We start from the raw sequence: 57,671 nt of genomic DNA on the forward strand, positions 1-57,671 counted from the left end.
TTTTAGATGGGCTTTTTTTTTGTCTTAACCCTCAGAGGGGTATGTTTTCTTTGTGTTATTTTTGAGGCGATGGATTCATGAAAAAACTGTTTAACAAAAGCACTGTGACCAACCTTATTGCGCTATTGATTATCGTAACCGGCTATCTTTGCCCTATTTATGCCGACCTTACCAAGGCAATCGGTTTTTTTGCTTTTTCGGGCGCAATCACTAACTGGTTGGCTATACATATGCTGTTTGAAAAAGTACCCTTTCTGTATGGTTCCGGCATAGTACCAGCCCGGTTTGAAGAGTTTAAAACGTCGATTAAAGCGTTAATGATGGAGCAGTTTTTTACCGTCGAAAACATTGAACACTTTATAGAAAAACAAGAGCAGGAGGGCGGAAAGGTTTTAAATATTGCCCCTCTGTTGGATGCAGTCGATTATGACAAGGTATACGAAGGCTTGGTGTCGTCAATCATGGGGTCTTCATTTGGCGGCATGTTGATGATGATGGGTGGCGAAGAGGCCTTGTTACCCCTCAAGGAGCCGTTTGTTGGAAAGATGCGAAACACCTTGCATGATATGGTCGAGTCCGATCGATTCAAACATGCCCTCCAGCAAGGTTTGAATGCGCATAAGATTGGCGAAAATCTGACCGGGAAGATCGAAGATGTGATAGACAAACGGTTAAGTGAATTGACTCCGCAAATGGTTAAGGAAATCGTGCAAAGTATTATTAAAACCCACTTGGGTTGGTTGGTGGTTTGGGGTGGCGTGTTTGGTGGAATGTTGGGCGCGGTGTTTGGGTTTGCCTGAAATTTATTATGAATGCGGTTGATCTGGCTTTTGAAACCCATGGCGATGAAAACAATAGTCCGTTAATTATTCTGCATGGTTTTTTGGCATCTTCGCGAAACTGGCGCGGCATAGCCAAACGGCTTGCGGAACATCATTTTGTTTATGTGCTGGATATGCGCAATCACGGCGGCTCTCCTCATGATGAACAAATGGATTATCCATTGATGGCGTATGACGTAATCTGTTTTATGGATAAGATGGGCATTGGAAGTGCGCATTTGCTTGGGCATAGCATGGGCGGCAAAATTGCTATGTGGATTGCCTTGCATTATCCGGAGAGAATTAAACAACTGGTGGTGGTTGATATTGCACCGGTTAATTATGAACATAGCTTTGCGCCCATGATTTATGCGCTCAGGCAATTGCCTTTGGATCGTATCAGCAATCGAAAAGATGCCGAACAGTTTTTGGCGACGGCAATTCCGGACATGGGGTTCCGCCAGTTTTTATTGCAAAATTTGTTGCTTAAGGACAGCGCTTACTTTTGGCGTATCAACCTCGATTATATTGATCGATGCGCACACCACATCGTTGCTTTTCCGCAACCGGAAAATCAAGCCTTTAATAACACGGCATTGTTTGTTGCTGGTGAGCGGTCGACTTATATTGAGCCTACCGCAGTCATAAAATTCTTTCCCTCTGCTGAATTTGTTGAAATCGCGGATACGGGACATTGGTTATACGTTGAAGCGCCCGACCAGTTCTGCAGACTGGTCGCTGAATGGTTGGCCCGATCTTAAAATAAGCTCTTTTTTGGCCCTTGGTACACTAGAAAGCCCGGCATAAACCATTAAGCTAAATCCAGCTTAACTATCTTTCCGGTGTATGGGTGTAATGTGGATGGCTGAACAATCAAGGCAGCAGTTAAAGGCCGGAGTATCCGGCAGGGTGGAGCTATCGTTTCAAGAACTATTGTTGAGTGGGCAAGCAGAAGGGGCGGATGAATATTTGTCGCTGTCGATAAGCGTGCGTGGGGAATTCATTCGAATCCAGATGACAACTATCGATGCTCGCCCCATGACGTATACGGCAATCATTCCCAAAATAAGTAAAATCGACTTGAATTCCTTATTGTTTTTGGCTCAATAGCGATTGGATTCAGACACCCTCCATCGATATCGGGAACTCAAAAAATCTTGGCCTGTGGTAAAATTACAGGTTAACAGCCGCTATTCCTCAACTCTTGTCCGGAACCGGCTAATTACGATGTTTGCGTGCTATCACTGGTTCTTTGTTAACTTTAAAAAAATAAATGCTCATGAATAAACCTAAAAAAGTTGCAATTCTTACCGCGGGCGGATTGGCGCCTTGTTTGAACTCCGCGGTCGGCAGTCTGATTGAACGGTACACAGAGATCGATCCCAGTATTGAGATCATCTGCTATCGTGGCGGTTATAAGGGCCTGCTGTTGGGTGATTATTATCCGGTAACGGCGGAAGTACGACAAAATGCCGGTTTATTGCAACGTTTTGGCGGTTCCGTGATCGGCAATAGCCGCGTCAAATTGACTAACGTGAAAGACTGCGTCAAACGCGGATTGGTTAAAGAAGGCGAGGATCCGCAAAAAGTGGCGGCCGATCAATTGGTTAAAGACGGCGTCGACATTCTGCATACCATAGGTGGCGACGACACGAATACCGCCGCAGCCGACTTGGCGGCTTTTTTGGCCGGAAACAATTACGGCCTGACGGTAATCGGTTTGCCAAAAACCGTGGATAACGATGTATTCCCTATCAAGCAATCCCTGGGGGCCTGGACTGCCGCAGAGCAAGGCGCGCGTTATTTTTGGAACGTGGTGGCCGAAAACAACTCCAACCCACGCATGTTGATCGTGCACGAAGTGATGGGCCGCAACTGCGGTTGGCTGACAGCCGCTACCGCCCAGGAATATCGCAAGTTACTGGATCGGGCTGAATGGTTGCCTGAACTGGGTCTGTCGCGAGCATCCTATGAAGTCCACGCCGTATTCGTACCGGAAATGGCGATTGATCTGGAAGCGGAAGCAAAACGGCTGCGCGAAGTGATGGATAAAGTCGACTGCGTCAACATATTTGTATCCGAAGGAGCTGGCGTGGAAGCCATCGTCGCGGAAATGCAGGCCAAAGGCCAGGAAGTGCCGCGCGACGCATTCGGGCACATCAAACTGGATGCGGTCAATCCGGGCAAATGGTTCGGCGAACAGTTCGCGCAAATGATAGGCGCGGAGAAAACCCTGGTACAGAAATCCGGCTATTTCGCCCGCGCCGCGGCTGCGAATGTGGACGACATGCGCTTGATCAAATCCTGTGCCGATCTGGCCGTGGAGTGTGCGTTCCGTCGCGAATCCGGCGTCATGGGGCATGATGAAGACAACGGCAATGTGTTGCGCGCGATCGAGTTTCCGCGCATCAAGGGTGGCAAGCCGTTCAATATCGATAGCGATTGGTTCACCGAAACTTTAGCCGCAATAGGGCAGAGCAAGGGCGCTAAAGTGGACGTAAGCCACTAAAGTTGAATTGAGGAGGGGCGATTAACCGCCCCTTTTAACTCTTTTGATAATTGCCCCCAGCCTGTCGCTATAATCCCAGTTCGCTCAATCCGGGATGTTCGTCCGGTCGCCGGCCCAGCGGCCAATGAAATAAACGATCGGCGGCCTGGATGGGTAAATCATTGATGCTGGCAAAACGCCTTTGCATCAAGCCGAATTCATTAAACTCCCAATTCTCGTTACCGTAACTGCGAAACCAGTTGCCGGCATCGTCATGCCACTCGTAAGCAAAACGCACGGCTATACGGTGGCCGGTCACCGCCCATAATTGCTTGATTAAACGGTAATCCAGTTCTTTTGCCCATTTTCGTTGCAGAAACGCATGGACCTGCTCTCGCCCTCGCGGAAATTCAGCGCGATTACGCCAGATGGTATCCTCCGTATATACCTGCACCACGCGATCGGGGTCGCGGCTGTTCCAGGCGTCTTCCGCCATGCGCACCTTTTGAGCGGCGGTTTGTTCGGTAAAAGGGGGCAGGGGTGGTTTGGTTTCCATGGTTTTCTCCCGGAGTTGCGATGAAGGGGCGGTAATTAAACGCATGTAGACAAATCTGTCTACATAGGGTGATGGTAGCAATGGCAGACAGTTCTGTCTACAATCCGCCGCATGGCTTCGACGACAACTCTTGTGGATAAACCTCCGCGCGAACGCATATTATCGACCGCGCATGACCTGTTTTACAGAGACGGCATACGCGCGACCGGCATCGATAAAGTGATTGCCGAAGCAGGCGTCAGCAAGGTTACGTTTTATCGGTGTTTTCCCAGCAAGAACGCCTTGATTCTGGCGTTTTTGGATTACAGGCATGCGCTTTGGATCGGTTGGTTTGAAGATGCGCTGCGGCGCCAGTCAGACCGCAAGGCAAAGGGGTTGATGTGTTTGCTTCCCGTGCTGGAAGAATGGTTCGGCAATCCGCTGTTTCGGGGGTGTGCGTTTATCAATACCGTTGCGGAATTTGGCGACAGTTTCCCGGAAGCGCTGGCGGCATGCCGCAGTCACAAACAGGATATGGTCGGTATCATTGCCGGGCTGTTACCTGCCGGCGAGCTGCGGTTTTCGCTGGCGAGCGCAGCGGCTGTCGCGGTAGATGGAGCCATAGTCGTGGCGCAGTTCGAACTGCAAACGTCCTCCGCAAAAACCGCGCTAGCGGGGCTGGAGCTGATTTTGTCAGGGCTCCATAAAATCGGGTCGGCGGGTTAGATCATTTGATCCTCCGCATTAACCATTTTTCGCAGCCGATCGTAAAGTAAACAGTCAGTCCGGCCGCCATAATCAATATCCACTCATCCGGACCGATGGCCTCGCTGCCGAACAGGGCTTGCATCGGCGGCCAGTAGGTAAATAGCATCTGCAACATTACCATGCCAAGCACTCCAAAAATGACCCATGGATTGGAAAATAAACCAACTTTAAACATCGAATGGCTCAATGAGCGGCAATTGAATAAATAAAACAGTTCGCAACAGACGAATACATTGACCGACACCGTGCGGGCTTTGGCTAACGACTCGGCATGCGATAATTCCCAGGCAAACAGGCCGAACGCGCTCGCCAACAATAAACCACCCACCAGACAAATCCGGAATACCAGATGCTTGGTCAAGATGGGCTGGGTCGGATTGCGCGGCTGTCTGTCCATCAAACCGGGTTCCTTGGGTTCGAATGCCAGCATCAGGCCTAGCAATACGGCGGTCGTCATGTTGATCCATAAAATTTGTACCGGTGTGATGGGTAGGGCGGCGTCGGCGAATACCGCCGTGGTAATCACCAAGCCCTCGCCCAGGTTGGTCGGTAAAGTCCAGACGATGAATTTCACCAAATTGTCGAATACGCCGCGACCTTCCTCCACCGCCGCTTCAATAGTGGCGAAATTATCGTCGGTGAGTATCATCGCCGCCGCTTCCTTGGCGACTTCGGTTCCGCCCATACCCATTGATACGCCGATATTGGCTTGCCGCAGCGCGGGAGCGTCGTTGACGCCGTCACCGGTCATTGCCACCACGTGGCCCTTGGTTTGCAGGGCTTTCACCAACAGAAGCTTCTGTTCCGGGCCGATGCGGGCGTAGACTGAACATTGTTCCATCAGATCGGGATATTCGCTTTCGGCTATTGTTTGCAACTCGGCCCCGCTGACGGTGCGTTCGGTGTGGCGCATGCCAAGTTGACGGGCGATGGAGAGGGCGGTGATCGGATGGTCGCCGGTAATCATTTTGACCTCGATGCCGGCGCGGTAACAAGCGGCGATGGAAGCGGCGGCCTCCGGCCTAGGTGGATCCATCATGGCTTGTAAACCCAGGAAGCTTAATCCGCCCAAAATCTCGTCATGCTGGACGGCATTGTCCTGGTGGTCGCCTCTGGCAAAAGCCAGGACCCGGAGGCCACGCGCCGCCAGTTGTTCAGCTTGACGCAGTAATTGTGCCTTGTCCAAGGCAACCGGCCGCAGTTGCTGGTCGAAAGCGTTGTCGCAACGCCGCAACAGGCTTTCCAGCGAGCCTTTCAGATAAACGTGGCGCGCATCCCTGCCAAGGTTGTGATGGAGCGTTGCCATGTATTGATACTGCGATTCGAATGGAATGGCATCCAGTCTCGGTTGGGCGGTGCTGACGGCCAGTTGATGCAAGCCGGCTTTATGGGCGGCCACTATTAACGCGCCCTCGGTTGGATCGCCTTCTATGCGCCAGTCATCGAAATCGGCGATTAGCCTGGCGTCGTTACAGAGCAGGCCGGCTTTTAGGCATTCCAACAAGGCCGGGTTTGTGTTGGGGTCTATCGTTTTATCGCGAAGGATGAAGCGGCCCTCGGGGGTATAACCATTGCCACTGATTTCAAACAGGTCTCCGCCGGCATGGATTGCTGTCACCGTCATTTGATTTTGGGTCAAGGTGCCGGTTTTATCGGAGCAAATGACCGTAGTGCTGCCTAGGGTTTCCACGGCCGGTAATTTGCGAATGATGGCATTGCGTTTTGCCATGCGCGATACCCCAATGGCGAGGGTAATGGTAATCGCGGCTGGCAGGCCTTCCGGAATGGCGCCAACAGCCAAGGCCACCGAAGCCATGAACATATCCAGCATGGAATGTCCGCGCCATACGCCAACGGCAAAGGTCAATACCGCGCACGCGATGATGATCCACAGCAATAGCCGGCTGAATTGGCTTATTTTACGGGTAAGGGGGGTTTCCAACTCGGTGGCGCCGGCTATCATGCGATTGATCAAGCCTATTTCCGTGCGATCGCCGGTTTCCACGACCATGCCGATGCCGCTACCGTAGGTTACCAAAGTCGACGAATAGGCCATGTTGCTTCTATCCGCCAGTACAGTGGTAGCGGGTAGTATGCCGGGGTGCTTTTCCACCGGTAGCGATTCTCCGGTCATGATGGATTCGTCGATTTGCAATTCGCGAACCCGCAAAATGCGGATGTCGGCCGGCACTTTGTCGCCGGATTGCAAAAACACCAAATCACCCGGCACCAGTTCGCTGGCGGACAATTGTCGGCGATGGCCGTCGCGTAAGGCATTACAACTGATGTTGAAGGCTTGTGCCAATGCGTTGATGGCTTTCAAGGCATTGGCTTCCTGAATGAAACCGATGACCGCATTGACCAGCACCACGCCGAAGATGACGCTGCTATCGACCCATTCTTCCAAAAATGCCGTGATTCCGCCGGACAGCAGCAGTATGTAAACGAGCGCCTGGTTGAATTGCGACAGAAACAGGTGTAGGGGGTTTTTGCCCTTGCGCGCGGTTAGCCGGTTGGGGCCGTATTCGCTCAAGCGCCTTTGCGCTTCCGTTTCGCTTAATCCCCGGTGGATATCGAGGCCAAAATCGCTCAATAGCGCTTCGGCGGGTTTAGCATGCCAGTCTGCGTTCGATGGATTCATTGGGGGAGTTCCTTAATGGGTGGAATTTATTGCTTGAATAGGTTGGCCGAGTCTGTTTGCGGGACTTAACAGGGGATAAACGATTTTGAAGCCAAATTTTACGCTTGTTCCTCATTCCGGATGGGGTTATATTCCGCGACGGGCTCAAGGCCTTATTTTAATAAAACAAAAATAACAAACTGGAGGGGACTATGGGTACAGTGATCGAAATTGGGTTTTTAATGTTGGTAATAGCCTGCTTTGCTTTTGCACCGCTGGCTTATTTCATTTACATGTATACAATGAGAAACGGCGAACCGTTCGGCGATATCGAACCGCATGGCGACAGCGAATCGGCGGTGTTGAATATGACCGCAAAAGTGATCGATAAGATCAAGACCGTGATAGCCAAAAAATAATCGTTAGTCTTTATTACGCCGAAAAGCCGGGTAAATCCCGGTTTTTTGCGTTTAGGCAGTCGTTACGCCGCAAGTCGGGCAGGCCGGATTTTTTTTCAGTCGCAGCGTTTGCCATTCCATGCCCAGGCCATCCAGAATCAGCAGGCGGCCGGTCAAACATTCTCCCGCATTCATGATCAGCTTCATGGCTTCCAGGGCTTGAATGCTGCCGATTACTCCGGTAAGGGGAGCGATGACGCCATTGCGGGCGCAATTTTGTAATTCTTCGCCGTCGCTTTGATATAAGCAATTGTAACAAGGGCTATCGTTCCGGCCCGGCGTAAACACGCTGATCTGTCCCTCGAAGCGAATTGCCGCGCCGGATACCAATGCCGTGTGGTGGGCCACGCAAGCCCGGTTGACTGCAAAGCGCGTGGCGAAATTGTCGCTGCAATCCAAGACCACATCGGCGTCGGCCACTTCCCGATCCAGCAGATCGTCCTGTAAGCGGGCCTTGCGAGGGAGTACCCGAACGTCCGGGTTGATATTTTTCAGGGTATTGAGGGTTGAAATGACTTTATCCAGCCCTATATCCGCGCTGCCATGAGCAATCTGACGTTGCAAGTTGGTTAAATCGACCCTGTCGTCATCGTAGATTGTGATCTGTCCAACGCCGGCCGCGGCAAGATACATCGCGGCGGGCGAACCAAGGCCGCCGGCACCGACTATCAATATTTTGGCTGCCAGCAGTTTTTGCTGTCCGGTAATGTCGACTTGCGGCAGCATGATCTGACGGCTGTAACGGAGTAATTGTTGGTCGTTCATGATGAATACGGCTGATGAATGAGGCGCGAATAATGCCAAAGAGCTTGACAGAGTGCAAAAGCTGGATATTATTAGCACTCGTTGCAAGAGAGTGCTAATAGTTTAGTTTGATCTTTAACTTTTAACCCATATAAGGAGACATTGATGAAAATTCGTCCGTTACATGACCGCGTTGTCGTAAAACGTGTGGAAGAAGAAACCAAAACCGCCGGCGGTATCGTATTGCCGGGTTCCGCGGCGGAAAAGCCCAGCGAAGGCGAAGTATTGGCGGTGGGTTCAGGTAAAGCGCTGGACAACGGTCAAGTGCGCGCCCTGGAAGTTAAAGTCGGCGATAAAGTACTGTTCGGCAAATATTCCGGCACTGAAGTCAAAGTCGATGGCGAGCAATACATCGTCATGCGTGAAGAAGACATCATGGGCATCTTGGGTTAATCCCAACCAATTGTTTATCAATTCGTTAATAGATTTAGGAATATAAAAAATGGCAGCAAAAGACGTAAAATTCGGCGGCGACGCCCGTGCATTAATGGTACAAGGCGTTAACATTTTGGCGAACGCGGTAAAAGTAACCCTGGGCCCTAAAGGCCGCAACGCGGTTCTGGACAAAAGCTTCGGCGCACCAACCATCACCAAGGACGGTGTATCGGTAGCCAAAGAAATCGAATTGAAAGACAAATTCGAAAACATGGGCGCGCAAATGGTCAAGGAAGTGGCATCAAAAACTTCCGACGTGGCCGGCGACGGTACCACCACCGCGACCGTTTTGGCTCAAGCCATCGTTAACGAGGGCTTGAAATCCGTCGCGGCGGGCATGAATCCGATGGACCTGAAACGCGGCATTGATCTGGCGGTCACCACGGCGGTTGCCGCCATCGAAAAAGCCTCTACCCCTTGCAGCGATAGCAAAGCCATCGCTCAAGTCGGCACCATTTCCGCCAACTCCGACGAATCCGTCGGCGCGATCATCGCAGAAGCGATGGAAAAAGTCGGTAAAGAAGGCGTGATCACCGTCGAAGAAGGTACCGGCCTGAACAACGAACTGGATGTCGTCGAAGGTATGCAGTTCGACCGCGGTTATTTGTCTCCTTACTTCATCAACAAACAAGAAAGCATGAGCGTTGAACTGGACGATCCTTTCGTGTTGTTGTACGACAAAAAAATCTCCAACATCCGCGAAATGCTGCCGATTCTGGAAGGCGTGGCTAAATCCGGCCGTTCCTTGCTGATCATTGCCGAAGACGTCGAGGGCGAAGCGCTGGCGACTTTGGTGGTCAACAACATGCGCGGCATCGTTAAAGTCGCGGCTGTCAAAGCGCCGGGCTTCGGTGACCGCCGTAAAGCCATGCTGGAAGACATCGCAATCCTGACCGGTGGCGTAGTCATTTCCGAAGAAGTGGGCCTGTCTCTGGAAAAAGCCGACATTAGCCAATTGGGTACTGCGAAACGCGTGCAAATCAACAAAGAAAACACCACCATCATCGACGGTGCCGGCGACGAAGGTCAAATCAAGGGCCGCGTGGCGCAAATCCGCGCCCAAGCCGACGAAGCGACTTCCGATTACGACCGTGAAAAACTGCAGGAACGTCTGGCCAAATTGGCCGGCGGTGTTGCGGTGATCAAAGTCGGAGCCGCGACCGAAGTCGAAATGAAAGAGAAGAAAGCTCGCGTTGAAGACGCTCTGCATTCAACTCGCGCCGCGGTTGAAGAAGGTGTGGTTGCCGGCGGTGGTACCGCGCTGATCCGTGCATTGTCTGCTCTGGAAGGTCTGAAAGGTATCAACCACGATCAAGACGTGGGTATCAGCATCCTGCGCCGCGCGATGGAAGAACCTTTGCGTCAAATCGTCAGCAATGCCGGCGATGAAGCGTCGGTCGTGCTGAACGAAGTCAAAAAAGGCACGGGCAACTTCGGCTACAACGCGGCAACCGGTGAATACGGCGACATGATCGCAATGGGTATTTTGGATCCCGCGAAAGTCACCCGTTCGGCCTTGCAAAACGCGGCGTCTGTTGCGGGCTTGATGATTACCACTGAAGTGATGATCGCCGATGCGCCATCCGACAGTAAAGCCCCTGCAATGCCTGATATGGGCGGCATGGGTGGCATGGGCGGCATGATGTAATCGCCGCTTAGGGCTCCCAAGTCCATAAAGCCTCGGTATCCCTTGGGTGCCGGGGCTTTTTTATGCATGATGTTGTGGAAAATGCCCCGGGTTTACGCAAGGTCCCGCTGGGAACGGACGGCGTCGGCATCAAGCCTGAGTTTAAAAACTTGCTGCCTGACTCGGCGTTTGAGACACTGCGGGTAATTGTTTTTGCAATTCCGGCGGCGCGAGGGCAATTTCCGCCGCCGCTTCTTGGAATAACCGTTGCCGAGCGGCTTTTTGGGTTAAATCATTGCTTCGTATTTTGTCATGAGCGCTTCAGGTAAAAACTGTTCTCTGCTTCCTTCCACCACCATGGTCAGTGGAACGGTTAACCATGCCCAAGTTAAACATGTGCTCGAACCTTATCTGGTGATTTTGTCGGGCTGCGACAGAGGCAGGCAATTCAAGTTGGAGCAGCAATCCTATGTGATAGGCCGCAGCGACGAAGCGGATATCGTGATAGGCGATCCGAAAATTTCCAGGAGACATTGCGTATTTACCGTCTTTAAGGATAGGATTTTGTTCGAGGATTTACAGTCCACAAACGGCAGTTTTTTGGCCGGGGAGCGCATTGAAAAGCATTGGCTGAGCGCGCATGATCGCATCATGGCTGGCGACACGGTGATGCGCATCGATTACAAATGTTATAGCGAGGCCGAATCGGAGCAGGCTCTTTATCGAGCGGCGTATACCGACGCATTGACCGGCATCCTCAATCGGGGGGCGTTCATGCAGCGCGCGCACGAGGAGTTTTCCTATTGCAAGCGTAATAATGCCTTGTTGAGTATCGTGATGTGCGACGTCGACCATTTCAAGGCTAAAAACGATGCTTTCGGCCACCCGGCCGGCGATCAGGTGTTGAAGGAGCTATCCGCTATCCTGTCCGAACAGATGCGAAAGGAGGACCTGCTGGCCCGCTATGGCGGCGAGGAGTTCATCATGATGCTGCGGGAGACGCCCGGAGATGCCGCCGCCGGCTGGGCGGAAAGAATCAGGCGGTCTGTTATGCACTACCCGTTTACATATAAGGGCCAAACCATACCAACCACGATCTCTATCGGCGTGTGTACCCGGCGGGTGACGGCCATCGATTCCTTGCCCACGCTGATACGGATCGCCGACGATGCATTATATCTAGCGAAACAAAATGGCCGTAACCGGCTGGAAATTGCCCATTTCAACTCCGCCAGCGATTGGCGCTGACGAGGCTTGTCCGAATGTGGACGAGCGGCGGGCTTGCCGGCTAGATCGGTATCAATCACATAACATTAGGCTTTTATGATTTCCAATGATTTATCCATTCTGGTGGCCGACGATAACGAAATGAATCGTTGGTTATTGGCGGAACAGTTAAGGTGTTGGAGTGAAAACATCACGCTGGCGGTTGACGGCCGGGAGGCGTGGGGTTTTTTACAAGGACAAAAATACGCACTGGTATTTTTGGATGTCAATATGCCGGGATTGACGGGTTTTGAGTTGGTTAAAAAAGTCAGGGAAGATTCCGTTAATCAAACCTCGCCGGTTATCGCCATTACGGCTCACGTGCAAAGCCATCAGAAGCATTTATTGACGGAATCGGGGTTTAACGATTGTTTGATAAAACCCATCGTGCTGGCCGATTTGCAACGCATCATCGATCAGTGGCGCGTGCCGGCCGGAGAAGGGAGCAGTCATTATTATGCAAATACAGTGCTGGAAAAGTTCGACAGTAATAAGGCTTTGGGCAAGCAGTTTTTGCAAAAATTGTTTCAGGAATTGCCTTTACAGATGACGGAGCTGAAGCTGGCTTTGCAAGCTCATGCGGCGCAGCCGGCCCTGAATATTGCCCATAAACTGCATGGCAGTTTTTGTTTTTATGGCTTGGCCGATTTTCGCGCCAGCGCAAGTCGGGTGGAGCAATCCCTGATTGCGGGCGAATTTGCCGAGGCTTGCCGGCATTTTCAGCAACTGGATGAAAAGTGCGAAGCTTTGCTGGATATGCGGGTAGAAGTATTGACTCATATGGAGGGTTAAGCCTGGGCAAAGAACATGAAGGCGCTGCATCAGTCTGGCCCATGAAAGAAGAGCCGATGGCAGTTTGCTCGCCGTACTGGGCGCCGTGAATATGTCAACATGGTTGGCCGGGTCCATCCTAGCCGACGCCGCCCGTCCGCCAAGCGTTCTTGAACCGCCAAATTACTTTCAGCGTAACGATTTATCGCGGGCCGCGTGCAAAAGACCTTTGATTTTTCCACAAACTGGACTAGGCTAGGCACAGCAAAATTTAAATAAGTCCGAAAAGGCATTTCATGGCTGATTTATTAGCATTTTTAGAGGAAATTTCCCCGGATAATCCTTGTGGCGATTATTTGGAATACGATCCCGCCTATCTTGAGTTGGGGAAAAATATTTTGGGGAAGCCGGAAGATCCCATTACCGGCGAAAAAGCCCAGCCGCCCAATTGGCGGGATATTCATAAGCAAGCCCTGGCCATTTTGCAACAAAGCAAGGATATACAGGTTGTCGTTTATCTGTTACGGGCCTTGATCAATCTTGAAGGAGTGCCGGGGTTTCGGGATGGATTGAATCTTTTATACAGCCTATTGGAAAAATATTGGGACGAGCTGCATCCTGTTCTGGACCCGGATGATGATCTGGATCCTACCACGCGCGTCAACATCCTCGAAGAACTGAGTAATTTCGATTCGGTGCTGTGGCCGCTGACACAGGCGCCATTGGTGGATTCAAAAGCCGTTGGTCGCTATAGCTTGCGCGATTACCATTTGGCCTCCGATAAGGTCGAAGTTCCCGAAGGCGTTGCCAAACCGGATCTGAACAGTATCCGGGCGGCATTCCTGGACGTGCCTGAGGAAACGGTATCGGCGACTTATCAGGCAATCAATGACGGCATTCGGCTGGTGCAGCAGTTGGACAGCTTTGTCGGCGAGAAAGTAGGGATTGAAAATGGTCCCGACTTATCCGCGATATCCTCCCTGCTGAAAGAAATGCGCTATGTGTTCGACCAATACGCCGAAACCGGCGCGGGCGATGAGGAAGAATTGTCCGGCGGCGCAGAGGGCGCCGAGGGCGAATCGGGTTCCGGGGGGGCTTCTCGCAAGGCAGCAGCGGTCGGCGGCGTGAACTCCCGTCAGGATGTGCTGAAAACGCTGGATCTGATTTGCAAATATTATCGGGAAAACGAACCCTCCAGTCCGGTGCCCATATTGCTGGAGCGGGCAAAAAAACTGGTTACGGCGGATTTTATGCAAATTGTGCAAAATCTGTTGCCGGATGGCATGTCCCAACTGGAGCAGATCAAAGGTCCCGATCCGGATGCGGATCAATATTAACAATCACTCAATTACTGGAGTAGGAAATGGCCGAGAGCAGTCAGAAGTTCATTCAACGAAACCGGGCGCCGCGCGTTCAAATCGAATACGATGTGGAAGTGTATGGATCCGAGAAAAAAGTACAGCTTCCCTTTGTGATGGGTGTGCTTTCCGATCTCTCGGGCAAACCGGCCGAGCCCTTACCACCCATTGCCGACCGCAAATTATTGGAAATCGACGTCGATAATTTCAACGAACGCTTGAAATCCATGAAGCCTAGAGCGGCGTTTCAAGTCGCCAACACATTAACCGGCGAAGGTAATTTGAACGTCGACATCACCTTTGAAAACATGGACGATTTTTCGCCCGCCGCGGTAGCGAAGAAAGTTGCCGGCTTGGATAAAATCGTCGAGGCCAGAACCCAATTGTCCAATCTGATTACTTACATGGATGGCAAAACCGGCGCGGAAGAGTTGATCGCCAAATTGATCAACGATCCGGCTCTGTTGAAAACCCTGGCCGATAAGGCCAAACCGGCCGAGGCCGAAAAACCGGCGGATGCGGCGGAAGGAAGTGGGGAGTAATTTATGGCTGAATTAGATACACAAGCCCAGCAAGGCGCCACCGAAACCCTGGAGTTTGACGATTTTGCCGCATTGCTGTCGAAAGAGTTCAAGCCCGGTACCGAAGCGGCCAATCAGGTCAACACGGCGGTTTCCACCCTGGCTCAATTCGCCTTGCAGGATGTCTCGAAAATTTCCGACGATGCGATAAAAAGCATACAGGCCATCATCGCCAGCCTGGACGCAAAAATTTCCGAGCAGTTGAATCTTGTCTTGCATCACCCCGACTTTCAACAACTGGAAGGGGCTTGGCGCGGTTTACATTACCTGGTAAACAACACCGAAACCGATGAGATGTTGAAAATCAAGGTATTGAACATTTCCAAGAAGGAACTGGGCAAAACCCTGAAAAAATTCAAGGGTACCGCCTGGGACCAAAGTCCGCTGTTCAAGAAATTGTACGAAGAGGAATACGGCACTTTCGGCGGCGAACCGTTTGGCTGTCTGGTCGGCGATTACCATTTCGACCATACTCCGCCCGATGTCGAGTTGCTGGGCGAAATGGCAAAAATCGCGGCGGCTTCGCATACGCCCTTCCTGTCCGGAGTTGCGCCTAGCGTGCTGCAAATGCAGAGCTGGTCGGAATTGGCCAATCCGCGCGATTTGACCAAAATCTTCCAGACGCCGGAATACGCCGCTTGGCGTTCCTTGCGCGAATCCGATGACTCGCGATATTTGGGCTTGGCCATGCCGCGTTTCCTGAGCCGATTACCCTATGGCGCCAAAACCGACCCGGTGGATGAGTTCGATTTTGAAGAAGATACCTCCGGCGCCGACAGCAGCAAATATACTTGGTCGAACGCGGCCTATGCGATGGCGGTCAACATCAACCGGTCTTTCAAGCTGTACGGTTGGTGTTCGCGTATTCGCGGTATCGAGTCCGGCGGTGCCGTGGAAGGGTTGCCGGTGCATACCTTCCCGACCGACGATGGAGGGGTCGACATGAAATGTCCAACCGAAATCGCTATTACCGACAGACGCGAAGCCGAGTTGGCAAAAAGCGGCTTCATGCCGTTGATCCATAAAAAAAATACCGACTTTGCCGCCTTTATCGGCGCGCAGTCTTTGCAGAAACCGGCCGAATACGACGATCCCGATGCGACAGCCAATGCCAATCTGGCCGCGCGCCTGCCGTATTTGTTTGCAACCTGCCGCTTCGCGCATTATCTGAAGTGCATGGTCAGGGATAAAATCGGTTCGTTCAAGGAACGCGACGACATGGAAAAATGGTTGACCAGTTGGATCAACAATTATGTCGATCCCAACCCGGCGATGTCGGACGAACTGACCAAATCGCGCAAACCCCTGGCGGCCGCCGAAGTGGTGGTGGAAGAGGTCGAGGGTAACCCTGGCTACTATTCATCCAAGTTTTTCTTGAGGCCGCATTATCAATTGGAAGGTCTCACGGTGTCCTTGCGCTTGGTTTCCAAATTGCCTTCCGGAAAAGGTGGCTAGGATTTGTCTGGGAGGATTTCGAATATTCAGGAGGCTTGAGTATGGTATGAGCACGGCAAATAAGCTTTTTTTAGCTAAGCGTAAGTTTAAATTTAATTCTTTATAAAGAAAGGAGAAGGTCATGGCATTTGATATGTTTTTGAAAATCAAAGATGTTAAAGGTGAAGCTCAGGACGACAAGCACAAAGATACCATCGATGTGTTGGCTTGGAGTTGGGGGATGTCCAATAGCGGCACGACTCACATGGGCAGCGGTTCCGGCGCCGGCAAGGTAAATGTGCAGGACCTCAGCGTCACCAAATATGTCGATAAGAGCACTCCCGACCTGTTGAAGGCATGCTGCAACGGCAAGCACTTCGAAACGGCGGATTTGATCGTCCGTAAAGCTGGCGAGAAACCCGTCGAATATTTGACCATCACGATGACGGACTTGATTGTAACCGCCGTTTCCACCGGCGGTTCCGGTGGCGAAGACCGTTTGACCGAAAATGTCACGCTGAATTTCGGCGCCGTCAAAGTCAAGTACGTCGAACAAACCGCCAAGGGCGGCGAGGGTGCAAAACCCGACATGGGTTGGGATATTGCGGCAAACAAAGCACTGTAAGCTTTGTTGCCTGTCTCAAACGCCCGCCTGAAAGGGCGGGCGTTTCATTTATAGAGTTTGGACGCTTATGATTTCAAGTGCGGCGGAAATTAGCTTAAAAGACGGACGCCTGGATGACGCGCTGGCGCAACTACAAGAACAGGTGCGGAAAAGTCCCGATGTGGCCAAACACCGGGTATTCCTGTTTCAATTGCTGGCGCTGAACGGACAATGGGACCGGGCGCTGAATCAGCTCAACGTTTGCGGCAATCTGGATAATGCAAATTTGGCGATGGTGCAAACCTACCGCGAAGCCATCCGTTGCGAATTATTGCGCGAAAAAGTTTTTAAGGGGGAAACCTCGCCCTTGGTGTTCGGCGAGCCCGAGCACTGGATCGCTCTGCTGGTCGAAGCCTGCAAATTATCGGCGCAAGCCGCTTATACCCAAGCCGGCGAATTGCGCGCTCGAGCTTTCGAACAGGCGCCGGCCTCGTCCGGCAGTTTTAACGGAGAGGCTTTCGAATGGATTGCCGATTCCGACAGCCGGCTTGGCCCGGTCGCGGAAGCGGTAGTCAATGGGCGTTATTATTGGATTCCCTTCAACCGGATTGCCAGCATCGAAATAGAAGCGCCAGTCGATCTGCGGGATTTGATTTGGTTGCCGGCCCAATTTACCTGGACCAATGGTGGTAGCGCGTTCGGATTGATTCCTTCCCGTTATCCCGGTAGCGAAAATGCCGAGGATGCCGCCTTGCGATTGGCCCGTAAAACCGCGTGGCTGGAGCCCGAAGCCGGCCATTACCATGGACTGGGTCAGCGTATCTGGATAACCGACAATGGCGAACACGCCTTATTGGATACTCGGGAGTTAATCTTTAATCCCTCCGTTTCCGAATAACAATGGCCGAGCTTGTTGCCAAGGAACGCCTGCAACCATCCCTGCTGGATCGGCTGACCGACTATGCGCCGACTGAAAAAACCGAATCGCGCGAGCAGCGCGTGATGTCTTACCGGCAATTAAGGCAAAGCGTTTTACGGGATATCAGCTGGCTGTTGAACACCACGGCTTTTGAAGCCCTGGAGGATTTATCGGTAGCGCCCTACGTCGCGCGCTCGGTCGTAAACTACGGCATACCGGCGCTGTCCGGTACCAATTTAAGCAGCGTCGATGCGGGTAATCTGGAGCGCAAGTTAAAGCAGGCCATCATGGATTTCGAACCCAGAATCCTGGCGGATTCGCTTAGAATTGAAATTCTGGTTGCCGGCGATCAAATGAGCCAAAACTCGCTGTCTTTCAAAATAGAAGGCGATTTGTGGGCCCAGCCTTTGCCGGTACACCTGTTTATCCGTAGCGATCTGGATTTGGAGACCGGTGAAGTCACGGTCAAGGAAATAGGCGGTTAGTCATGGATCCGCGCCTGCTTCATTACTACAACCGCGAACTGCAGCATGTACGCGAAGTTGGCGCCGAATTCGCCAGCGAATTCCCCAAAATCGCCGCCCGCTTGGGTCTGGACGCCTTCGAATGTTCCGATCCTTACGTCGAACGCCTGTTCGAAGGCTTTGCCTTCATGGCGGCCAGGGTTCAACTGAAAGTCGACGCCGAATTTCCCAACTTTACCCAGCACTTGCTGGAAATCGTCTACCCGCATTATCTGGCCGCCACGCCGTCCATGACCGTGGTCGAATTTAAGCCGGATTTAACCGAAGAAAGTTTGGCCGAAGGTTTTTTGATAGACAAGGGCAGTTCGTTGCGCAGTCAAATCGCCAAGGGCGAACAAACCGCCTGCGAATACCAAACCGCGCACCCCCTGCAACTCTGGCCGTTGGAAATCAGTCAGGTGGAATATTTACCGACCCTGGCGGCTGTTTCCAGTCGCGGTCTGGCCGATCCCAAACACCTGCACAACGTCAAGGGCGCTATCCGCATCGCCTTGCGTTGTACCGCCGGGGTGCGTTTTAACCAGCTGGCGCTGGAAAGCTTGCCGCTATTTTTGCGCGGTACCGGCGCAATTCCCTACCGCCTGTATGAACAGTTTTTGGCCAATGCAAAAGCCCTGGCCTGCAAATTCAATAACGGCAGCCAAGTGCAGGTTAAATTTGCCGGCGGGCAGCATCTGCGGGGACTGGGATTTGAAAAAGATGAAGCCATGCTGCGGCAAACCCCGCGCTCCTTCGATGGCTATAGGGTTTTGCAGGAATATTTCGCTTTTCCGGAGCGTTTCTTGTTCGCCGAATTATCCGGCCTGTCATCGTTAATCGCCGAGTGTAAAAGCGATGAGCTGGAATTGTTTGTGTTGTTGGATCGCAGCGATCCGCAATTGATCAATGCCTTGGATAAATCCAATTTGGCATTGTTTTGCGTGCCGGCGGTCAATTTATTTTCTAAGCGCACCGATCGCCTGCATGTTGATCAACGCCAGTCCGAATACCATGTAGTGGTGGATCGCACCCGACCCATGGATTTTGAAGTCTACAATGTCGAGCAAGTGGCTGGTTTCGGCAATGACCGTAATGAACAGGCTTTTTTGCCTTTTTACGGCTCGAAAAGCGTCTATCAGAATCAATCCGAAACCGCCTATTACATGCTGAGGCGGCAAAAACGCATTTTGTCGTCCAAACAACGCCGCAAGGGTATGCGTTCCAGTTATATCGGTAGCGAATGCTTCGTCTCGATAGTGGATGCCGAGCAGGCGCCATACTCGCCGAAAATCAATCAATTGGGCTTGGAAGTGTTATGTACCAATCGCGACTTGCCCATGGTAATGCCGGTGGGACTGGGCGACACAGACTTTAGTCTGCAGATCAGCGCGCCGGTCAAATCGATACGCTGTATTTCCGGTCCCACCCGGCCGTTACCCGCCGCCTACGCCGGCGAAAGTGTCTGGCGCTTGATCAATCACCTGTCGTTGAATTACTTGTCGCTAATCGATAGCGATCCCAAGCAGGGGGCGGCCTCCCTGCGCGAGTTATTGAGTTTGTATGCCGATAATCGCGAACCGGTCATAAAAAAACAAATTGAAGGCGTCATCTCGGTCAACGCCAAAAATGTGGTCAGGCGTATCGATTCCAAGGGGCCGATGGTGTTCGGACGTGGTCTGGAAATTACCGTTTTGTTGGATGAGTCCGCGTTTGAGGGGGGCGGGTATTTCTTGATGGGTACGGTTTTGGATCAATTTTTTACCCGCTATGTATCCATTAACTCGTTTATCGAAACCGTCATTCGTACCACGGATCGCGGAGAGGTGGCACGATGGCCGACTCGAATCGGACGCCGACACACGTTTTGATCGGCGAACTGGAGCAGGCTGCGGAGCGTTTCGATTTTTTCGAAACCCTGCGCTGGCTTGAAGCTATAAACGCCGATAAACCGAGATTGGGCGCGGCCGTCAAGTTGAGCGACGATGCCATTCGCCTGTCCCAGGAACCTGAATTGCAATTTCCTGCCTCGACTTTGTCGTCCTGCCGCGTGCCGGAGTCCGGCATACCCAGATTGGCCGTGAATTTTTTCGGTTTGTTCGGCCCCAATGGCGCCTTGCCCCTGCATCTGACCGAATATGCCAGGGAGCGTCTGAGGAATCATCACGATCCCACCCTGGCCCGGTTTGCCGATATATTTCATCATCGCATGCTTTGTCTGTTTTATCGGGCTTGGGCCAACGCCCGGCCGACAGTCAGTTACGATAGACCGCAAACGGATCGTTTTGCCGCTTATGTCGGCTCCCTGCTCGGCATTGGCGGCGAAACCTTCCGCCACCGCGATGCATTGGATGACAGGGCCAAGCTTTTTTATGCGGCGCATTTTTCCGCGCAAACCAAGTCGCCCGACAGTCTGCAGGCCATCATCGCCGACATTTTGGCGATTCGCGTCCGCATCGAAGAATTCGTCGGCGAATGGATGGAAATTCAAATCAGCGATCATAGCCGGCTGGGTTATGCGCCGGAATTGGCAACTTTGGGCCAATCGACTCTATTGGGGGCATTTGTCTGGGGCTGCCAGCATAAATTCAGAATCGTGCTGGGGCCGCTGAAGTTGTTCCAATATCTGGCCTTGCTGCCGGGAGCGCCGGGCTTGGCCAAATTGGCCGCCTTGGTGCGTAATTTTGTCGGTGACGAACTGGTTTGGGATGCGCAACTGATTCTGCACAAAAATGAAGTGCCGGCGGAGTTGAGTTTGGGCGTGCCCGCCAGAGCCTCGGATTTATGCATGAACGGCGAGGCCCGCTTGGGTTGGAGTATGTGGCTGGGACCACGGCCGAGCCCGCGCGACGCCGATGATTTAACCCTGAATCCGTTCTTTGCCGCCGGGTAAACATTATTTTATTCATTCAATACAACCACCAATAGGGTAAAAGCGATGGCAGAAATCAGCCGAGTCAAACTGTTTGGAAAATTAAACCGGGTCTGCTACAAGGCCATTGAAGGCGCGACCGTGTTTTGCAAGCTCCGAGGCAACCCCTATGTCGAGCTGGTGCACTGGTTAAACCAATTGTTGCAATTGCCGGACTCGGATTTGCACCGCATCATCAAGCAATACAGTCTGGATGGCTCCCGTCTGGCCAAGGATGTCACCGATGCGCTGGAACGCTTGCCGCGCGGCTCTACCGCAATCTCCGATTTTTCGCCGCATATCGAGGAATTGGTCGAGCGCGGTTGGGTATACGGCACCTTGATGTACGGCGAAAGTCAGGTACGCACCGGTTATTTGGTGGTGGGTCTGGTGAAAACCAAATCCTTGCGTAATGAATTACTGGGTATTTCCAGGGAATTCGAGAAGATCAAACCCGATGCCTTGTCGGACGATTTGGCGCAAATTGTTGCCGGTTCGCCCGAAGATGGCTTGGCCGCCACCGACGGTTTTCAATCAGGCGCCGCGCCCGGCGAAGCCAGCGGTGCCATGGCGCCGGCCGCCATGGGCAAGCAGGAGGCCCTGAAGCAATTCACCGTCGACCTGACCGAACAAGCCCGCACCGGCAAAATCGACCCCATCGTCGGCCGCGACGAGGAAATACGGCAGTTGATCGATATTCTGATGCGCCGCCGGCAGAACAATCCGATACTAACCGGCGAGGCCGGGGTCGGCAAAACCGCCGTGGTGGAAGGTTTTGCCCTGAAAATCGTCGCCGGCGACGTGCCGCCGTCGCTGCGCGATGTCAGCTTGCGCACGCTGGACGTTGGCCTGCTGCAGGCCGGCGCCAGCATGAAGGGCGAATTCGAGAACCGCTTGCGCCAAGTCATAGAAGAAGTGCAATCCTCGCCCAAACCCATCATTTTGTTCATCGACGAAGCTCATACCTTGGTCGGCGCCGGCGGCGCGGCCGGTACCGGAGATGCCGCCAATTTGCTGAAACCGGCGCTGGCGCGCGGCACTCTACGAACAGTTGCGGCAACCACCTGGGCGGAGTACAAAAAACATATCGAAAAAGACCCGGCCTTGACCCGTCGCTTTCAAGTGGTGCAGGTGCTTGAACCCGGCGAGGAAAAAGCCATAGGCATGATGCGCGGCGTGGTATCGGTGCAGGAAAAACACCATCAGGTCTTGATTCTGGACGAAGCCCTGGAAGCGGCGGTGAAACTGTCGCATCGTTATATCCCGGCCAGACAATTGCCGGATAAGGCTGTCAGTCTGCTGGATACGGCTTGCGCCCGGGTGGGTATCAGCCAACATGCGGTGCCGCCGGCGGTCGACGATTGCCGCAAACGCATCGATGCGCTGGAGACCGAGTTGGCCATTATCGGCCGGGAAAAAGCCGTGGGGATTGAAGTGGCTGGCCGCGAACAGGAAGCAACCGAAAAACTGGAAATTGAAAAATCTCGTCTGGTGGAACTGGAAAGCCGCTGGGAAACCGAAAAAGGCTTGGTCGAGAAAATTCTCGCGCTACGCGCCAAACTGAGAGCGGCCGGGCATGCGGTCGATACCAGCGCCAAGCCGGCCGATTCCGCCGCGGAAACCCCCGCGCAGCCAGCCGATGAAGCCTTGGAGAATAAGGAAGCCTTGCTGGAGGAGTTAAGGTCATTACAAGCCGAACTGCATGAATTCCAGGGCGAGTCGCCGTTGATTTTACCCACCGTGGATCATCAAGCCGTGGCGGCGGTGGTGCAGGACTGGACCGGCATTCCGGTCGGACGGATGGTGAAAAACGAAATCGAAACCGTGCTGAAATTGGCCGACAATCTGGAACAGCGCATCATAGGCCAGCGCCATGCCTTGGAAATGATTGCCCGCAGGATTCAAACTTCGCGGGCCGGCCTCGACAACCCCAACAAACCGATTGGCGTGTTCATGCTGGCCGGTACTTCCGGGGTGGGTAAAACCGAAACCGCCCTGGCCTTGGCCGAAGCCTTGTACGGCGGCGAACAAAACGTCATTACCATCAACATGAGCGAATATCAGGAAGCGCATACCGTGTCGACCTTGAAGGGGGCGCCTCCGGGCTATGTCGGTTACGGCGAGGGCGGGGTGCTGACCGAAGCCGTGCGCCGCCGTCCCTACAGCGTGGTGCTGCTGGACGAAGTGGAAAAAGCCCATCCTGACGTGCATGAAATTTTCTTCCAGGTGTTCGACAAGGGCTGGATGGAAGACGGTGAAGGCCGGGTGATCGATTTTAAAAACACCTTGATTTTGCTGACTACCAACGCCGGCACCGATTTGATTTCCGGCCTGTGCAGCGACCCGGAACTGATGCCCGATCCGGAAGGCATATCCAAAGCCCTGCGCGAACCCTTGTTAAAAGTATTCCCGCCGGCTTTGTTGGGCCGCTTGGTGGTGATTCCTTACTACCCGCTCAACGACGAGATGATAGGCGCCATCGCTCGCCTGCAACTGGGCCGCATCAAAAAACGCATCGCCGAAAGCCACAAGGTGCCGTTCAGCTATGACGACGAAGTCATCAAGCTTATTGCCAGCCGTTGCACCGAACTGGAAAGCGGCGGCCGCATGATAGATGCCATTCTCACCAATACCGTATTGCCGAAAATCAGCGAGGAGTTTTTGCTGCGCATGGTGGAAGGCAAGCCGATCGAACGCGTGCATGTCAGCGTGGTGGATGGCGAGTTTGGCTACGGGTTTGAGTGATGCGGCTTAACGATTTCGCGACCATCGGCCGTGAAGCATCGTTTTAAATTGTTTGAGGTGGAGATTGTAACTTCAGTATTGCTAGTTTCGGCCATGAAACGGGAAGAGGGGAGTGAAGGCGCCCGGTTGATTACCGTTGCAAATGTCGTGGCGTCGCGTTTTGCTGCTTGGCAAAACTTAGGGGTCGGTTGGACCGGCTTGATGTTTTCAAACGAATTTTTCAGTTGGAGAATTTAAATGCCATGTCCCGTGTGCGGCAAGCCCACTATCCCTTGGTTCACGCCTTATTGTTCGTCCGTATGTAAAACGAAGGAGCCCAAACAGCCCGAAAAACGCAATCCGACGCTGTATGATTTTTTTCGTTCCGAACGCATCGTTAATCCGCGCGACGGATACAACATCGCGGGATTTGTTGTGGGTAAGGAGTTCAGGTATTTCGAGTCGAGCAACTTGATGTTGCCGGCCGTCGTCAATGCCTTGCAGGAGCCGCATGGCAACGAAGCGATTTATACCAACCGCCGTGAAACCATGTGGCTGAAGGATTATCCGCTAACCAAGGTCAAATTCATGGATGTGTTAAAGAATAACGAGGGAGACGGCGCCTCGGAGGTGACACCCAAGTTATTGACCGAGAAGAAATGGCCGCGACGCATTATCTCGACGGAACTCGCGGCGCCCATAGCCGGCGGCGGACTTTATGCCTGTGCGTCCAAGGTCCGTAAAACGGATACCTTCGTGGAGGGCAGTCGGGACAGAGGGCTGGCGAGAGCTCTGCGTTACTACATGTTGGCGGCGTATTCCCTGCTGGATATCAGCAATCAGGAAGGATATCAGGGGCTTAAAAACTACGTGGGCGCATTGCTGGTCAGCGATAAAGGAGAGATTCTGGCGGCGGGTATCAACACCGGGAAATTTAGGCATGCCGAGGTCGGTATGTTGTTGTCGTATTTCAGGAATAACCCGCATGCGAGCAGTATTCCGCAGAACAGTGTCATCTTCTCCACGTTGACGCCGTGTCGGGGCTGTACAGGGTTTCTGACGCTGGCCAAGTCGACCAATAGCGTGATTTACTTCGGGCAAAAAGATACAGGTAAGGACGGCAAGATCGGTCAGAAGATTTCGTCGCCGCTTGGCGAAAAAACCAAGGCCCCCATGGGACGCAGCAGTGAGGCGCTGACCGGCACTGTTGAGCCGGGCGAAAGCGAAGGTGGCGGTGTCGTGTCCCTGTGCGCGGCGAGTGCAATTCACAAAGTTCAAATTGATAACGGACTCGCCAGTTGCATGGGGGAGGGTTCGATAGCGACCCAGATAGGGAAGGCCAAGGATTCGCGTGGCATCATCGGTTCAGCCAGTGAGGCCTTGATTCACAAGATGCTCAAATCGCGGACGGGTGGTAGTGACGAGGATCTGATCAAGCAGGCCGTGCTGACCTACATTGGTCAGTGGTTGGGTAGCACCAAATCGGTGGAGTAGGTGCTTGGCGCGGCGAGACCTGGCGCCCATATGCATTCTCCAATGGGCGTTGACAGGCTAGTTGAATGGCGTTCGGTTTTTGGCGTCGAGAGGTCAAATACTAAAAATGCGGTAAATAATTATGATCGATGTTCGTATCGGTTTTAAATGGCCGAGATTACGTCGCGGTCACTTTTGGAGTTAAGTTCATGAATACGTTAACCGAAGTTTATGACAAATGTATTGAATTATTGAAGGTCAAGTCTCTGGACGACAGTTGGTCTACTATCGAGGCCGACCTGAAGGCTTTGTTAAATGCCGATGGGCCGAATTTCGCTAAGGCCGAGGTCCTCGAAGATTTAAGGAGTAAATTAAATAAGGCTTCCAAGGGTAAAGGTGTAGCCGCGACGGCGGTGGCCGACGAAATTATTAATGCTTGTAAAGTGGGCGTTAATGGCTTTCAGGACAGAGCCGCACTGCTTAAGGCCATGAAACATTTTTATTTGGTGAAAAGAAAAGGCAATCAGAGTATTTGGGTTGTCGATTCTCCCAAGGACTATCCGAAATGGACCTTTGATGAGTTTTCGGGGGCGACTAAAGAAGCATTGAAAACCGCATTACAAAAAGAGCAGGAAGTGTTCGGAGCGGGTCACCGGAAAACCATGTCGGATTCCTTGCAGCTTGCCCGAAAATGGAGTTCCGACGTGCAAGTCAAGTTGGCGGCAAATGACAAGAAAACGCTGGAAAAAGTCAAACGCTGGTTTCACGCGGGGGAAGCGCCCAAGGATGAATTGGCCGCAACAGTGGCTGTTCTGTTGGAAGGATTCAAAAAAATTCACGCTACATGTAATACCACCACGGTCATATTTTCCGATAGGCCGCATTTGCGCGCGGGCGGTGAATGGGACAATGTTTATGCGTCTGTTAATTCAAATGATGTAATGCCGGTTATTTATATTTTTCAGGTGTTCTTGACAACCGGCAAGAGAAATTGCTTTGGCCAGGTACCCAAATTATGGCTCTGCGCTTTGACGGTCGTGCATGAGTTATCGCATAAGTTGGTAAAAACCGAGGATATCCGCTATGACGATGACGGCTTAAAGCCGGGTGCCAGCTTTACGAGTGATCAAGCGTTGAAGAACGCGGATAGTTGGGCTTACTTTGCCGCCGATGTAGTCGGAGTATTGACGAAAGGAACCATTCAACGAGTCCTTCAATGAAATATTGAAAAAGGTGTAACGTGCGCAACGGAAAAATGTTATTCGCTTTGCTCCTCGTTGTGGGTTGCGCATCGGCATGCGACGCTTCCCAGCAAGTTGAGGTTGGCGCAACAGACCTTAAAACATCCCCCCAGGAGAAAACCATGGAAAGTCCCAAAAAAAGAGTACCCAGCGTGTCGCCGGTGATCAATAAAGGTATTCGCTATGAAGTCTTGAAGGGCGCAAAGTCAAGAGGATTCAGTCAAAATGGCGGTATTATCGCGGCTATAAATGAGTCCGACGGTAAAGAGCTTTGGACCTTGACTGTATATGCCACTTCCTACGACCAGGCGGAAGAAACGGATGTGCAAGACATTTTCATCACCCGGATGACTTTAGGCGCCGACGGGCAAAGCTTGGAGATAGAAAATGAAAGAAAGAAAAAGTACGTCGTCACGTTATCGGACCAAACTGTAACGGAACAATAATCGAGCATTCGTTCACTGTTATCCCGGTGGGTTACAGATGATTTGAGTATGCCTGAACTCGCTTTTTGTATATGGCCACCGGATAAATTATTGTTGAAAGATGGGGTTGTTTTAATGGGTGTTCTTGGATGTCTCTCCGACGGGCCCGAAAGCGATTCCGAGGTTTAAAACTTGAAGGGCCATTGATTTGAATCCGATTGGGCTAATCCTTAAATAATAAATAAACATCAGCAGCGCGCCGAAGGAGGCAGGTAATGTCAAGCAGATTTTCCGAAGCTTATGAAAAAATCGTGGAGGCTTTGGCGAGTAAAAAGTTTTCCACGGACAAGGACTGGCAGGATTTGATTGTCAGGGCGCGCAAACTGGCCGGCGCGAACGGGTTTAACTCCGGTGAAGCGAGTCTGGTCGAGGATTTGCGTAAAAAACTCGCCAAAGCGGAAGTTAATGGCAGCAATGAAGCTGTTTCATTGTTCCGCGCTGCCGGCGAAACCTTGAGCGGTACCGGCGCGGGCGTGGTGGTGGATGCGGAGCTGGGCAAGCGATTGGGGGCGCTCAAGACCTTGCGCCACACCTATTTTCTCAAGCGCTTTGGCGGCCACAAGATTTGGTGCTTGGCTATTCCCACCTCGTTTACCGATTGGCCGTGCGAATCGCTTTCGGGCGGTTTGGGTGGCGTGACCACTAAGTTGAATGACCGCAGTGAGCGTTTTTCCCTGGAGCAGCGCAAGCACATCAGCAATGCATCGCAAGAAGGTCTGAAATGGGTACATAAGGCCATGACCGTTGCCGGTAACCCCAAGAAGGACAAGAATTTTGCCATTATTGCGCGCTGGTTTGCCGACAGCTCCAGCAAGGATGCCGATGTGATTGCGGCGGCGGCTACGCTCAACGCGGGCTTGAAAAAGATCGCCGCCAAACTGAAATCGGGGCAGCTGATATACACCGATTCCGTTTCCGAGCGGGGTACCACGGAGAATCAGGGTACCGAGGCCTTTGTCTGGGGCGACCCCCTGGATGTGGTTTACATTGAGGAAGAGTTTTTCGGTACCAGGAACACTTTGACCGGTCTGACAAATTGGGCGCGGATCGTGGTACACGAACTCACGCACCGGGAAGTGAAAACCAAGGATCATGCGTATGAACACCAAGGTATCAATCCCAACAAATTGAGCGCGGCCAAGGCCATTGAAAATGCCGATAGCTGGGCATGGTTTTGTGCTGATTGCGCCGGCGCGCTGACGGCCGGAGTGATTAAAAATGCACTCGATCGTTAGATGCATATTATTGCCCGCTTGCCTGGCGAGTTGCATAGCGTGCTCCGCAGGCGAACCCACATCAACTCAGAAGAAGGATGTTGCCATGACTAAATCAGGAAGCCGGATTCCCGCGCCGGTTGTTTCTCCCATCATTCACGATGGGGTGCGGTTTGAACAAGTGCCGAACGGCTTGCTGGCCGGATTCGAGCAGATGGGCGGTTATCTGGTCGCCATCGATGAATCCACGGCGGGCACGCTTTGGACGCTGAAGGTTTATGACAACTTGCGCAAGCCGGAAAAGGAAGGCGATGTGCAGGATGTGTTTTTTAAATCAATGGTATTGCAGGCGGACGGTACCTTGTTGATTGAAAACGAACGCGGTAAAAAATTCATCGTCGATCCCGCGAAAAAAACCTCAACGCCCGCGGATTGAGCCTCTTATTTAATCGATTAATATGGCTGCCGATATGAATTTGCCGACGGGACGCGTCGTTCAGCAGAACATGAGTCTGGACGAAGCCTTCCAGTTTGCGGTGTATTTGCACCAAGCCAATCAGCTGGAAAGCGCGGAAAGAATTTACCGGCAATTGCTGGAAATTTTGCCCAACGACGCGGATTTGCTGCACTTCTTCGGCATGTTGAGAAATCAGCTGGGATTTGCCGAGGAAGGGCTTGAATGGATCAAGAAGGCCTTGCTGGCAGAGCCGAACTATATCGATGCTGAAAATAGTCTGGGTAATATTTATCTGCAAGTAGGCCAGTCCGAACTGGCGGAGCGCCACTTTCGGCGCACTCTGGAGCTAAATCCGCAATTTGCCGCCGCCAACGCCAATCTGGGGATTGCGTTGAAAGACCAGGGGCGCGCGGAAGAAGCGGAAGAGTTTTTGCTCAAGGCAATTGCGGTTGAACCGGAGGTCGCGCATCACTACCAAAATCTGGCCAATGTTTATCGCAACTTGCAGCGATACGGCGAAGCGGTAAGCTTATATCAAAAAGCCATAAGCATGCACCCGGCCGATGCCATGGCCTATCAACGGCTGACCCGGACTTTTTATTTGATGGGCAAGCTGGATTGCTGCATCGAAGTGTTGAAGCAATGGTTGGCATTCGATCCGGACAATCCCACCGCGTTGCACTTGCTGGCTGCGTATACCCGAAATAATATGCCGTCTCGCGCCAGTGACGACTATGTGCGGGAAACTTTCGACCGCTTTGCCGCCAGTTTCGATAACATCTTGAAAACGCTGGATTACCAGGCGCCCACGCTGGTACATCAAGCCCTGCAAGGGATTGCGCCGCAAGCGGACTGGAAACTGCTGGATGCCGGCTGCGGTACCGGTTTGTGCGGGACGTTGGTCAGGCCGCTGGTGGGCTATCTGGTCGGTGTCGATCTTTCAGCCAAAATGCTGGTCAAGGCGCGGACTCGAAATGTCTACGATGCCTTGCATGAGGCCGAATTAACCGGTTTCTTTTCGCAGACAGCTGCTTTATTCGATGTAATTACCTGCGTGGATACGTTTTGTTATTTCGGCGATTTGTCGGAGGCGGTAACTGCGTCGGTATCGGCATTAAAACCCAATGGCTGGTTCATCTTTACGCTCGAGGAACTGCGGCAAACCGAGGTTGGCGCTGATTATCAGCTGAACGTACAGGGTCGATACGCGCATGCCGAGACCTATGTCCGCCGAATCCTGCGGGAAGCCGGATACCGTATTCACCGCATGGATAGCGCCGTATTACGTAATGAATTTACCGAGCAGGTGTTCGGCCTGGTGGTCACTGCTCGGTTAATGTCCGGCGCTTGAATAACTTCGGGCTGCAGACGGCGGGTTCATTCTCTCGGTAACCAATCTACAAGCCGGCGATTCGTCCGCGCTGTTTGCCAGCCTCCGTCATTGCTGCCGGGGCTGGCAGTCCAACTGACAATATTGACATTGGTCGGTGTTGGCAGTCGGTCGGTGAAATTCTCATAATATTCTGATTATATTGTAAAAATTCAATTCTGGTTCGTTGCGTGCTTAACCGGTGAAGTGCTCGGCATATTTTGCCGGAAATCTTCAATTATTGGCATGGGGCAAAACATTGAACTGGCGGAAACGAAATCTTTTGGGTGTAACGGCCTTATGGGCGATGTTGGGTGTCGTATATGACGCTCAGGCTGCTGTAATGATCGATAATTTTTCAACGGCGCAATCGGTTTTGAACGGTTCCAGCGGCCCGGTGAATATCGGCAACTCCCAACTGGATAATCTGACCCGTATCATTACCGCCTCGCCTTCTTCCGCCGACGCGGAAACCAGCGTTTCGATCAAAAAGAGCTTTTTAAATATTTCGAATGACAGCGATTCCATTGGAACCGCCAGTATCTTTTACAGTTTCGACGCCATCGATTTGGCCTCGGCGGCGGATGGGTTGGTACTCAAAATCGTTTTTCTCGATCTGAGCGCGGAAATTCAGGTGATTGCCAATGAAATTTCCTTGTTCGGTTTCTCCGGCCTGGGGGAGGAGAAGCAGTTTGAAATCAATTTTAGTCAGTTCTCGGATCCGGCGGTATTTACCAATCTGACCAGTCTGCGCCTAAACTTTCGCGGAGCTCAAAGCTGGGATGCCCGTTTTGGCTCGTTGGCGGCCAGTGACAGAAGCGCGGTGCCGGAACCCTCGATCTTGCTGCTGTTCTTGATTGGCTTGGTAATGCTAAGCCAATTCGGAGTCGTCGGACGCGGCATCCAATTCGCAAATGCCTCCCGCGTCTTGAAACCCGCCAATTTACAGGACTGAAAAATGCCTAATCGTATGACGCAAAATTTACTTTACTCTCTGGTTTTGATATTGGGACTCGGCGGAAACTCAGCGTTTGCCGATGTTCTGACACTGGATAATTTTTACGATTATCAGCGTGTCAGTGATGACGGCGACGAAGCTGGTTCGACCAGCGGAACGGTTTACCCGCTCGGCGGAACAGGTTTAAGTCATGTTACCCGGACAATGGTGGCTGAAGCCAGCGAAAGCGATTCCGGGTCGGACATTACTATAAAATCGCAAAACGGCCTGTTGAAGATTTCCAATGGTCCGGCATCGGCGGGTTGGGCCTCCATATTATGGGACTTCGATCCGGTTGATTTAACGAAATTCGGCAGCGGATTGTTGCTGGAAGTGGTTTGGATAGACCTGGATGTCAACGCCGAAATTATCGTCAATGGGCTTGCCAGTTCCGGTGTCAGAACCTTTGCCGGTATGGACGATTTTCTGGTGAGTTTCAGCGATTTTTCCAACAGCGCCGTATTTTCCAATGTCAGCAGTTTGCGCCTGAATTTCAGCGGGCCCTTGGCGTGGGATGGGCAATTCAGATTTATGCTGACCGGCATGCCGCAAGCGACAATCGCTTCGGTTCCCGCGCCGGCGGCCTTCATTCTGATGGCTTCGGGCCTGTTCGGCTTATTCGGCGTTTCCAGGAACAGGCACGGCGCTTAGAAATTCGTTACAAACAACCTCCGCTTTCGAAAACGAAAACGAGGGAAGAAGGGGATTGTTTAAAACATCTGTCCCAGTCCTTTGTCAAAGAGGGGAGTACTCACCGAGCCATTAGTAACCAATCTGAATTCCGGGAAGTTGTTTATAGCCGTACCCTTAAACGACTGGACGGGCGGCGCAATTGAGCAAATTGCGCCGGTTTGAATCAGAACTTATGTCCTGGTTTTTTAGCTGTAGATGACCTGTTTAGTACCAAGGGATGGCACTATTTCCCCCAGACTGAAGGCGATTTCGCCTTGCTCGGTCAAACAGGCCAGGGCAGTCGCTTCGTCCGCCGCGTCCACGCAGACTATCATGCCCACCCCGCAATTGAAGGTCAGCAGCATGTCGGTTAATGTCACCTTGCCCTGTTGTTGCAGCCAGACGAAGATATCCGGCAACTCCCAGGCAGACAGCTTGATATCGGCACTCAGGTTTTCCGGCAAAACGCGCGGCAGATTTTCGGTGATGCCGCCGCCGGTTATATGGGCCAGGGCATGCACATCGACGCTTTGGAGTAGTTTCAGCAAGGGTTTTACATAAATTCGGGTCGGTGTCAGCAGGGTTTCGCCCAGCGGCTTGCCGTTAACGGTATCGGTCAAGGCCAATCCGCTGCGTTCAATGATTTTGCGAATCAAGGAATAACCGTTGGAATGCGGGCCGGATGAAGCAATGCCGATCAATTTATCGCCGGCCTTGACCTTGCCGCCGTCGATGATACGGTCTTTTTCCACGATACCGACGCAAAATCCGGCCAAATCGTAATCGCCGTCGCTATACATGCCGGGCATTTCAGCGGTCTCGCCGCCCACCAGCGCGGCACCGGCCTGTTCGCAACCCTGGCCTATGCCTTCGATGACGGCTGCCGCCGTGTCGACATCCAGTTTGCCGGTGGCGAAATAATCCAGGAAAAACAACGGTTCGGCGCCTTGCACGATAATGTCGTTGACGCACATGGCGACCAAGTCTATGCCGACCGTGTTATGCCGCTTCATATCCAGCGCTAGTTTCAATTTGGTGCCGACACCGTCGGTGCCGGAAACCAAAACCGGGTTTTTGTAACGATCCAAGGGTAATTCGAACAGCGAGCCGAAGCCGCCGAGTCCGGCCATGACCCCGGCGTTGCGGGTTTTGGCCGCGATAGGTTTGATGCGGTCTACCAAGGCATTGCCGGCTTCAATATCGACGCCCGCGCTCTTATAATTCAGGCTATCGTGCTGTTGTTCGCTCAATGGGGGCCTCTTGCTAAAGTTAAGGTTGAATCAACCGATATTGTACTATAGTTCCAATTCATACACCGCCGGGGTGGGCTGTAAGCGATGATTTTTATAAGGAAAAAAAGAGCGTGCCTACCGCTATTTTTATCGGCTTTTCTGGTCGTGGCGTCGGCGTCGGCCGTGGAAGTCAAGGGCTTGTATGAAATCGAGTTGATAGCCAACAGCCAGTCGGCCGCCGACCGCGAGCAGGCGATAAAGCAGGCTTTATACGGCGTGTTGAACCGGGTGTTGGTGGCCGATGACATTTCCAAGGTGCCCGTGGTGCAGCAGGTACTGAGTGGCGCGCAGCATTACGTCAAGCAGTTTCAATATTCCCTGATTGCCGCCGACGAATATTCCGCCGGCGACGCCCGCTTGATACGGGTGGAATTCGACGAAGATCAATTGTTGGAAGTCATGCGCAAGGGTCAGGTCGGCATTTGGAGTGAAATCAGGCCGGAAACCCTGATCTGGCTGGTAGTGGACGAAGACGGCAAGCGGCAGTTCTATAATCCGGACGCCATGCCGGATTTCGAAAGCGCGCTGGCGCTGGCGTCCAAGGTTCAAGGGTTGCCGGCGATCTTCCCGATGCTGGATCTGGAAGAACAGCAGCGGATTTCAGTCAGCGAAGTCTTGGGGGCCGATTCCAGAAACCTGTTGGCGGTGTCGGCACGCTACGAAGTGCCGGCGGTCATGGCCGGTCGGGTTAGCAAAAAAGACTCATGCTGGCAAAGCGAGTGGGCATTTTATTTCGACAACAAGATCAAGCAATGGAGTGGCGAATGCCTGCCGTTAAAAGCCGCCATGCAGGAAGGCATGCGCGGGGCTTATGGCGTGTTGTCCAATTACTACGGCGTCAAGCCCGCTCCAGACTAAGCTGAAGTGAACAGGTGAGCAGCCGGGTCGAGCCGACTTTGTCGGAAAAGGCCGGCGGAAAATCAACCGGCCCTTGCCTGTTTATGCCTTAAACCCTGGGCATTTGCCGCAGTTTTTCCACCACTTTGTCGCCGAACTCCACGGTGCTGATCATGGTTACACCGCTACCGGGTTTGGACAGGTCGGCGGTGGAATAACCGTCGGCAAACACGCCTTGCATCGCCGCCCAGACGTTTTTCGCTTCGGCCGCCATGTCGAAACTGTTTTCCAGCATCATCGCCACCGAGCCTATCATCGAGTAAGGATTGGCAATGTTTTTGCCGGCTATGTCAGGGGCCGAACCGTGCGAGGGTTCATAGTAGGCTTTGTCGGGACCGATACAGGCCGAAGGCATCAAACCCAACGAGCCCAGGATGCCGCCGCCCTGGTCGCTGAGGATGTCGCCGAACATGTTTTCCATCACCATGACGTCGAACTGGGTCGGTTTTAGACACAAAGCGGTGGCGGCGGCGTCCACTAGCATGTTGACCACTTGCACGTCGGGGTATTCCTTGGCGACTTCTTCCATCACCTCGTTCCACAACACGCTGGATTTCAGCACGTTGCTTTTATGAATGTTGTGCAGCAATTTCCGGCGTTTGTCGGCCAGTTTGAATGCCTGTTGCATGATTTGATAAATCTGCGCCTCGTCGTATTCCAGGGTTTCGCGCACGTAGCGCAAACCGGCATCGTTGACGCCCATTTCCTTCTCGCCGAAATACAGGCCGCCGACCAGTTCGCGGACGATGATCAAATCGATGCCTTCGCCTATCACTTCCGGTTTCAAGGGTGAAAAATGCGCCAGGGATTTCGGCAGCGACACCGGGCGGAAATTGGCGTAGGTGTTGTAACGGCGGCGTAGCGGCAACAGCGCGCCGCGCTCGGGTTGTTCGTCGATGGGAATACGTTTGGAGTCTTCGTGATTCAAGCCGATCGGGCCTTTCAAAATCGCATCGGCTTCGTCGCAAATGGCTTTGGTCTGGTGCGGAAAGGCCGAGCCGGATTCGAAGTAGGCACAGGCGCCGAATGAGGCCGGCAGCAATTCGAAGCTGACGTCGTTACGTTCTTCGATGACTTTCAGAACCTTGACGGCTTCCGCGGTAATTTCCGGGCCGATGCCGTCGCCGGCCAATATTGCGATTTTATATTGCTTCATTTTTATGCGTGTTTTTCTAGTGAGTTGGACGATTTGAACCCGGCATTTTACTTTACTTTGAATCTCCCGGCTCAGTTGAAAACAAAGCCGCGCGCTCCAGTCCGGCGGAACGAAAAGTCCTCGCGTTGCCAAGCGCCGGTCATTTAAGCGAAAATGCCCAGCTTAGCTTAAAGATTGGTTACTCATGAATACTCGACATGTAGCGGCCGCCGCGCTGCCCAGAAAGATAGAACTGATGGACACCACCTTGCGCGATGGCGAGCAAACCCAGGGCGTGGCTTTTACGCCGATGGAGAAAGTCAGCATCGCCAAGGCCTTGTTGCAGTTTTTGCGCGTCGACCGTATCGAAGTAGCTTCGGCGCGGGTTTCGGAAGGCGAAAAAGAAGCCGTCAGCCGTATCAATCAATGGGCAGCCGAGGAGGGCTTTGCCGAACGCGTCGAAGTATTGGGTTTCGTCGACCATACCCGTAGCGTGGACTGGATTAAGTCCACCGGCGGTAGCGTGATCAACCTGCTGGCCAAGGGCAGCGAAAAACATTGCCGGGAACAGTTGGGTAAAACCCTTGAACAGCATTGCGCCGATGTGTTGCAAACCATAAATTACGCCCACGAACAGGGCCTGAAAATCAATCTGTATCTGGAGGATTGGTCGAACGGTTATAAGGATAGCCCGGAGTATGTCTACGGCTTTATGGATAAACTGCAGCACAGTTCGGTGCGCCATTTCATGCTGCCGGATACTTTGGGAGTGATGGCGCCGGACGAGGTATTCGACAGTCTAGGCGACATGTGCCGGCGTTATCCGGATCTGCATTTCGATTTTCATCCGCATAACGATTACGGCTTGGCCACCGCCAATGTGATGGCGGCGGTGCGTGCCGGGGTCAGCGCCGTGCATTGCACCGTCAACTGCCTGGGCGAGCGGGCCGGCAATGCCTCCTTGGCCGAAGTGGCGGTGGTGTTACGGGATAAAATGGGCATGCAACTGGCAATCGACGAGAGTCATTTGGTGCGCATCAGCGACATGGTGGAAAACTTCTCCGGCAAACGCATCGCCGCCAATGCGCCGATAGTCGGTGCCGATGTGTTTACCCAGACCGCCGGCATCCATGCCGATGGCGACCAAAAAGGCGGCCTGTATAAAACCAAGTTGGGACCGGAACGTTTTTCGCGTACCCGCAGCTATGCGCTGGGCAAAATGAGCGGCAAGGCCTCGCTGAAAAAAAACCTGGAGCAACTGGAGCTGGATCTGTCGGAAGAGGATCAGAAAAAGGTGTTGGCGCGCATCGTCAGTATCGGCGATTCCAAACAAACCATTACAACCGACGATTTGCCGTTTATCATCGCCGACGTATTGGAAAGCAAGAATTATCAGCATATCGAATTGTTGGCTTGCGCCATCAACAGCGGCATGGATTTGCAATCCACCGTCAGTCTGCGGGTCAATGTGAAGGGCGAAAAACACCAGGCTACCGGGGCCGGCAGCGGCGGTTTCGATGCCTTTATCGACGCTATCGGCAAGGTTTTAGCCCGTTACGATTATACATTGCCGGCATTGGCCGATTATGAAATCCGCATTCCCAAGGGAGGCCACGCCAGCGCGTTAACCGAATGCGTCATCACCTGGGATTGCGGCAACGAGTTGCGCAAGACCCGCGGAGTGCATGTCAATCAGGTATTCGCCGGCATACAGGCGGCGATCAAACTGATCAATATTCAACTGCATGAAATGGCGGCAATGCGCTAACGTCGGTTTGGGGTGATGAACCCCGCTGCAAGAATTATCCATTCGGCATGTCGGGATTTGATAACATCAAGTCTGCTTATCCTTTGACCTTGAGGCGCCAAAATGGGAAATCTGTCAACCGTCACCTTCGAAGCCGATGCGATTAAAATTCAGGAAGCCCGGCATCACGATCCTTTCTCGGTTTTGGGGCGCCACCCGCTAGGTCAATCTATCATCGTCAGACTCTATCTGCCCCATGTGGAAACGGTCGCTTTTGCCGGCGGCGGCCCGAACATTGCGCGTTTGCCCGGTAGCGATTTTTTCGAATATTCGGCCCGGCCCGACGAATTACCCGCTCATTATCAATTGGTCTGGATCGACAAGGACGGCGGCAAGCACAACGGTTACGACCCCTATGATTTCGGAGTGCAGTTGCCGGATTTCGATAGACAGTTGTTCGCGGAAGGCAAACATTGGCATGCCTACCGGAAAATGGGCGCGCACCTGCACAGCGTTGATGATATTCCCGGCGTCTTGTTTACCGTTTGGGTGCCCAACGCCGGCCGCGTCAGCGTGATCGGCGATTTCAACCGTTGGGACGGCCGTTGTCATCCCATGCGCAGTTTGGGCGGTAGCGGTGTTTGGGAGCTGTTTTATCCCGGTCTGGATGCGGGCTGTTTGTATAAGTTCGAGATCTTGAACCGCGACAGCGGCCAAGTGCTGACCAAAACCGACCCCTACGGCCAGCAATTCGAATTGCGGCCCAAAACCTCGTCGATAGTCGTGCGGGAAGCAAGCTACCGGTGGAATGATCAAGCCTGGATGGACGGCCGGGGTGGCCATGACTGGTTGCATGAGCCGATGTCGATTTACGAGGTGCATCTGGGCTCCTGGCGGCGGGATGCGGACGGCAATTTTTTAAGCTATCGGGAGCAGGCGGACCAACTGGTCGACTATGTCAAGAATCTGGGTTTTAGCCATATCGAATTGATGCCGGTCACGGAGCATCCGTTGGATGCCTCCTGGGGTTATCAGACCACCGGTTATTTCGCTCCCAGCAGCCGCTTCGGCTCGCCGGACGATTTCCGTTTTTTCATCGATACCTGTCACCAAAACGGTATCGGCGTGATATTGGATTGGGTACCGGCTCATTTTCCCAAAGACGAGTTTGCCCTGGCCCGCTTCGACGGCACGCCGCTTTACGAGCACGAAGATCCGCGCAAGGGCGAACACCGCGACTGGGGGACTCTGATCTACAACTACGGCCGCAACGAAGTGAAAAACTTTTTGCTTTCCAGCGCCATATTCTGGCTGGAGGAGTTTCACCTGGATGGCCTGCGGGTCGATGCGGTGGCGTCCATGTTGTATCTGGATTATTCCCGCGAAGACGGCGAATGGATACCCAACCAATACGGCGGCAATGAAAATCTGGAGGCCATCGATTTTTTCAGGGAATTGAATTCGGTCACCCACCAACAACACCCGGGCACGGTGATGATGGCGGAAGAATCCACGGCCTGGGGCGGCGTGACCCGGCCCACCTGGACCGGCGGCCTGGGCTTTTCGATGAAATGGAACATGGGCTGGATGAACGACATCCTCGAATACATGCGGGAAGACCCTGTTCACAGACGTTACCATCACGACAAATTAACCTTCGGCATGCTGTACGCCTTTACCGAAAACTTCACCCTGCCGTTCTCGCACGACGAGGTGGTGCACGGCAAGGGTGCCATGCTGAACAAAATGCCGGGCGACGAATGGCAGCGTTTCGCCAATCTGCGCCTGCTGTATACGATGATGTTCACTTATCCCGGCAAAAAACTGCTGTTCATGGGCTGCGAGTTTGGTCAGGGTACTCAGTGGGATTTCAGCCGCCAATTGGATTGGTATGTGCTGGATTACCCGCGTCACCAGGGTCTGCAAAGCTTGGTGAAAGACTTGAACGCCGTCTACAAAACGCATCCGGCTTTGTACAGGCACGATTTCGACCATCAAGGTTTCGCCTGGATAGACTGCCACGACGCCGAGCAATCCGTGATCAGCTACCGGCGCAAGGACGGTCCGGACGAATTGCTCGTGGTGCTGAATTTCACCCCGGTGGTCAGGGAGCACTATCGCATCGGCGTGCCGTTCGAGGGCGATTACCAGGAAATTTTCAATTCCGATGCCGGCGTATATTCCGGTAGCGATGTGGTCAATGGTTTAATAAGCGCCGATCCGATAGCCTGGATGAATCTGCCGCACTCCATCAGTTTGCGCTTGCCGCCGCTGGCCGGCCTCATACTCAAACTGAAACAGAGTGGTTCGGCGGCCAAAGCCGCAAAAGGCCCGATTTGAACGGGCGGGGTATGCGGTAACAAGCCCATGGGGCCGCTATTGTAAAAGTTCCCTTGTGGGTTTCGGATGGGGGGTAAGGTCGGCTCAAACCGGCCTTAAATAATGGTTGGTCGGCGTTGTCCGAACCGTAACAATTTGAAAATGACTATTTTGACCAAAGGAGTGTTTATGACACGCATCAAATCGAAACAAATCGGATCGGCGGTATTCGTTTGCGTATTGGCGCTGCTGTTAACGCCGGCACTGACCCAGGCGGGCAGCGAAATGCTGTTGGCGGAAGCCGAAACCGGATCGATAGCCGCGAGGCAGGCGGCGGAACAAAAAGCCGCGCTGGCTAAAAAGGCGGCCGAGAGAGAGGCCAAAAAGGCTGCGGCGGCAGCGGCGCAAGCACCTGTTGAAGCAAAAGAATCCGTGGAGACCGCCGTGCCGGTTGACGAACACAAAGAAAAATAATGCCTTGGAAATCCATGGAGTCCAACTCCATGGATTGGGTTGGCGGCCTGTATGCTGGGTGGCGATGAACGTTTACTCCAAGCATGTTAGAGCGGCACGCGATTCAGTCGAAAGGGAAAACCCGGGCTGACTGACGGCGGCGTCAAAAGTGCGGAAAGATATTTTCAATCATATCTTTAGCCGGTCAAAAGGCTGTTGACGGCAAAGCCGCCGCCGAAACTGAACAGCATGTAAAACAGCGACATGACCAAGCCCGCAAAAACGTTAATGCTCAATATCTTTTTGAAAACGGCGCCTATCAGGGCCCAGTTCCAGAATATGATCAGCAGCAAGATGCCGTAACCCAGCCAGTCTTCCGCTACCGTTGCCCAGAACATGACCGGCAGCAAAAAAAGCGAGGTGAAATTTTCGCAAAACAAAATCGCCGACGCCACTTGAATAAAGGTATGCATCGAGCGATTTAGCCAGAGGGTCAGCGCTATGAAGCCGAGACCCAAAAGTGTTTCTATAAACACTTCCGAAACCGATTCAATGTCATCCGTCATGTTGAAATGGATGAAAATGAACATCAAAAAGTTGAACGCCAGATTCTGTTTAAAAAAAACGCTTGACCTGGGTAGTTCCAGCGGTGAGACATTGAACCAGCACAGAGCAAGATACTGTTTGATAATGTCCATAACCGTAACGCATCAAACAATCAATATTCTTCGCCGGATTGTGGCTCGTAGGAAGGTGAATAGTCCTGAAACTGGCTGCGGCTGAACTGATCGTTCAAGGCCTGCACCAAGTCCTTGGTTTGTTCCAGCATGTGGCTGAGCTTTTTGCGGTTTTTCTTGGTTTTCCCCACCGGCTGGGTAATGGGCAAGATAACCCGCCAAAAACTCAGGCTTTTTTCGAATAAGCCGGCTAAATCTTCACTGATATTCAGTTTTTTCTGCCGCTTGTGCAGTTGGTTGATGATGAACTTGGCGTGTACCTTGCTGACGAGCATATGGATTGGCGTCAAAAAGGCTATCAGACCCAAGACAATCAGCGGTCCGATGATGGGGTCGAAAAATAGATCCAGGATGCCGACGGCTATTTCGGCAAAAAGGATCAGCATGATGATGAAGCTCAGAATAATCAATGTCGTGGCATTGCAACGCTCTTTCCAAAGGGTCAAGGCCGACTCCACTTCGTCCATGACCACATCGTCTACGGCGCGGATGCTTTTTTCCAGCGAATCCAACACCCGATAGGAGCGGTCGTGGTTCAGGTTGTTGACTCGTTGTTCGATTTCGCTGTTATTGCTGTTTTGCGACAGTACAACAAAGTGTCCGGTAAAAATGCCGAATTCGGCCAGTCGCCGCTGCCACGACGTGATGATGTCGTGCGTTTTATGCTCGTCAATCTGGATCTCGGAATGGTCGATGACAAATAAAAACTTGTTGGTGTCCTGATATTGAACGATGCTGTCCACCGTGCTTTTATTGAATTCCGGGTCGGCTTCAAACAAATCGGTAAAAACCAGCACCAGATCCGATATGGCGATCACATGTTGGCGCAACAAGCCGTTGACGGCATTTTCGGCCGCCGGATTCAAAACCGGCGAGTCGATTACCAGTTTGTTTTTTAATTTGGCGCAGTTGACCGTGACCAACTCCAGGTAGCTATTGACCTTGCCGCCCTCGCCGGGGCTGGCTTCTTCGATATCGCGGCTGATCTGATAAAAAGGCAGGCGGTGGTCGGCGTCCAGCGCGGTACCCGGCAGGGTGGCGCTGGTCGCTTGCGGGGTATATTGCAAGACCGTGAACTTGTGTCGGGTGGTATGCAGGGTTACGCCGAGAAAGCGGTTCAGAAAATCGGATTTTGCCGGCGAGTATCCACCTACCGTAGTGATCAAGGGCCACCAGGAGCTTCTGCGGGCGGTGGATTCGTCGTTCTCGATCAGGCCCATTTCGAATTCCAGTTCGTCCAGTTCCTGGAATACCTTTACCGCTTTTTGTAAAACAGGATCCGTGGCGGCAAACTGTTTTTCAAGATTAACCAGATACTTGCTTACCGTTTTATCTGCCATGAGATTTAAACCCTGCCGTGTTGAAGAAGATCGATTCAATGGGCGGGAGTATACACCGATGTTTTATACAGATAAAAATTCTAAACGGCGCGCGCTTAGTCCTCTATGTCCAACTCCTTCAGTTTGCGTGTCAGGGTATTTCTGCCGTAACCCAGCAACAGCGCGGCCTCGTGTTTACGGCCGTGAGTATGTTGCAGGGCGGTTTGAATCAACAGGGTTTCCACGCTGGCGATGGCCTGCTTGGCGATGTCGTGCTTGCCGGTGGTCAGTTGTTGCTTGATCCAGCTTTGCAACAGGCCTTCCCAGTCGTTGTCCGCTGAATCGGTTGGGGACTCGGCCGGGCTTTGGCTTAGTTCGGGCGGTAGATCCTCGATGTGAATTTCCCGTCCGGAGGCCATCACCGTCAGCCAGCGGCAGGTGTTTTCCAATTGGCGGACGTTGCCCGGCCAACGCAGGTTGCTCAAAAAGGCCTCGGCTTCCGGTTTCAGGGTTTTCACCTCCGTGCCCAATTCCCTGGCGCTTTGATAGAGAAAATGCTTCATCAGCAGGCCGATATCCTGCCGGCGTTCGCGCAAGGGCGGAATATGAATGCGGATGACGTTCAAGCGATGAAACAAATCTTCCCGGAATCGGCCCTGCGCGACCAGCGCTTCCAGGTTTTGATGGGTGGCGGCGATGATGCGCACGTTCACCTTGATCGGCGCGTGCGCGCCCACCGGATAAAACTCGTTGTCCGCCAATACCCGCAGCAGGCGGGTTTGCAATTCGGCCGGCATATCGCCGATTTCGTCCAGGAATAGCGTGCCGTTGTTGGATTGCTCGAAACGGCCTATACGGCGGGCCTGGGCGCCGGTAAACGCGCCTTTTTCGTGCCCGAATAGCTCGGACTCCATCAAATCCTTGGGAATGGCGGCCATGTTCAGCGCCACAAAAGGCTGTTGCGCGCGCGGACTATGGCGGTGCAGGGCCTTGGCCACCAGTTCCTTGCCGGTACCGGATTCGCCGTTGATCAACACCGTGATGTGCGAACGGGCCAGGCGGCCGATGGCGCGAAATACTTCCTGCATGGCCGGCGCCTCGCCGATGATTTCCGGCGTTTCGCCCCCGTTCTCCGGCGCCGATTGCACATTGTTTTGCTGTTTGCTGTGCAGGCAGGCCCGATGCACGGTTTCCACGACTTCGTTGACGTCGAAGGGCTTGGGCAAATACTCGAAGGCGCCGCCGTGAAATGCCGATACCGCGCTTTCCAGATCGGAATGTGCGGTCATGATGATCACCGGCAGGGACGGACGCTCCTGCTGGATTTTCTTTAACAGCTCGAAGCCGTCCATGCCCGGCATGCGGATGTCGGTAATCAGCACGTGCGGCTGGTCGCGGCCCAATTCCTTCAACAAATCGGCGGCATTGGAAAAACAGCGTGTTTCGATGCTGGCTTTTTGCAGGGCTTTTTCAAGTACCCAGCGTATCGATTTGTCGTCATCGACAATCCAGACTTTATCTGGCAGCGGCATGATCGTCTCCGTATCTTAAAGTGGTCATCATCCAAACGGGCCCTTCAGCGGCTGAGCGCTGTTTTATCGGACTGATCCATGATGGGTAGAAAAATAGAAAAAACCGTGTGTCCGGGTTCGCTTTCGCATTCGATCAGGCCATTGTGCTGATTGATCAGGGACTGGGCAATGGACAGCCCCAGGCCGGTGCCCTCGGCGCGGCCGGTAATCATGGGGTAGAAAATTTGCCCCATCAGGCCGGGTTGTATGCCGGGGCCGTTATCGATGATGTCGATTTTGACCGCCAGTCTGTAGAGCTTGCGGCCTATGGTCATGTGACGCTGAATGCGGGTCTTTAAAATGATTTGGCCGCTGGATTGCAAGGCTTGAATGGCGTTGCGGACGATGTTCAGCAAGGCTTGTATCATCTGGTTCTTGTCGGCAAACAGCTCCGGAATGCTGGGGTCGTAATCGGTTTTAAGGCTGATGTTGCTACCGGCTTCCACGGCGACCAGATGCCTGACGCGTTCCAGCACTTCGTGTATGTTCAGCGGGTGTTTATGCGCCGGTTTGTTGGGGCCGAGCATTTTGTCCATCAGCTCCTGCAAGCGGTCGGATTCCGCAATGATGATTTGGGTGTATTCCTTCAATTCCGGATCCCGCAGTTCCAAATCCAACAATTGGGCGGCGCCGCGCAGGCCGCCCAGCGGGTTCTTGATTTCGTGCGCCAGACCGCGCACCAGCATGCGGCTGGTGTTTTGCTGGGCCAGTAACTGCTCTTCCTTGGTGATGCGTAAATGCCGGTCCACTTGTTGCAATTCGATCAACACTTCCGCCAGCAGCCCTTCCTCCAGAATCGGCGTGGCGCTCATGTTGACCGTAATGGATTGATTCATGCATTCCAGTATCAGCTCTCTGTCAACCAGCGGTTCGTTTTGGTTAAGCCGCAACAATAAATCGCGAAACAGAGTGTGGTGGGCCGTTTTAAACAGCTTTTGCGCCAGATTGCCGACCAAATGCTTGGCGCTGTCGGCAAACAGTATTTCGCCGGCCGGGTTGATATAGGTTAAGCGCAAATCCCGATCGAACAGCAGGATCGCTTCATTGAGATGATCGAGTATTTTTTTATACACAGTCGAATAAGGTTAAGAAACGGCTACCCGAAATAAAAGCAATTAGCGCGCCAATCATAATGTTGGAGCTTGTGGTAAAAGCGCCCTCTCCTTGCGGGAGAGGGCTGGGGTGAGGGTGGATTAATAAGTAATTGTTTTATATGCCATCATTCTAGCCTTCTTCCAGCTTGAGAAGGAAGTGATCGGCTTTTACTACATCCGCATAATGTTGGGCGGGCGTGGCTAGCGCCGCCTCGACACAAGACGGTTTGTCCGGCATGCCGCGCTTGGCGAAGGCGGATGTTACGCGGCACTTTGTCGGCTCAATGGATGCAAGGCTTTGCCAGCCGGCACGATGGCGGCGTTACGGCATGGCGTTTTGGTCTTCCCGAACGCACGATGGGGGTTGTGGACAGAACCCGCCTCCGCTAAGGCCGTGCGCGTCGGAAAGCCCCGCAATGGTGCAAGGACATTTGCACGGAAAAGGCCGGCTAATCCGTCCATGGTCGGAGATGCGGGGTAGCGTGAAGTACCGAGCACCCGATCGGGCGGTAAATCAATTCTCACGTTACTCTTAAAGTCAGGGTAGGGGCGACGCACAGTCGCGATTCGCAAGGCCATCATCGCAACTGCGCGTCGATTCTACGAGACTGCCTTTCATCTGTCGGGGCGATGCCTAGCCTTCATGAACTTTAGGAATATGCACAAAATAACTTCCGTATTCTGTTCCCTCTCCTTGCGGGAGAGGGTTAGGGAGAGTGGATGAAAACCAATAAACTATTGTTTTATATACCCTCAGCCTAAGCTTCTCCCGGCGGGACAAGGGAGTGATCTGCTTTTACGACACCCTCTAAAATGATGAGGTATCCAAACCGAAGCGGGCGACTTGAGTGCCTTGGCGCGGGACGCCCTATGCCGGGTTCAAGTAGCGCATCAATGAATGAATTGAGGCGACATTTCGGCAAGATGACGCTTAAAATCATGGCTAGTGCAACTACTCTTCATTGGTCGGGGTGATTGCCGAGCCATCATGAGCGTTACCGGTTAAATGGTTGCACCAAGTTAATGCGTTTTTGTTGCTATATTGCACCATAATGGTTCAAATGGCAAGCGGAAGCCGATTCGATAAGCCGGATTATCTTGATTGAGCTGGCTGGCGCCATGAAAAATCCAGTTTCTGGAGTACCCATTCGTAGGCTTATAGTCCCACTGACCGGCCAATCAATTCGGACTCCGCGAACTGGAGGGTTATAAAGCAGCCAGTGGTGACCTGATCCAATCGGCCACTATGCGACATTCGCTATATATTAAAGCTGTCTCTTTAAATAGCAGGTTCTTGCTTGATAGTTGACATTCAAACAATTTCAATAAATGCCATATTTCTAACCAAGCAAATCGTTCGCATTTATCAGACTAATGTTTTTTAATATTCTAGTACTGTTCTTGAAATACTTTTTTTACAGTTTTTAGCTCATGAGATATGGTTTCATATACTAGTCTTCTCAATGGCATTCCCTGAAATGGGTCATTCATCTGCGCTCGCCAGCCACGAAACAAATTTTCAAAACTAATCCACTTTTCGTGAAAGGCGTTAAACTCGTCGCCATCCGCAGTATAAGAACTCATATCTTCATTATTCCTTACTAAGTCCTTGACGATCTTAACTTCGCTGATACTGCTTTGAGATTCTAATAGATATATTCCTAACGGGGTATAACTTACGCCTGGATGTCTTTCTTCAGGCTCTCTGATTTCAATATAAACTGAAATTGGCAATTTTGAATAAAAATGGAAGTGATGCTTTAATGTTGGAAAGTTGGTTTCGATAATGTTCTTGTAATTTTCTAGAAAAGTCGAATACAGCCAAATCAGATAGGATTTGGCGTCTTCGTAAGAAACTGGGTTGCCTCTCTTTACATCTGTTTTTAACTTACGCTCCCCATCAAACATTGGGCCATCTATTACGGCTTTGATTGGACGAAGCCAGTTTATTGCTCTTGCTAGCGGTCTTTCTAAAATTTCGAGATCAACGTAGCGAGAATGAAACCTTGCTGGAAGGTGATCAGAGCTCAACGAGTTTTCTGCAGAGTTTAAAATTTGCTTGTGATCTTCAGCTAATAATTGAGGAGAATAGCTGATAAAGCCGCCATTCCAACTTTCATTAATTTGACCACTTCGTCTTCTTGCTGAAATTAGCTCATCCCGAAAATGCCTAACCAATTGCTCTCGTAAGATCGCTTTCAGAACTTCGTCAAGATTAAGGGGGTATCGAATAGAACAGCCATCAGCCTCAAGTAAATCCTGAAAGATTGCATTGTTGCGTATGACTGTTTCGATAATGTACTCCTCAAGCATTTCTGGGCATTTCGATTCATTAAGCAACCCTTCTTTTAAAAACTGCTCTAGCTGGGCTATCAATTCGCCATCAACGATTTCGGCAAGAATATCTATCCCATTTTGAAAGCCACGGGCGCTTCCTCTCATTTGGAGCTGATTTGCACCATCCAAATAAGCAAGGTTCGAATTCCCTAATATTTTCTGTACAGGTACAAAGTGAACTTCGTCGTCTAATTCACCCAATGGTCGAAACCCGTAACTTCCGAGGCGTCGTTGAGATAATAATATCTCGCCAATGAATCCAATCCGTCCTTGTGTTTTGGGCTTAAACGTATCTCGGAGCGCGGGGAAATGCAGTTCAATGAGTGATGTATATTGGTGCAGATAACTAGTGGCGTTTTTGCGAAGTTCATGATCAATAATCAATTTGCGTTCTGTTGAAGCCAAACGGTAGTAAAGAGTAAATACATCAATACGGGAACCCATTGTCATTATTTGCCTAAACTCACTCTCTAGCTGTTGCTGGGAGTACGTATCGAATCGGCATACCTTAAAGGCAATGATGTAATCTCGAAGCTGCTGGAAATAGAAACCAATTGCTGCTATTCCGGTTCGAGTTTCGTTACGAAAAAGGATTCCATACTCAAATAACTCATCCATTATGGACTCGGTAATTCTCAAATTCAGTAATTCACGAACATCATCTTCCGGTATCCAATCGGCATCCCTCTCATACAGCAGTCCGGCGATTGCCTTTAATGTAATTTCGGCTTGCCGCTTGTCTGCTATCCGATCAATAGATCGATGAAAATAGGTTTCGAAGAATTCAGCGGAGCTAAAAGTTAAATGCTTAAGGTTTGAATTCTTCGCGACGTCGAATAGGACTCTTAGCAAAAATGGATTACTGCGAGCCTCGTCAAGCACAGTGTCTTCGAAATTACCGAAAAATTGATACGCCTGCCTATATTTATCGATTGCATAATAAAAATCCTTATCAGAAAACTCTCCAATTTCTATTTTTCTCGATAAGAGATCGATATTAGTAGGACTGCCTCGTACCAACATAAACTGCTCGACCGCAGATGTCTTACAACTCAAAATAATTTTGATATTATTGTGCTCAGCCGCACGTAACAGTGCCCCTAAATGACTTTCTCGGGATATGTATATCCACTCGTCAATAGCATCAACAATAATTGTCAGCATTTCACTGCCCGCAAGCCTTGCCATACGACGTATTATTTGGATAGGCTGATCAGCGCCGTTGAAAGTCCATGCAAATTCAGATGCAATTGCCTCAAGAATTCCAGCTTCAAGAGCAACGCCGTTAAAAAATAGTACTGGCCTTCCCTTGTCGAGCAGATTTTCAGCAAGCCAACACATTTCACTGGTTTTTCCAGATCCAGATTGTCCTATTATCATAAGTCCAGGCAACGGCGAGCTGTAGAACTCCATTACTTTCGTCAGAATCGACTCCCTTGGAAAGTGCAGTTCTGGAACATATTTTCTTCCATCGGCCAATGTTCCCTTGACGATCCGCAATTCACTCTCAACTTGCAAACGGCAAAAGGCATTCAGATTAGTAGGGCTTAGCGAAAGAAAAAGTGACTGAGCCTCTAAAATGTCGTCATCAGGTAACGCTATGTTGAATCCATTGACGTTAATATCTGTTGGCTCGATTTGAGTTTTCGTAACGGTATGGTAAAGCTTATAGTCCTTTCCATTCGTTACAACGGCATACGGTGCTATTGGGTGTACAAGACGCGCATAAGATATGGCTTGATCCCTATCGTCATCAGTCAGTTGGAGGCCATCGGCTTTGGTTTCGACGATCAAAAGATTTCGTCCCTCCCGCTGAACTAGGATGTCTAAACGACCGCCGACGGTGTCTTTCTTCCTTGATTGAGTCTGACCGACGATTAGGGTTTGGCGACCTATCTTCAAAGTAAAGCTAAGTTCACACTTCAATTCGTCCAATGTAACTCCAGCTTGTTCAAGCCAGGGGAGGACATATTTAATTTTTATCTCTTCTTCAGTCACGACGCTTAATTTCTCCCATGGATAACATCCTTCTCGCCAACAGGAAATTATACGTTCGTTGACAGTCCCCCTAGGCGCTAAAAGTATTCTCAACAGATTCTATAGAACAGAATCAGTTTCAGCTTTTCTAATTCGCTTTGGTAAATCAGTTATTGTCTTCGAATGGCCGCTAAATGCCAGTATGCTGACTGGCGACAACCCGAATGTCGAATGTCTCTTGAGGGTCGCAAGCCGACTGCGTTGTCATCCGATGCATCGGTGGAAAGCGGGCAACGAGTATTTGTAGTGATCTCAGTGGAATGAACCATCGGATGGAATTTTAAATTTGTCTCAAACGCCTACCCGGAATCCGGAGTGTTCCAAATCGCCTGGTGGGTGCAAGTTTTTCTAAATAAAGGAGTTGGGGAAAATAGCTAAATCAATCTCCCGCCATTCTGCCTTTTTCAAAACTGCAAGCTTTTTGTAGCGGAATGCCTGAGCAAAACAGTGAGTTTAGCCGGCTGTTGATATTCAATCGCGGCCGCTTTCTTGGATCACTCCGGCAATTTGATGCTGCCTTGGGCAAAAATAACCGCTTGGCCGTCGATGCGGAGGGTGTTGCAACAGGCTGCGCGGCGGGTGGCGATTTCGCCGCGTTCGACCGCAAAGTTGTGGTGGCCTTACTGGGTGTGTTCGGACGAGCACGGATGACTGCAAAACGCCGGCATGGCAATTACATGGCGGATAAGCTGATTTGATTGAACGCGGTTGCCAGGTAGGTGGGCATATCCATTGAGTCTGGCAGGCGTGCGTTCCAAACGAGGCGATTATTACCAACCCTGTTCGGGCAATGCCAGCCATCCCTAAATGAAGGCCGCATTCCGGTTTAATGCGATCCGCGGTTTTCTAATATTCTCAGCCAATCAGGCCTCGAGAAACGCAGTTAATCAGTTCTGGCGGATAGTGTTATCGGGCCGTTATACTTAGCCAACCCTTTTGAATTGCACATGCGTAAAGTCGAATCCGTTCAGCAGTCCGATAATATTGGCCGAGTAAGTTTGAGGCCGGGCGAGAATGCCTCGGCCGTTCTGGAAATCGGCGGCCGGTGGCTGCGCGATGCCGGTACCGAAGCGGTGGAAGGGGTTTTGGCTAGCATTGCAGCGCAATCCGTCAAACGGCTCGAGATCCGGCCGGTCGGGCTTGAGGCCTGGGACAGCCGCTTGCCCTGTTATTTGCTGAAAATCGCCGATTATTGCACCGCCAAGGCAGTGGATTTGGATATTGCCGCCATGCCGCAAGGCGTGCGGGACTTGTTGGTCCTGGCAAGGGCGGTGCCGGAACGCGCCGGCGCCCGCCGGCAGAGGGAACGCTCCTCGCTGCTGGTGAATATCGGTACCCGCGTGTTGGGGCTGGCCAAGGACAGCCGACTGCTGCTGGTGTTCGTGGGGGAATTGATTCTGGCTTTCGGCGCCGTGGTGCGGGGGAGGGCGCGCTTCCGCCTGCTGGATCTGTTTATTTTCATTCAGGATGCCGGCCCCAACGGTTTTCCTATAGTTTCTTTGATCAGCCTGCTGGTAGGCCTGATTCTGGCCTTTGTCGGCGCCTTGCAGTTGGCCATGTTCGGCGCGCAGATTTATATTGCCGATCTGGTGGCCTTGGGCACGGTGCGCGAGATGGGGCCCTTGATGACCGCCGTCATCATGTCCGGCCGCACCGGCGCGGCTTACGCCGCCCAGTTGGGCACGATGAATGTAAACAGCGAAATCGATGCCTTAAAAACCATGGGCATATCGCCGATGGAGTTTTTGGCGTTGCCGCGCATATTGGCCTTGGTGTTGATGATGCCTTTGCTGACCTTGTACGCCGATCTGTTGGGTATACTCGGCGGGGCGGCCGTCAGCTACAGTGCCTTCGACGTTTCCTGGGTGCAATATTACAATCAGATCGTCAAGGCGGTCGATATGGTCGACGTTGCGGTCGGCTTCGGCAAAAGCGTGGTGTTCGCGCTGCTGATAGCCATTGCCGGCTGCATGCGCGGCATGGCCTGCGGCCGCAGCGCATCGGCGGTCGGGGATGCAGCCACCGCGGCGGTAGTCGACAGCATTGTCTACATTGTGGTGTCGGATTCCTTGATGACCCTGGTTCTGAACCAACTGAAGATTTAACCGAGACGTTTTTATGGCGACCGCGCACATCACGGTGGAACATTTGACCATGGCCTACGGCGATTTCGTGATTCAGCGCGATTTGAATTTCAGCATAGGCCGGGGCGAGGTATTTATCGTTATGGGCGGCAGCGGCTGCGGCAAGAGTACCTTGTTGAAGCATTTGATAGGCCTGCAACAACCCGCCGCTGGCGCGGTGTTTTACGACAGGCGGAACTTCTGGGAGGCGAATGCCGGGCAAAGGATCGAGCTGATGCGCCGGATAGGCGTGCTGTATCAGAGCGGGGCGCTGTTCAGCTCCCTGACCTTGGCGGAGAATATCGCCTTGCCCTTGCGGGAATTTACCGAATTGAGCCAAGCGGAAATCGCCGACATGGTGTCCTACAAATTGGCCCTGGTGGGGCTGGCTGGTTTTGAGGATTATTACCCGGCCGAAATCAGCGGCGGCATGCAAAAGCGCGCCGGTTTGGCCAGGGCCATGGCGCTGGATCCGGAGATATTGTTTTTCGACGAACCCTCCGCCGGCCTGGACCCGGTCAGTGCCCGTCTGCTGGACGATCTGATCATCAGCCTGCGCGATACGCTGGGTACCACCATCGTGGTGGTGACGCACGAACTGGCCAGCATTTTCGCCATCGGCACCGATTCGGTGTTTCTCGACCCGGACAGCAAGACCATGCTGGCCACCGGCAATCCCAGGCAGCTGTTGGCGGAATCGGACGATCCGCGCATCATTCAATTTCTGACCCGGGGCCAAGGCCGAGGCGACATACGGATGGGAGTTTCATAAGCATGAGTAAACCTGTTAACCCGGCCCTGATCGGCGGTTTCAGTTTGGGTGCGCTGGCGCTGTTGGTGCTGGGCTTGTTGATATTCGGCGGCGGGCGGGAATTTAGCGCCGATAAGGTACGTTTTGTGGTTTATTTCGATTCCTCGCTGAACGGCCTGGATGTCGGGGCGCCGGTCAAGCTGCAGGGCGTCAAGATCGGCCAGGTCAAGGAAATTGCGTTGAAATTCGACCCAAAGGGCGGCAAGCTTTACAAGCCGGTGGTGCTGGAGATCGACAGGCATAATCTCAACACCACCGGCGGCGAGGCTATGCCCAAGGAAATGAGTCTGAAAGAGCGTAAAGCCAATCTCGATCAATTGGTCGCCCTGGGTATGCGCGCCAGATTGGAAACCCAAAGCCTGTTGACCGGTTTGTTGTATGTCGATCTTAATTTTTACCCCGACAAGGAGCCGATGTTCGCAAACCTGGAATATAAAGATCTGCTGGAGGTGCCCGGTTTGCCGACCACCACCGACGAACTGCGTAATACCGCCGAAGAAGTGGCGCAAAAATTACGCGCATTGCCGCTGGATGAAATCGTGCAGGATTTCGCCGCCAGCCTGCGGGAAATTAGAGCGCTGCTGGCTTCCGAAGAAGTGAAAAAGTCGCAAATCGCGCTGGCTGCTACCCTGGGCGAGTTGCAAAAATCCACCAAAACCTTGAATAAAAATCTGGAGCCGATTTTGGTGAACGCCGACAAGGCCATCCTCAACGGCAACGAACTGCTGGCGGAAACTCACGCCATGGTGCAAGCCTTGCAAAAAAGTCTGCCCGGCTTGGTGCGCAATTCCGACCAAACCATGCTGGCCGCCACCGCCGCCTTGCAACAGGCCGAATCCGCCTTGAAACAGGTCGATCGGGCGGTCGGGCCGGACTCGGCCTTGACCGACACCTTGCAGGCCTTTAAACAAGCCGCCCGCGCCATCAGGGATTTGGGCGATTATCTGGAACGCCATCCGGAAGCCGTATTGTCCGGCAAGCAACAATAGGTGAGGAATATGATGTCCGGTTTAACACGCATGGGTCTCGGCGCGTTCTTGTTGACGCAAATCGCCTGCGTCGGCTCAAGCCCGCCGGCACGGTTTTATTTACTGGAACCCTTGGCGGCGCTGGATCGGGCGCCGGCCGTATCGGCAACGGCAAAGCCGACCCTGGCCCTGATACCGGTAAAAATTCCGCAATATCTGCAGCGCGCGCAACTGGTGACGGCCAGCGGCAAAAATACCTATTTGCTGGACGAATGGCACCGTTGGGCCGAGAGTCTGGACGACAATATCACTCGAGTGGTTTTACGGGATTTGAGCCTGCTAATGCCGGCGGATGTGGTGTTAAACAACAGCCAGTACGCTAGGCAAGCCAAGTTGGCCCTGGCGATTAGCATTCTGGAATTTCATATCGATCCCGAGGGGCGTGCCCGTATGACCGCGCAGTGGCAAGCCAGCCGGGGCGATCAGACGCTGATAAGTCGGCAGAGCAGTTTTCAGGTGTCGGCGGAAAACGCCGATGCGGCATCGAAGGTGCAAGCCTTGAACCAATGTCTATTCCGGCTCAATCGCGAAATGGCCGAGGCGTTGACCCCACTCGGCGCGAATTAAAGCTTCTCCCCTCCGGCGGCTTGACCGTCATTCCCGCAGATGCGCATAAGCCGGTTGGGTTTGCAGCCGGCCGTCATCCAGCGGCGTGCCCAGGGTAAAGTGATACAGGCTTTGCCAGTCGTTATCCCGCAAGCCCAACACCCCGTGTACCGCATCGTCGAAAAAGCAACCGATGCCGGTGCCGCGAATGCCGGCGGCTTCCGCTTCCAGATACAGAATTTGTCCCAGCAGGCCGGACTCCCAAAACAGTCGCCGATAGCGCCAGGCTTCGGCTTCGATATTGCCGGCGAAGCGGGCCAGCATGCCCAGGCTGAACGCGCTGTCACTGGCAATCGGCTGATGGCAGGACAAGGTTTTGGCGGCTTGCCGCACATTGCCGGCTACCAGTCGGTAGAACTCGAACGGGCCTTCAATGGCTTGCCAAACAAAGTCCTTGGAAAAGGCCTGTTTGAAAACCATGATGTCCCGGCCGTCGCGCGGCAAAAAATACAAGCCCGGCTCCAGACCGTCAACCCGGTGCACAAACAGCAACAGGTGTATTTGCGGCGGCCAGTTCCAGGCGGTAAACGGCGGTTTGGCGTTGGGTAGCAGGGCCAGCAAAATTCGCTGAAAATCCGCCATTGCCATGGGATCGGCCTTGCCGTTGAAATGCTGGGCGCTGCGGCGCTGGCGTATCAAACGGCTGGCGGCCAAATTTTGGCTGGGCGCCGGCAAGTTCAACACCGGCCATTGCCGGCGTTCCGCCTGAGTGGCGGGTTTTAGCGCCGCGGCCGCCACCTCGTCGATAATCGGCCAGCGGTAAAAATGCCGTCCGCTCAAGCGTTCGGCTTGGCCGAACCAGGTCGCCGATGCATAGTGTTGCGCTAATCCTTCGGCATTCAAGCCGGCATGATTTGCGCCATCGGTATGCAGGCGACAAAACAAATCCGCCGCCTCATGCTCGTGGTCGACGAAGTCCTCCCGCCTGTCCAGGCCCAGCCAGCGGGCGATATCGTTGTCGCCGGCTTCGCCGAGCAGTTCTATCGACCAACCCAGACAGGCGGCGGCATAACTCAACGCCGCCAGGGCATGGCCGATGTCGTGCTGGCAATAGCGAAAAGCCCGTTCGCCGTACTTCCAGGCTTCCCGCCAATGTACGGAGGATAAACCGATATAAACGGCCGGCTCGCCGTCGGCGCCATCGAAGGCGGCGCGGCGCTCCAGATGATGATCGTGGCTGACATAGTGGTAAACGCCGGGCCGCAGCAATTCGGCGTCGGTACAGACCAGATAGGCTTCGGTGGGGTGCAGATTGCCGCTGGAAGGATTGCAGCGCAAGGCCCAGCGGTCCGGGCCGAATTGTTTCCAGGCCGACAGACCGAAGGACAGTTCCAGCAGCAGGCCGAGATTGGTTAACGTCAAGGGCTGTGGCGCAATTTGCTCCGGCCGGTCCAGATCGGCAAATAGGCAATCCAGCTCGGCGCCCGGCGGGGGTAAGGTAAGCGTTTCGCAGCCTTTAAAGCGCCGGAAGGGGTTGGGTTGGTCGTCCCAGTCCAGGGATTCCGGACCCTTGGCGTAAGCATTCAATTGATGCTTGGTGCGCTGGTGGTAATTCAGTACGGTGTCGGCGGCGTTTGACATGAGGTCTCGGTGGCGTGGAGAAAGGTCGAAAAGCAAGGACGGTGGATTACCGCCCATATCATTCAGGATACCAGTTCCGGCAGCATCAAGTCCTCGGTCCAGCAGCCGATGGGCCGGCCCAGATTCAACTCCCGGTCCTCGAAGCGTACCAGAAACACGCTGCGGCTGGGGTCTTCTTCCACATAGCCTTTCATGACGATGACGCCACGGGCGCCGGCTTCGGCCAGCACTTCGCCTTCCTCGCTTTCCGGCATGCTGCCGTCGTCGACGATGGTGTGAGCGGCAAAAACCACATCGCCCAAATCCAAATCTTCAATATTCATGATGTTCTCCTGTTACGGGTTTGTAGCAAAACCGACAAAGACAGCGGGATTGTTGTTAAACGGATTGCTGGTTCAAGGTGGCCGGCTGACACGATTCAAGAAAATTCAGCGGGTTAGGCGGGTTTTTCTCGCATGGCATGCCGGTTGCTTTAAGTCTTTACAAGATCAATGCCAAACCGTTCAGGAGAGTTAACCATGATTACTTTAACCGATAGCGCTATCCAAGCCGTGGGTCGTTTTATCAGCAATTCCGACAAACCGACAGCAGGGCTCAGAATCGAAGTGACCGATGGCGGTTGTTCCGGTTTGTCTTACGGTTTGCGCCTGGAAGACAAGGAAACCCAGGAAGACACCGTCATCGATTGCGGTGAAGTGAAAGTATTTGTCGATCCCGCCAGTTATCCCAAACTCGACGGCATGTCCATCGATTTCGTCGATAGCCTGGAAGGGTCGGGTTTTAAATTCAGCAATCCCAACGCAGTCAAAAGCTGCGCTTGCGGCTCTTCGTTTACCACCGGCGATAACGGTGGCACCCCTAAAACCTGTTCTTAAGACGCGGAGATTAAAGTCATGTGGGATTATTCGGACAAAGTTAAAGACCATTTTTTCAACCCCAAAAACGCCGGCGCGGTGGAAGGGGCCAATGCGATTGGTGAAGTGGGTTCCATCAGCTGCGGCGATGCCTTGAGGCTGACCCTGAAAGTGAACGAAGACTCGGAAATCATCGAAGACGCCGGTTTTCAAACCTTTGGTTGCGGCTCGGCGATTGCCTCGTCCTCGGTATTGACCGAAATCATCAAGGGCTTGACCCTGGACGAGGCCTTGAAAGTCACCAACCAGGACATCGCCGCCGAACTGGACGGCCTGCCGCCGGAAAAAATGCACTGCTCGGTGATGGGCCGCGAAGCTCTGCAAGCCGCCGTCGCCAACTATCGCGGCGAAGAGTGGAAAGATGATCATGAAGAAGGCGCGCTGGTCTGCAAATGTTTCGCCATCGACGCGGTGATGATAGAAGAGATGGTTTGGGCCAACAAACTGCGCACTGTGGAAGATGTCACCAATTTCACCAAGGCCGGCGGCGGTTGCGCGGCTTGCCACGAAGACATCGAAGCGATTCTGGAAAAAGTGCTGAAAGAGCGCGGCGAAACCTTCGATCCGAACGCGGCGCCCATCGAGAAAGTCGAGGCCAAGGCCGAGAAAAAACCGCTGACCAATCTGCAGCGCATCAAGAAAATCGAGGAAGTGATCATGTCCTTCCGTCCGCAATTGATGGCCGACGGCGGCGACGTCGAGTTGGTGGAAGTGGTCGATAAAACCGCTTACGTGAATATGACCGGTGCCTGCAACGGCTGCCAAATGTCGTCCATGACCATCGCCGGCATTCAACAGCGTTTGATGGAAGTGATGGGCGAATTCATCAAGGTAGTGCCGGCTTCGCAAATGCCTGCCGCCGGCTTGGTGAACATCAAGGAGGCCGGTCATGCCTGATATTTATCTGGATAACAATGCCACCACCAAGGTGGATCGGGCGGTGGTCGATGCGATGATTCCGTATTTCACCGAGCAGTTCGGCAATCCGTCCTCCATTCACCGTTTCGCCGACGGCGTGGCGCGGGCCATCAAAAAAGCCCGCAGCCAGGTGCAGGAACTGCTGGGCGCCGAACACGATTCCGAGATCATTTTTACCTCTTGCGGCACCGAGTCCGATTCCACGGCGATTCTGTCGGCCATCAAGGCCCAGCCCAACCGCAAGGAAATCATCACCACGGCGGTGGAGCATCCGGCGATTTTGAATCTGGTCGATCATCTGGAAAAAGAGGGCTACACCATCCACCGCATGCCGGTGGACAAATGCGGCCGGCTGAATCTGGAAGCTTACAAAAATTTGTTGTCGGATCAGGTCGCCATCGTTTCGGTGATGTGGGCCAACAACGAAACCGGCACCATTTTTCCGGTCGAAAAAATGGCCGAAATGGCTAACGCCGCCGGCGTGATGTTTCATACCGACGCGGTACAGGCGGTCGGCAAGATTCCGATGATGCTACAGGACACCAAGATAGACATGCTGAGCCTATCCGGGCACAAACTGCATGCTCCCAAGGGCATAGGCGTGTTGTATCTGCGCCGCGGCACCCGTTACCGGCCCTTGCTGCGCGGCGGCCACCAGGAGCGCGGTCGCCGGGCCGGCACCGAAAACACCGCGTCCATCGTCGGCTTGGGCGTGGCCTGCGACTTGGCCATGCAGCACATGGAATTCGAGAATACCCAGGTCAAGGCCATGCGTGACCGGCTGGAGCAGGGTATTATCGAACAGATTCCGCATTGCTTCGTCACCGGCGACCTGAACAACCGCCTGCCCAACACCACCGACATCGCCTTCGAATATATCGAGGGCGAAGCGATTTTGATGCTTCTGAACAAGGCCGGCATCGCCGCCTCCAGCGGCTCGGCCTGTACATCCGGCTCACTAGAGCCGTCGCACGTGATGCGGGCCATGGACATTCCTTATACGGCTGCCCACGGCACCATCCGGTTCTCGTTTTCGCGTTATAACAGCATGAGCGAAGTGGACGAGGTGCTGAAGGTCATGCCGAGCATCGTTGCCACGTTGCGCAAGCTGTCGCCGTATTGGGACAGCGTCAACAATACCCCGGTTGCCGATCCCGAACAGGCCTTTCAACCCACCTATGCCTGAAGCGGCATGGCGGACGTTGCCGGCCGGGATGCTC

At 52.9% G+C, this 57,671-nt stretch carries 52 protein-coding genes; 40 read left to right on the forward strand and 12 right to left on the reverse strand.

Annotated features, from left to right (window positions below; genetic code table 11):
* Positions 1-77 precede the first annotated feature (77 nt).
* From NP590_RS14465 to NP590_RS14480, 4 genes are all read left to right on the forward strand, one after another.
* Positions 78-800 (forward strand): DUF445 domain-containing protein, encoded by a 723-nt coding sequence (locus NP590_RS14465; protein ID WP_256603255.1) that lies wholly within the window; start codon positions 78-80, stop codon positions 798-800.
* 8 nt (positions 801-808) lie between these two features.
* Positions 809-1,582, forward strand: coding sequence for an alpha/beta fold hydrolase (locus NP590_RS14470; protein ID WP_256603256.1), 774 nt, complete (start codon positions 809-811; stop codon positions 1,580-1,582).
* Between the two features lie 100 nt (positions 1,583-1,682).
* Positions 1,683-1,931 carry a hypothetical protein gene (locus NP590_RS14475; RefSeq protein ID WP_256603257.1) on the forward strand — a complete coding sequence of 83 codons (249 nt, stop codon included), beginning with the start codon at positions 1,683-1,685 and terminating at the stop codon, positions 1,929-1,931.
* Positions 1,932-2,100: 169 nt separating this feature from the next.
* Positions 2,101-3,330, forward strand: coding sequence for a pyrophosphate--fructose-6-phosphate 1-phosphotransferase (locus tag NP590_RS14480; protein WP_256603258.1), 1,230 nt, complete (start codon positions 2,101-2,103; stop codon positions 3,328-3,330).
* A gap of 67 nt (positions 3,331-3,397) precedes the next feature.
* Here NP590_RS14480 and NP590_RS14485 read toward each other — a convergent pair whose 3' ends face one another.
* Positions 3,398-3,865 carry a nuclear transport factor 2 family protein gene (locus tag NP590_RS14485; RefSeq protein WP_256603259.1) on the reverse strand — a complete coding sequence of 156 codons (468 nt, stop codon included), beginning with the start codon at positions 3,863-3,865 and terminating at the stop codon, positions 3,398-3,400.
* A gap of 111 nt (positions 3,866-3,976) precedes the next feature.
* On the opposite strand from NP590_RS14485, the gene NP590_RS14490 reads away from it, so the two are divergent.
* Entirely contained in the window at positions 3,977-4,570 is a 594-nt protein-coding gene (locus NP590_RS14490; protein ID WP_256603260.1) for a TetR/AcrR family transcriptional regulator, read from the forward strand.
* Position 4,571: 1 nt separating this feature from the next.
* On the opposite strand, the gene NP590_RS14495 is transcribed toward NP590_RS14490, so the two are convergent.
* Entirely contained in the window at positions 4,572-7,253 is a 2,682-nt protein-coding gene (locus NP590_RS14495; RefSeq protein WP_256603261.1) for a cation-transporting P-type ATPase, read from the reverse strand.
* A 191-nt stretch (positions 7,254-7,444) separates the two neighbouring features.
* Here NP590_RS14495 and NP590_RS14500 point away from each other — a divergent pair, with 191 nt between their 5' ends.
* A complete protein-coding gene (locus NP590_RS14500; protein WP_256603262.1) occupies positions 7,445-7,651 on the forward strand; it encodes a hypothetical protein in 207 nt (68 codons plus the stop codon).
* A 51-nt stretch (positions 7,652-7,702) separates the two neighbouring features.
* Here the strand turns inward: NP590_RS14500 and NP590_RS14505 are convergent, their stop codons facing one another.
* Positions 7,703-8,455 carry a HesA/MoeB/ThiF family protein gene (locus tag NP590_RS14505; RefSeq protein ID WP_256603263.1) on the reverse strand — a complete coding sequence of 251 codons (753 nt, stop codon included), beginning with the start codon at positions 8,453-8,455 and terminating at the stop codon, positions 7,703-7,705.
* Positions 8,456-8,599: 144 nt separating this feature from the next.
* On the opposite strand from NP590_RS14505, the gene groES reads away from it, so the two are divergent.
* From groES to NP590_RS14615, 22 genes are all read left to right on the forward strand, one after another.
* Complete coding sequence (gene groES, locus NP590_RS14510) at positions 8,600-8,887, forward strand: co-chaperone GroES (protein ID WP_305888697.1); 288 nt, start codon at positions 8,600-8,602, stop codon at positions 8,885-8,887.
* Positions 8,888-8,936: 49 nt separating this feature from the next.
* Entirely contained in the window at positions 8,937-10,577 is a 1,641-nt protein-coding gene (gene groL / locus NP590_RS14515; protein WP_256603265.1) for a chaperonin GroEL, read from the forward strand.
* 62 nt (positions 10,578-10,639) lie between these two features.
* Complete coding sequence (locus NP590_RS14520) at positions 10,640-10,885, forward strand: hypothetical protein (RefSeq protein WP_256603266.1); 246 nt, start codon at positions 10,640-10,642, stop codon at positions 10,883-10,885.
* Positions 10,869-11,804, forward strand: a complete 936-nt coding sequence (locus NP590_RS14525) for a GGDEF domain-containing protein (RefSeq protein ID WP_256603267.1) — start codon at positions 10,869-10,871, stop codon at positions 11,802-11,804. The genes NP590_RS14520 and NP590_RS14525 overlap by 17 nt, the downstream gene beginning before the upstream one ends.
* Before the next feature lie 75 nt (positions 11,805-11,879).
* A complete protein-coding gene (locus NP590_RS14530) occupies positions 11,880-12,614 on the forward strand; it encodes an Hpt domain-containing response regulator (RefSeq protein ID WP_256603268.1) in 735 nt (244 codons plus the stop codon).
* 275 nt (positions 12,615-12,889) lie between these two features.
* Positions 12,890-13,930, forward strand: a complete 1,041-nt coding sequence (tssA, locus tag NP590_RS14535; protein WP_256603269.1) for a type VI secretion system protein TssA — start codon at positions 12,890-12,892, stop codon at positions 13,928-13,930.
* Between the two features lie 26 nt (positions 13,931-13,956).
* Positions 13,957-14,493 (forward strand): type VI secretion system contractile sheath small subunit, encoded by a 537-nt coding sequence (gene tssB / locus NP590_RS14540; RefSeq protein ID WP_256603270.1) that lies wholly within the window; start codon positions 13,957-13,959, stop codon positions 14,491-14,493.
* A 3-nt stretch (positions 14,494-14,496) separates the two neighbouring features.
* Positions 14,497-15,987 carry a type VI secretion system contractile sheath large subunit gene (gene tssC, locus NP590_RS14545; protein WP_256603272.1) on the forward strand — a complete coding sequence of 497 codons (1,491 nt, stop codon included), beginning with the start codon at positions 14,497-14,499 and terminating at the stop codon, positions 15,985-15,987.
* Positions 15,988-16,108: 121 nt separating this feature from the next.
* Positions 16,109-16,591 (forward strand): Hcp family type VI secretion system effector, encoded by a 483-nt coding sequence (locus tag NP590_RS14550; RefSeq protein ID WP_256603273.1) that lies wholly within the window; start codon positions 16,109-16,111, stop codon positions 16,589-16,591.
* Between the two features lie 67 nt (positions 16,592-16,658).
* A complete protein-coding gene (locus NP590_RS14555; protein ID WP_256603275.1) occupies positions 16,659-17,468 on the forward strand; it encodes a type VI secretion system accessory protein TagJ in 810 nt (269 codons plus the stop codon).
* 2 nt (positions 17,469-17,470) lie between these two features.
* The gene (gene tssE / locus NP590_RS14560; protein WP_256603276.1) at positions 17,471-17,974 is read left to right on the forward strand and encodes a type VI secretion system baseplate subunit TssE; all 504 of its coding nucleotides are present in this window, start codon (positions 17,471-17,473) and stop codon (positions 17,972-17,974) included.
* Between the two features lie 2 nt (positions 17,975-17,976).
* The gene (gene tssF / locus NP590_RS14565) at positions 17,977-19,860 is read left to right on the forward strand and encodes a type VI secretion system baseplate subunit TssF (RefSeq protein ID WP_256603277.1); all 1,884 of its coding nucleotides are present in this window, start codon (positions 17,977-17,979) and stop codon (positions 19,858-19,860) included.
* Positions 19,824-20,882: a type VI secretion system baseplate subunit TssG gene (gene tssG / locus NP590_RS14570; protein ID WP_256603278.1), complete on the forward strand. Its 1,059-nt coding sequence runs from the start codon at positions 19,824-19,826 to the stop codon at positions 20,880-20,882. Before tssF ends, tssG begins: the two co-directional genes overlap by 37 nt.
* Positions 20,883-20,927: 45 nt before the next feature.
* On the forward strand, positions 20,928-23,645 hold the full coding sequence (tssH, locus tag NP590_RS14575; RefSeq protein ID WP_256603279.1) for a type VI secretion system ATPase TssH: 2,718 nt from the start codon (positions 20,928-20,930) through the stop codon (positions 23,643-23,645).
* A 237-nt stretch (positions 23,646-23,882) separates the two neighbouring features.
* Positions 23,883-25,118 (forward strand): hypothetical protein, encoded by a 1,236-nt coding sequence (locus tag NP590_RS14580; protein WP_256603280.1) that lies wholly within the window; start codon positions 23,883-23,885, stop codon positions 25,116-25,118.
* Positions 25,119-25,306: 188 nt separating this feature from the next.
* A complete protein-coding gene (locus tag NP590_RS14585; RefSeq protein ID WP_256603281.1) occupies positions 25,307-26,317 on the forward strand; it encodes a M35 family metalloendopeptidase in 1,011 nt (336 codons plus the stop codon).
* 143 nt (positions 26,318-26,460) lie between these two features.
* The gene (locus tag NP590_RS14590; protein WP_256603282.1) at positions 26,461-26,784 is read left to right on the forward strand and encodes a hypothetical protein; all 324 of its coding nucleotides are present in this window, start codon (positions 26,461-26,463) and stop codon (positions 26,782-26,784) included.
* 254 nt (positions 26,785-27,038) lie between these two features.
* Positions 27,039-28,058 (forward strand): M35 family metalloendopeptidase, encoded by a 1,020-nt coding sequence (locus NP590_RS14595; protein ID WP_256603283.1) that lies wholly within the window; start codon positions 27,039-27,041, stop codon positions 28,056-28,058.
* An 85-nt stretch (positions 28,059-28,143) separates the two neighbouring features.
* Positions 28,144-28,473 carry a hypothetical protein gene (locus NP590_RS14600; protein ID WP_256603284.1) on the forward strand — a complete coding sequence of 110 codons (330 nt, stop codon included), beginning with the start codon at positions 28,144-28,146 and terminating at the stop codon, positions 28,471-28,473.
* Between the two features lie 22 nt (positions 28,474-28,495).
* The gene (locus NP590_RS14605; protein ID WP_256603286.1) at positions 28,496-29,845 is read left to right on the forward strand and encodes a tetratricopeptide repeat protein; all 1,350 of its coding nucleotides are present in this window, start codon (positions 28,496-28,498) and stop codon (positions 29,843-29,845) included.
* 361 nt (positions 29,846-30,206) lie between these two features.
* A complete protein-coding gene (locus NP590_RS14610; protein WP_256603287.1) occupies positions 30,207-30,818 on the forward strand; it encodes a PEP-CTERM sorting domain-containing protein in 612 nt (203 codons plus the stop codon).
* Positions 30,819-30,821: 3 nt separating this feature from the next.
* Positions 30,822-31,511 carry a hypothetical protein gene (locus NP590_RS14615; RefSeq protein WP_256603290.1) on the forward strand — a complete coding sequence of 230 codons (690 nt, stop codon included), beginning with the start codon at positions 30,822-30,824 and terminating at the stop codon, positions 31,509-31,511.
* A 227-nt stretch (positions 31,512-31,738) separates the two neighbouring features.
* Here NP590_RS14615 and purM read toward each other — a convergent pair whose 3' ends face one another.
* Positions 31,739-32,782: a phosphoribosylformylglycinamidine cyclo-ligase gene (purM, locus tag NP590_RS14620; RefSeq protein ID WP_256603291.1), complete on the reverse strand. Its 1,044-nt coding sequence runs from the start codon at positions 32,780-32,782 to the stop codon at positions 31,739-31,741.
* 147 nt (positions 32,783-32,929) lie between these two features.
* Here purM and NP590_RS14625 point away from each other — a divergent pair, with 147 nt between their 5' ends.
* Positions 32,930-33,682, forward strand: coding sequence for a DUF2066 domain-containing protein (locus NP590_RS14625; RefSeq protein ID WP_256603292.1), 753 nt, complete (start codon positions 32,930-32,932; stop codon positions 33,680-33,682).
* 88 nt (positions 33,683-33,770) lie between these two features.
* On the opposite strand, the gene leuB is transcribed toward NP590_RS14625, so the two are convergent.
* On the reverse strand, positions 33,771-34,877 hold the full coding sequence (leuB, locus tag NP590_RS14630; RefSeq protein WP_256603293.1) for a 3-isopropylmalate dehydrogenase: 1,107 nt from the start codon (positions 34,875-34,877) through the stop codon (positions 33,771-33,773).
* A gap of 184 nt (positions 34,878-35,061) precedes the next feature.
* Here leuB and NP590_RS14635 point away from each other — a divergent pair, with 184 nt between their 5' ends.
* From NP590_RS14635 to NP590_RS14645, 3 genes are all read left to right on the forward strand, one after another.
* Entirely contained in the window at positions 35,062-36,624 is a 1,563-nt protein-coding gene (locus NP590_RS14635; RefSeq protein WP_256603294.1) for a hydroxymethylglutaryl-CoA lyase-like TIM-barrel protein, read from the forward strand.
* Between the two features lie 102 nt (positions 36,625-36,726).
* Positions 36,727-38,943, forward strand: a complete 2,217-nt coding sequence (glgB, locus tag NP590_RS14640; RefSeq protein ID WP_256603295.1) for a 1,4-alpha-glucan branching protein GlgB — start codon at positions 36,727-36,729, stop codon at positions 38,941-38,943.
* A 168-nt stretch (positions 38,944-39,111) separates the two neighbouring features.
* Positions 39,112-39,396 (forward strand): hypothetical protein, encoded by a 285-nt coding sequence (locus tag NP590_RS14645; protein ID WP_256603296.1) that lies wholly within the window; start codon positions 39,112-39,114, stop codon positions 39,394-39,396.
* Between the two features lie 176 nt (positions 39,397-39,572).
* Here the strand turns inward: NP590_RS14645 and NP590_RS14650 are convergent, their stop codons facing one another.
* From NP590_RS14650 to NP590_RS14670, 5 genes are all read right to left on the reverse strand, one after another.
* Complete coding sequence (locus NP590_RS14650; RefSeq protein WP_256603297.1) at positions 39,573-39,941, reverse strand: hypothetical protein; 369 nt, start codon at positions 39,939-39,941, stop codon at positions 39,573-39,575.
* A 152-nt stretch (positions 39,942-40,093) separates the two neighbouring features.
* Complete coding sequence (locus NP590_RS14655; RefSeq protein ID WP_256603298.1) at positions 40,094-41,452, reverse strand: P-loop NTPase family protein; 1,359 nt, start codon at positions 41,450-41,452, stop codon at positions 40,094-40,096.
* 95 nt (positions 41,453-41,547) lie between these two features.
* Positions 41,548-42,963, reverse strand: a complete 1,416-nt coding sequence (gene ntrC / locus NP590_RS14660; RefSeq protein WP_256603299.1) for a nitrogen regulation protein NR(I) — start codon at positions 42,961-42,963, stop codon at positions 41,548-41,550.
* Positions 42,964-43,007: 44 nt separating this feature from the next.
* On the reverse strand, positions 43,008-44,075 hold the full coding sequence (gene glnL / locus NP590_RS14665) for a nitrogen regulation protein NR(II) (protein ID WP_256603301.1): 1,068 nt from the start codon (positions 44,073-44,075) through the stop codon (positions 43,008-43,010).
* 1,410 nt (positions 44,076-45,485) lie between these two features.
* A complete protein-coding gene (locus NP590_RS14670; RefSeq protein WP_256603302.1) occupies positions 45,486-48,431 on the reverse strand; it encodes a type I restriction enzyme HsdR N-terminal domain-containing protein in 2,946 nt (981 codons plus the stop codon).
* A 470-nt stretch (positions 48,432-48,901) separates the two neighbouring features.
* Between NP590_RS14670 and NP590_RS14675 the strand changes: the two genes are divergently transcribed.
* From NP590_RS14675 to NP590_RS14695, 5 genes are all read left to right on the forward strand, one after another.
* Positions 48,902-49,168: a hypothetical protein gene (locus NP590_RS14675; RefSeq protein WP_256603303.1), complete on the forward strand. Its 267-nt coding sequence runs from the start codon at positions 48,902-48,904 to the stop codon at positions 49,166-49,168.
* Positions 49,169-49,417: 249 nt separating this feature from the next.
* The gene (locus NP590_RS14680) at positions 49,418-50,575 is read left to right on the forward strand and encodes an MlaE family ABC transporter permease (protein ID WP_256603304.1); all 1,158 of its coding nucleotides are present in this window, start codon (positions 49,418-49,420) and stop codon (positions 50,573-50,575) included.
* Positions 50,576-50,588: 13 nt separating this feature from the next.
* A complete protein-coding gene (locus tag NP590_RS14685) occupies positions 50,589-51,365 on the forward strand; it encodes an ABC transporter ATP-binding protein (protein ID WP_256603305.1) in 777 nt (258 codons plus the stop codon).
* Positions 51,366-51,367: 2 nt separating this feature from the next.
* Positions 51,368-52,393, forward strand: coding sequence for an MlaD family protein (locus NP590_RS14690; protein WP_256603306.1), 1,026 nt, complete (start codon positions 51,368-51,370; stop codon positions 52,391-52,393).
* 12 nt (positions 52,394-52,405) lie between these two features.
* Positions 52,406-52,999 (forward strand): PqiC family protein, encoded by a 594-nt coding sequence (locus tag NP590_RS14695; protein ID WP_256603307.1) that lies wholly within the window; start codon positions 52,406-52,408, stop codon positions 52,997-52,999.
* A gap of 27 nt (positions 53,000-53,026) precedes the next feature.
* Here NP590_RS14695 and NP590_RS14700 read toward each other — a convergent pair whose 3' ends face one another.
* Together NP590_RS14700 and NP590_RS14705 are read right to left on the reverse strand one after the other, a co-directional pair.
* Positions 53,027-54,619, reverse strand: coding sequence for a SagB/ThcOx family dehydrogenase (locus NP590_RS14700; RefSeq protein WP_256603308.1), 1,593 nt, complete (start codon positions 54,617-54,619; stop codon positions 53,027-53,029).
* A 62-nt stretch (positions 54,620-54,681) separates the two neighbouring features.
* Positions 54,682-54,942 (reverse strand): nitrogen fixation protein NifZ, encoded by a 261-nt coding sequence (locus NP590_RS14705; protein WP_256603309.1) that lies wholly within the window; start codon positions 54,940-54,942, stop codon positions 54,682-54,684.
* 195 nt (positions 54,943-55,137) lie between these two features.
* Here NP590_RS14705 and NP590_RS14710 point away from each other — a divergent pair, with 195 nt between their 5' ends.
* The 3 genes from NP590_RS14710 to nifS are packed head-to-tail and all read left to right on the forward strand — an operon-like array spanning position 55,138 to position 57,637.
* Positions 55,138-55,494 (forward strand): HesB/IscA family protein, encoded by a 357-nt coding sequence (locus tag NP590_RS14710; protein ID WP_256603310.1) that lies wholly within the window; start codon positions 55,138-55,140, stop codon positions 55,492-55,494.
* 18 nt (positions 55,495-55,512) lie between these two features.
* Positions 55,513-56,430: a Fe-S cluster assembly protein NifU gene (gene nifU / locus NP590_RS14715; protein ID WP_256603311.1), complete on the forward strand. Its 918-nt coding sequence runs from the start codon at positions 55,513-55,515 to the stop codon at positions 56,428-56,430.
* A complete protein-coding gene (gene nifS, locus NP590_RS14720) occupies positions 56,423-57,637 on the forward strand; it encodes a cysteine desulfurase NifS (protein ID WP_256603313.1) in 1,215 nt (404 codons plus the stop codon). Before nifU ends, nifS begins: the two co-directional genes overlap by 8 nt.
* Positions 57,638-57,671: the final 34 nt, after the last annotated feature.

Source organism: Methylomonas subterranea (assembly GCF_024505185.1).
Classification (GTDB): domain Bacteria; phylum Pseudomonadota; class Gammaproteobacteria; order Methylococcales; family Methylomonadaceae; genus Methylomonas; species Methylomonas subterranea.

What these genes read in the sequence shown, in the direction of transcription:
- NP590_RS14705 (WP_256603309.1), bottom strand. Translation starts at nt 54,942, where the DNA reads ATGAATATTGAAGATTTGGATTTGGGCGATGTGGTTTTTGCCGCTCAC.
- NP590_RS14490 (WP_256603260.1), top strand. Translation starts at nt 3,977, where the DNA reads ATGGCTTCGACGACAACTCTTGTGGATAAACCTCCGCGCGAACGCATA.
- NP590_RS14505 (WP_256603263.1), bottom strand. Translation starts at nt 8,455, where the DNA reads ATGAACGACCAACAATTACTCCGTTACAGCCGTCAGATCATGCTGCCG.
- tssF (WP_256603277.1), top strand. Translation starts at nt 17,977, where the DNA reads ATGGATCCGCGCCTGCTTCATTACTACAACCGCGAACTGCAGCATGTA.
- NP590_RS14590 (WP_256603282.1), top strand. Translation starts at nt 26,461, where the DNA reads ATGGAAAGTCCCAAAAAAAGAGTACCCAGCGTGTCGCCGGTGATCAAT.
- NP590_RS14530 (WP_256603268.1), top strand. Translation starts at nt 11,880, where the DNA reads ATGATTTCCAATGATTTATCCATTCTGGTGGCCGACGATAACGAAATG.
- NP590_RS14635 (WP_256603294.1), top strand. Translation starts at nt 35,062, where the DNA reads ATGAATACTCGACATGTAGCGGCCGCCGCGCTGCCCAGAAAGATAGAA.
- NP590_RS14650 (WP_256603297.1), bottom strand. Translation starts at nt 39,941, where the DNA reads ATGACGGATGACATTGAATCGGTTTCGGAAGTGTTTATAGAAACACTT.
- NP590_RS14700 (WP_256603308.1), bottom strand. Translation starts at nt 54,619, where the DNA reads ATGTCAAACGCCGCCGACACCGTACTGAATTACCACCAGCGCACCAAG.
- NP590_RS14655 (WP_256603298.1), bottom strand. Translation starts at nt 41,452, where the DNA reads ATGGCAGATAAAACGGTAAGCAAGTATCTGGTTAATCTTGAAAAACAG.
- tssE (WP_256603276.1), top strand. Translation starts at nt 17,471, where the DNA reads ATGGCCGAGCTTGTTGCCAAGGAACGCCTGCAACCATCCCTGCTGGAT.
- NP590_RS14595 (WP_256603283.1), top strand. Translation starts at nt 27,039, where the DNA reads ATGTCAAGCAGATTTTCCGAAGCTTATGAAAAAATCGTGGAGGCTTTG.
- groES (WP_305888697.1), top strand. Translation starts at nt 8,600, where the DNA reads ATGAAAATTCGTCCGTTACATGACCGCGTTGTCGTAAAACGTGTGGAA.
- NP590_RS14685 (WP_256603305.1), top strand. Translation starts at nt 50,589, where the DNA reads ATGGCGACCGCGCACATCACGGTGGAACATTTGACCATGGCCTACGGC.
- tssG (WP_256603278.1), top strand. Translation starts at nt 19,824, where the DNA reads ATGGCCGACTCGAATCGGACGCCGACACACGTTTTGATCGGCGAACTG.
- NP590_RS14675 (WP_256603303.1), top strand. Translation starts at nt 48,902, where the DNA reads ATGCCTGAGCAAAACAGTGAGTTTAGCCGGCTGTTGATATTCAATCGC.
- tssB (WP_256603270.1), top strand. Translation starts at nt 13,957, where the DNA reads ATGGCCGAGAGCAGTCAGAAGTTCATTCAACGAAACCGGGCGCCGCGC.
- NP590_RS14465 (WP_256603255.1), top strand. Translation starts at nt 78, where the DNA reads ATGAAAAAACTGTTTAACAAAAGCACTGTGACCAACCTTATTGCGCTA.
- NP590_RS14550 (WP_256603273.1), top strand. Translation starts at nt 16,109, where the DNA reads ATGGCATTTGATATGTTTTTGAAAATCAAAGATGTTAAAGGTGAAGCT.
- ntrC (WP_256603299.1), bottom strand. Translation starts at nt 42,963, where the DNA reads ATGCCGCTGCCAGATAAAGTCTGGATTGTCGATGACGACAAATCGATA.
- NP590_RS14520 (WP_256603266.1), top strand. Translation starts at nt 10,640, where the DNA reads ATGCATGATGTTGTGGAAAATGCCCCGGGTTTACGCAAGGTCCCGCTG.
- NP590_RS14555 (WP_256603275.1), top strand. Translation starts at nt 16,659, where the DNA reads ATGATTTCAAGTGCGGCGGAAATTAGCTTAAAAGACGGACGCCTGGAT.
- NP590_RS14680 (WP_256603304.1), top strand. Translation starts at nt 49,418, where the DNA reads ATGCGTAAAGTCGAATCCGTTCAGCAGTCCGATAATATTGGCCGAGTA.
- NP590_RS14470 (WP_256603256.1), top strand. Translation starts at nt 809, where the DNA reads ATGAATGCGGTTGATCTGGCTTTTGAAACCCATGGCGATGAAAACAAT.
- NP590_RS14690 (WP_256603306.1), top strand. Translation starts at nt 51,368, where the DNA reads ATGAGTAAACCTGTTAACCCGGCCCTGATCGGCGGTTTCAGTTTGGGT.
- NP590_RS14580 (WP_256603280.1), top strand. Translation starts at nt 23,883, where the DNA reads ATGCCATGTCCCGTGTGCGGCAAGCCCACTATCCCTTGGTTCACGCCT.
- groL (WP_256603265.1), top strand. Translation starts at nt 8,937, where the DNA reads ATGGCAGCAAAAGACGTAAAATTCGGCGGCGACGCCCGTGCATTAATG.
- tssH (WP_256603279.1), top strand. Translation starts at nt 20,928, where the DNA reads ATGGCAGAAATCAGCCGAGTCAAACTGTTTGGAAAATTAAACCGGGTC.
- nifS (WP_256603313.1), top strand. Translation starts at nt 56,423, where the DNA reads ATGCCTGATATTTATCTGGATAACAATGCCACCACCAAGGTGGATCGG.
- leuB (WP_256603293.1), bottom strand. Translation starts at nt 34,877, where the DNA reads ATGAAGCAATATAAAATCGCAATATTGGCCGGCGACGGCATCGGCCCG.
- NP590_RS14500 (WP_256603262.1), top strand. Translation starts at nt 7,445, where the DNA reads ATGGGTACAGTGATCGAAATTGGGTTTTTAATGTTGGTAATAGCCTGC.
- NP590_RS14475 (WP_256603257.1), top strand. Translation starts at nt 1,683, where the DNA reads ATGGCTGAACAATCAAGGCAGCAGTTAAAGGCCGGAGTATCCGGCAGG.
- nifU (WP_256603311.1), top strand. Translation starts at nt 55,513, where the DNA reads ATGTGGGATTATTCGGACAAAGTTAAAGACCATTTTTTCAACCCCAAA.
- tssC (WP_256603272.1), top strand. Translation starts at nt 14,497, where the DNA reads ATGGCTGAATTAGATACACAAGCCCAGCAAGGCGCCACCGAAACCCTG.
- NP590_RS14480 (WP_256603258.1), top strand. Translation starts at nt 2,101, where the DNA reads ATGAATAAACCTAAAAAAGTTGCAATTCTTACCGCGGGCGGATTGGCG.
- NP590_RS14710 (WP_256603310.1), top strand. Translation starts at nt 55,138, where the DNA reads ATGATTACTTTAACCGATAGCGCTATCCAAGCCGTGGGTCGTTTTATC.
- tssA (WP_256603269.1), top strand. Translation starts at nt 12,890, where the DNA reads ATGGCTGATTTATTAGCATTTTTAGAGGAAATTTCCCCGGATAATCCT.
- NP590_RS14645 (WP_256603296.1), top strand. Translation starts at nt 39,112, where the DNA reads ATGACACGCATCAAATCGAAACAAATCGGATCGGCGGTATTCGTTTGC.
- glgB (WP_256603295.1), top strand. Translation starts at nt 36,727, where the DNA reads ATGGGAAATCTGTCAACCGTCACCTTCGAAGCCGATGCGATTAAAATT.
- NP590_RS14600 (WP_256603284.1), top strand. Translation starts at nt 28,144, where the DNA reads ATGACTAAATCAGGAAGCCGGATTCCCGCGCCGGTTGTTTCTCCCATC.
- NP590_RS14495 (WP_256603261.1), bottom strand. Translation starts at nt 7,253, where the DNA reads ATGAATCCATCGAACGCAGACTGGCATGCTAAACCCGCCGAAGCGCTA.
- NP590_RS14485 (WP_256603259.1), bottom strand. Translation starts at nt 3,865, where the DNA reads ATGGAAACCAAACCACCCCTGCCCCCTTTTACCGAACAAACCGCCGCT.
- NP590_RS14695 (WP_256603307.1), top strand. Translation starts at nt 52,406, where the DNA reads ATGTCCGGTTTAACACGCATGGGTCTCGGCGCGTTCTTGTTGACGCAA.
- NP590_RS14615 (WP_256603290.1), top strand. Translation starts at nt 30,822, where the DNA reads ATGCCTAATCGTATGACGCAAAATTTACTTTACTCTCTGGTTTTGATA.
- NP590_RS14585 (WP_256603281.1), top strand. Translation starts at nt 25,307, where the DNA reads ATGAATACGTTAACCGAAGTTTATGACAAATGTATTGAATTATTGAAG.
- NP590_RS14610 (WP_256603287.1), top strand. Translation starts at nt 30,207, where the DNA reads ATGATCGATAATTTTTCAACGGCGCAATCGGTTTTGAACGGTTCCAGC.
- NP590_RS14605 (WP_256603286.1), top strand. Translation starts at nt 28,496, where the DNA reads ATGGCTGCCGATATGAATTTGCCGACGGGACGCGTCGTTCAGCAGAAC.
- NP590_RS14525 (WP_256603267.1), top strand. Translation starts at nt 10,869, where the DNA reads ATGAGCGCTTCAGGTAAAAACTGTTCTCTGCTTCCTTCCACCACCATG.